General features: G+C 53.7%; 48 protein-coding genes and 1 pseudogene (1 of these 49 running past the window's edge). 14 read left to right on the plus strand and 35 right to left on the minus strand.

The window, feature by feature from the left end; genetic code table 11:
- Positions 1-66: 66 nt before the first annotated feature.
- The gene (locus CLV58_RS21805) at positions 67-864 is read right to left on the minus strand and encodes a DUF5694 domain-containing protein (RefSeq protein ID WP_106139961.1); all 798 of its coding nucleotides are present in this window, start codon (positions 862-864) and stop codon (positions 67-69) included.
- A 345-nt stretch (positions 865-1,209) separates the two neighbouring features.
- Here CLV58_RS21805 and CLV58_RS21810 point away from each other — a divergent pair, with 345 nt between their 5' ends.
- From CLV58_RS21810 to CLV58_RS21855, 9 genes are all read left to right on the plus strand, one after another.
- On the plus strand, positions 1,210-1,818 hold the full coding sequence (locus CLV58_RS21810; protein ID WP_245882414.1) for a nucleotidyltransferase: 609 nt from the start codon (positions 1,210-1,212) through the stop codon (positions 1,816-1,818).
- 1,201 nt (positions 1,819-3,019) lie between these two features.
- The gene (locus CLV58_RS21820; RefSeq protein WP_106139963.1) at positions 3,020-3,496 is read left to right on the plus strand and encodes an integrase core domain-containing protein; all 477 of its coding nucleotides are present in this window, start codon (positions 3,020-3,022) and stop codon (positions 3,494-3,496) included.
- Positions 3,497-4,417: 921 nt separating this feature from the next.
- Positions 4,418-6,325 carry a hypothetical protein gene (locus CLV58_RS21825; RefSeq protein WP_106139964.1) on the plus strand — a complete coding sequence of 636 codons (1,908 nt, stop codon included), beginning with the start codon at positions 4,418-4,420 and terminating at the stop codon, positions 6,323-6,325.
- 36 nt (positions 6,326-6,361) lie between these two features.
- Positions 6,362-7,456 (plus strand): ferritin-like domain-containing protein, encoded by a 1,095-nt coding sequence (locus CLV58_RS21830; protein WP_106139965.1) that lies wholly within the window; start codon positions 6,362-6,364, stop codon positions 7,454-7,456.
- Between the two features lie 90 nt (positions 7,457-7,546).
- Positions 7,547-10,633: a LodA/GoxA family CTQ-dependent oxidase gene (locus CLV58_RS21835; protein WP_106139966.1), complete on the plus strand. Its 3,087-nt coding sequence runs from the start codon at positions 7,547-7,549 to the stop codon at positions 10,631-10,633.
- A complete protein-coding gene (locus CLV58_RS21840) occupies positions 10,630-11,772 on the plus strand; it encodes an NAD(P)/FAD-dependent oxidoreductase (RefSeq protein ID WP_106139967.1) in 1,143 nt (380 codons plus the stop codon). Before CLV58_RS21835 ends, CLV58_RS21840 begins: the two co-directional genes overlap by 4 nt.
- A gap of 136 nt (positions 11,773-11,908) precedes the next feature.
- The gene (locus CLV58_RS21845) at positions 11,909-12,142 is read left to right on the plus strand and encodes a hypothetical protein (RefSeq protein WP_106139968.1); all 234 of its coding nucleotides are present in this window, start codon (positions 11,909-11,911) and stop codon (positions 12,140-12,142) included.
- A complete protein-coding gene (locus tag CLV58_RS21850) occupies positions 12,105-12,374 on the plus strand; it encodes a hypothetical protein (protein WP_170108757.1) in 270 nt (89 codons plus the stop codon). Before CLV58_RS21845 ends, CLV58_RS21850 begins: the two co-directional genes overlap by 38 nt.
- 53 nt (positions 12,375-12,427) lie before the next feature.
- The gene (locus CLV58_RS21855; RefSeq protein WP_106139970.1) at positions 12,428-13,591 is read left to right on the plus strand and encodes a hypothetical protein; all 1,164 of its coding nucleotides are present in this window, start codon (positions 12,428-12,430) and stop codon (positions 13,589-13,591) included.
- Positions 13,592-13,857: 266 nt separating this feature from the next.
- On the opposite strand, the gene CLV58_RS28790 is transcribed toward CLV58_RS21855, so the two are convergent.
- From CLV58_RS28790 to CLV58_RS21970, 23 genes are all read right to left on the minus strand, one after another.
- Entirely contained in the window at positions 13,858-14,220 is a 363-nt protein-coding gene (locus CLV58_RS28790; RefSeq protein WP_245882421.1) for a transposase, read from the minus strand.
- Positions 14,163-14,588 carry a transposase gene (locus CLV58_RS28795; protein ID WP_245882415.1) on the minus strand — a complete coding sequence of 142 codons (426 nt, stop codon included), beginning with the start codon at positions 14,586-14,588 and terminating at the stop codon, positions 14,163-14,165. Before CLV58_RS28795 ends, CLV58_RS28790 begins: the two co-directional genes overlap by 58 nt.
- Before the next feature lie 236 nt (positions 14,589-14,824).
- On the minus strand, positions 14,825-15,592 hold the full coding sequence (gene kduD / locus CLV58_RS21865; protein ID WP_106139971.1) for a 2-dehydro-3-deoxy-D-gluconate 5-dehydrogenase KduD: 768 nt from the start codon (positions 15,590-15,592) through the stop codon (positions 14,825-14,827).
- A gap of 105 nt (positions 15,593-15,697) precedes the next feature.
- Positions 15,698-16,996 carry an MFS transporter gene (locus tag CLV58_RS21870; RefSeq protein WP_106139972.1) on the minus strand — a complete coding sequence of 433 codons (1,299 nt, stop codon included), beginning with the start codon at positions 16,994-16,996 and terminating at the stop codon, positions 15,698-15,700.
- Positions 16,981-17,658, minus strand: coding sequence for a beta/alpha barrel domain-containing protein (locus CLV58_RS21875; protein WP_106139973.1), 678 nt, complete (start codon positions 17,656-17,658; stop codon positions 16,981-16,983). Before CLV58_RS21875 ends, CLV58_RS21870 begins: the two co-directional genes overlap by 16 nt.
- Positions 17,659-17,663: 5 nt before the next feature.
- Positions 17,664-18,692, minus strand: coding sequence for a sugar kinase (locus tag CLV58_RS21880; protein WP_106139974.1), 1,029 nt, complete (start codon positions 18,690-18,692; stop codon positions 17,664-17,666).
- A 13-nt stretch (positions 18,693-18,705) separates the two neighbouring features.
- Entirely contained in the window at positions 18,706-19,830 is a 1,125-nt protein-coding gene (locus CLV58_RS21885; RefSeq protein WP_106139975.1) for a DUF4861 family protein, read from the minus strand.
- A gap of 19 nt (positions 19,831-19,849) precedes the next feature.
- The gene (locus tag CLV58_RS21890; RefSeq protein WP_245882416.1) at positions 19,850-20,806 is read right to left on the minus strand and encodes an ROK family protein; all 957 of its coding nucleotides are present in this window, start codon (positions 20,804-20,806) and stop codon (positions 19,850-19,852) included.
- Positions 20,807-20,883: 77 nt separating this feature from the next.
- Positions 20,884-21,768 carry a 5-dehydro-4-deoxy-D-glucuronate isomerase gene (gene kduI, locus CLV58_RS21895; protein ID WP_106139976.1) on the minus strand — a complete coding sequence of 295 codons (885 nt, stop codon included), beginning with the start codon at positions 21,766-21,768 and terminating at the stop codon, positions 20,884-20,886.
- A 197-nt stretch (positions 21,769-21,965) separates the two neighbouring features.
- Positions 21,966-23,669 carry a glycoside hydrolase family 43 protein gene (locus CLV58_RS21900; RefSeq protein ID WP_106139977.1) on the minus strand — a complete coding sequence of 568 codons (1,704 nt, stop codon included), beginning with the start codon at positions 23,667-23,669 and terminating at the stop codon, positions 21,966-21,968.
- 45 nt (positions 23,670-23,714) lie between these two features.
- Positions 23,715-24,971: a sugar MFS transporter gene (locus CLV58_RS21905; RefSeq protein ID WP_106139978.1), complete on the minus strand. Its 1,257-nt coding sequence runs from the start codon at positions 24,969-24,971 to the stop codon at positions 23,715-23,717.
- Positions 24,972-25,299: 328 nt separating this feature from the next.
- Complete coding sequence (locus tag CLV58_RS29225; protein ID WP_106140017.1) at positions 25,300-25,479, minus strand: DUF3500 domain-containing protein; 180 nt, start codon at positions 25,477-25,479, stop codon at positions 25,300-25,302.
- 1,198 nt (positions 25,480-26,677) lie between these two features.
- Positions 26,678-27,376: a LytR/AlgR family response regulator transcription factor gene (locus tag CLV58_RS21920; protein ID WP_106139979.1), complete on the minus strand. Its 699-nt coding sequence runs from the start codon at positions 27,374-27,376 to the stop codon at positions 26,678-26,680.
- Positions 27,373-28,554 carry a sensor histidine kinase gene (locus CLV58_RS21925; protein WP_106139980.1) on the minus strand — a complete coding sequence of 394 codons (1,182 nt, stop codon included), beginning with the start codon at positions 28,552-28,554 and terminating at the stop codon, positions 27,373-27,375. Before CLV58_RS21925 ends, CLV58_RS21920 begins: the two co-directional genes overlap by 4 nt.
- A 138-nt stretch (positions 28,555-28,692) precedes the next feature.
- A complete protein-coding gene (locus CLV58_RS21930; RefSeq protein ID WP_106139981.1) occupies positions 28,693-30,279 on the minus strand; it encodes a Na+/H+ antiporter in 1,587 nt (528 codons plus the stop codon).
- Between the two features lie 178 nt (positions 30,280-30,457).
- Positions 30,458-32,725, minus strand: coding sequence for a TonB-dependent receptor (locus tag CLV58_RS21935; RefSeq protein ID WP_106140019.1), 2,268 nt, complete (start codon positions 32,723-32,725; stop codon positions 30,458-30,460).
- Between the two features lie 17 nt (positions 32,726-32,742).
- Positions 32,743-34,245, minus strand: a complete 1,503-nt coding sequence (locus CLV58_RS21940; RefSeq protein WP_106139982.1) for a capsule assembly Wzi family protein — start codon at positions 34,243-34,245, stop codon at positions 32,743-32,745.
- Positions 34,246-34,254: 9 nt separating this feature from the next.
- Entirely contained in the window at positions 34,255-34,821 is a 567-nt protein-coding gene (locus tag CLV58_RS21945) for a DUF3526 domain-containing protein (RefSeq protein WP_106139983.1), read from the minus strand.
- Positions 34,814-35,050, minus strand: a complete 237-nt coding sequence (locus tag CLV58_RS21950; protein ID WP_146141501.1) for a hypothetical protein — start codon at positions 35,048-35,050, stop codon at positions 34,814-34,816. Before CLV58_RS21950 ends, CLV58_RS21945 begins: the two co-directional genes overlap by 8 nt.
- Positions 35,035-36,705: a carboxypeptidase-like regulatory domain-containing protein gene (locus CLV58_RS21955; RefSeq protein WP_106139985.1), complete on the minus strand. Its 1,671-nt coding sequence runs from the start codon at positions 36,703-36,705 to the stop codon at positions 35,035-35,037. The genes CLV58_RS21950 and CLV58_RS21955 overlap by 16 nt, the downstream gene beginning before the upstream one ends.
- A gap of 62 nt (positions 36,706-36,767) precedes the next feature.
- Positions 36,768-38,105 (minus strand): HupE/UreJ family protein, encoded by a 1,338-nt coding sequence (locus CLV58_RS21960; protein WP_245882417.1) that lies wholly within the window; start codon positions 38,103-38,105, stop codon positions 36,768-36,770.
- A 12-nt stretch (positions 38,106-38,117) separates the two neighbouring features.
- Positions 38,118-39,299, minus strand: coding sequence for a DUF3500 domain-containing protein (locus CLV58_RS21965; RefSeq protein WP_106139986.1), 1,182 nt, complete (start codon positions 39,297-39,299; stop codon positions 38,118-38,120).
- 498 nt (positions 39,300-39,797) lie between these two features.
- A complete protein-coding gene (locus tag CLV58_RS21970; RefSeq protein ID WP_170108758.1) occupies positions 39,798-41,243 on the minus strand; it encodes a DUF3500 domain-containing protein in 1,446 nt (481 codons plus the stop codon).
- A 733-nt stretch (positions 41,244-41,976) separates the two neighbouring features.
- Here CLV58_RS21970 and CLV58_RS28145 point away from each other — a divergent pair.
- From CLV58_RS28145 to CLV58_RS21995, 5 genes and pseudogenes are all read left to right on the plus strand, one after another.
- Positions 41,977-42,207, plus strand: coding sequence for a hypothetical protein (locus CLV58_RS28145; protein WP_146141502.1), 231 nt, complete (start codon positions 41,977-41,979; stop codon positions 42,205-42,207).
- A gap of 15 nt (positions 42,208-42,222) precedes the next feature.
- Positions 42,223-42,828, plus strand: a pseudogene (locus tag CLV58_RS21980) (polyphosphate polymerase domain-containing protein); the annotation flags it as partial.
- Positions 42,829-42,842: 14 nt separating this feature from the next.
- Positions 42,843-43,487, plus strand: a complete 645-nt coding sequence (locus CLV58_RS21985; RefSeq protein ID WP_106140022.1) for a DUF4956 domain-containing protein — start codon at positions 42,843-42,845, stop codon at positions 43,485-43,487.
- Positions 43,438-44,190 carry a DUF2490 domain-containing protein gene (locus tag CLV58_RS21990; protein WP_106139989.1) on the plus strand — a complete coding sequence of 251 codons (753 nt, stop codon included), beginning with the start codon at positions 43,438-43,440 and terminating at the stop codon, positions 44,188-44,190. Before CLV58_RS21985 ends, CLV58_RS21990 begins: the two co-directional genes overlap by 50 nt.
- 101 nt (positions 44,191-44,291) lie before the next feature.
- Positions 44,292-45,770 carry a carbohydrate-binding domain-containing protein gene (locus CLV58_RS21995; protein ID WP_106139990.1) on the plus strand — a complete coding sequence of 493 codons (1,479 nt, stop codon included), beginning with the start codon at positions 44,292-44,294 and terminating at the stop codon, positions 45,768-45,770.
- A 307-nt stretch (positions 45,771-46,077) separates the two neighbouring features.
- On the opposite strand, the gene CLV58_RS22000 is transcribed toward CLV58_RS21995, so the two are convergent.
- The 11 genes from CLV58_RS22000 to CLV58_RS22055 form a co-directional block, all read right to left on the minus strand.
- Positions 46,078-47,124, minus strand: a complete 1,047-nt coding sequence (locus tag CLV58_RS22000) for a serine hydrolase domain-containing protein (RefSeq protein ID WP_211300885.1) — start codon at positions 47,122-47,124, stop codon at positions 46,078-46,080.
- Between the two features lie 63 nt (positions 47,125-47,187).
- Positions 47,188-48,405, minus strand: a complete 1,218-nt coding sequence (locus CLV58_RS22005; RefSeq protein ID WP_106139992.1) for a glycoside hydrolase family 88 protein — start codon at positions 48,403-48,405, stop codon at positions 47,188-47,190.
- A 68-nt stretch (positions 48,406-48,473) separates the two neighbouring features.
- Complete coding sequence (locus tag CLV58_RS28800; RefSeq protein WP_342748940.1) at positions 48,474-48,731, minus strand: winged helix-turn-helix transcriptional regulator; 258 nt, start codon at positions 48,729-48,731, stop codon at positions 48,474-48,476.
- 320 nt (positions 48,732-49,051) lie between these two features.
- A complete protein-coding gene (locus CLV58_RS22015) occupies positions 49,052-49,471 on the minus strand; it encodes an SDR family NAD(P)-dependent oxidoreductase (RefSeq protein WP_342748941.1) in 420 nt (139 codons plus the stop codon).
- A gap of 105 nt (positions 49,472-49,576) precedes the next feature.
- The gene (locus CLV58_RS22025) at positions 49,577-50,596 is read right to left on the minus strand and encodes a bestrophin family protein (RefSeq protein WP_106139994.1); all 1,020 of its coding nucleotides are present in this window, start codon (positions 50,594-50,596) and stop codon (positions 49,577-49,579) included.
- A 62-nt stretch (positions 50,597-50,658) separates the two neighbouring features.
- Positions 50,659-51,573 carry an SDR family oxidoreductase gene (locus CLV58_RS22030; protein ID WP_106139995.1) on the minus strand — a complete coding sequence of 305 codons (915 nt, stop codon included), beginning with the start codon at positions 51,571-51,573 and terminating at the stop codon, positions 50,659-50,661.
- Positions 51,574-51,616: 43 nt separating this feature from the next.
- Complete coding sequence (locus tag CLV58_RS22035) at positions 51,617-52,480, minus strand: helix-turn-helix domain-containing protein (RefSeq protein WP_146141503.1); 864 nt, start codon at positions 52,478-52,480, stop codon at positions 51,617-51,619.
- Positions 52,464-52,967: a hypothetical protein gene (locus tag CLV58_RS28150; protein WP_146141504.1), complete on the minus strand. Its 504-nt coding sequence runs from the start codon at positions 52,965-52,967 to the stop codon at positions 52,464-52,466. The genes CLV58_RS22035 and CLV58_RS28150 overlap by 17 nt, the downstream gene beginning before the upstream one ends.
- An 89-nt stretch (positions 52,968-53,056) precedes the next feature.
- Positions 53,057-53,842 carry an SDR family NAD(P)-dependent oxidoreductase gene (locus CLV58_RS22045; RefSeq protein ID WP_106139998.1) on the minus strand — a complete coding sequence of 262 codons (786 nt, stop codon included), beginning with the start codon at positions 53,840-53,842 and terminating at the stop codon, positions 53,057-53,059.
- A 594-nt stretch (positions 53,843-54,436) separates the two neighbouring features.
- On the minus strand, positions 54,437-55,708 hold the full coding sequence (locus tag CLV58_RS22050) for a glucuronyl esterase domain-containing protein (protein ID WP_106139999.1): 1,272 nt from the start codon (positions 55,706-55,708) through the stop codon (positions 54,437-54,439).
- A 93-nt stretch (positions 55,709-55,801) separates the two neighbouring features.
- Positions 55,802-57,671, minus strand: the 3' portion of a protein-coding gene (locus CLV58_RS22055; protein ID WP_106140000.1) for a glycoside hydrolase family 97 protein. 44 nt of this gene lie beyond the right edge of the window; 1,870 of the gene's 1,914 nt are visible here — the last part of the coding sequence; its start codon lies off the right edge, out of view; the stop codon is at positions 55,802-55,804.

Below are 57,671 nucleotides of genomic sequence, written 5' to 3' on the forward strand. Positions count from 1 at the left end.
CATTCGTCGCTGGGCTACAAGAGCCCTGAACAGTTTGAGCAGGAATATTACACAAAACTCGCGAGTTCAGTGTGCCGCTAAACTGGACCACCCCAGGCTAGTCACCAACCGCTGTAGGTTCGAGTAGATACGTAGGTTTCGATTATAGTAGCGGGAAATAAAACCATCGGCGCCAATCGGTTCTCGATTAGTGCCCCGCTTTGTGGTAACCAGCCACCGACCAATGCTACGCGCATGAGTGGCCTCTTCGTTCAAAAAGCGCAAATACTCGCCCAGTGTTGAGTTATATTTTAACAAATCTTGCAGTCTTGAATAGGCGCTATACTGCTTGTCCCAATAAGCGAAGCTGGTATCAGTCTGCTGATCATATTTGGTAAACATGATTAAGGAGTCCGCTGGACTGAAGCGGATACGAAACGGTTGGGCATCAATCGGGAATAGTTCGCTATGGCCGAAACGATCCGCGAGTTTAAACCCGATTTGATAGAGTTCATCATCCATCCTGACTCGCTTGTCGCCCTGGAAATGCCCCTTTCGGTAGGCCCTGTAAACCGAGTCGATGTACTTCTTTGCATTTGGGGCTGCCTCAACAGCAATTTTGGTGGGTTTGAAGCGGGCAATGTGGTCAAGTACTTCCGCTATCTGGGCTTGTCGGCTTGGGCTTAACATATTGACCCGTAGATCGGCTGATGTGGTGTTGACATCGACTTGCTCTCCGGCAAAATGAAACGTTCCCAGCAACAGTACCTGTGGTTTGGCGGAAGCCTGCCTAAACAAAGCGTCAATCTGCTTGCGTATGGGATTGGTTTGGGCTAGGCTGGCAAAAGGCCATAGAAATGCTCCCAGCAAGTAGATAACTCTCATGACAGCTATTGACGTAGATACGCGCTAAGGACGTTGCTTATCGTTCAACGTTGCATGTGACGGAGTGTACGACTTGACTTGTCTTATAGAACTGATTTGCCTTTTAGCCGGGAATTCTTGACAGAAGAACTACTTCTAGAATTCTTATGTAACGCTACCTCATGAGACATTGAACAAATTACCTTAATCTGTTGTACAACTGTATATTATATTTGCATCTTGCAGCGTGGCTACTCAACTAAAGGATTTCTACTATGATCGCGCAAAATAAATTTGATAGCATGCAGGAGCTAAAAGCGACTGTGAAGCCGATGGAAGAGTATTCTCAGCGGTCGCGACAAAGCCATGTCCAGCAAGAATGCCTTGTCAATTTCTTTAAAGAAGGCGTCATCCGACACGCTGCTCCTTCTCGCCCCGACACCGCGAGTAAGGAAATGTCATATGGGGTATAGTAACGACATCAAAATATTTTCCACCCTCCAAAAACACGCGGTCGAATATCTGATCATTGGTGGCACAGCTGTGTCATTTTACGGTGAATACAGAATGTCAAGACTTGCCAATGGCCAGGTCACTCAAACCGCTGATTATGATTTTTGGTACAATCCGAACCTTGGGAATTACTACCGGTTGCTGAGTGCTGTCGAAGAGTTAGGGAAAGATGTTACCCGGTATCGCGATGAGACGCCCGATCCAAAGAAAGACGTGTTCAAATTCGAATTTGAGGAAGAAAACTACACAATAGACTTTCTGCCTCATATTATGGTACCGATCAGCTTTCGAGAAGCTCTCGAACGACGCACCACGGTCGAGCGCGATGGTATTGTCGCGTATTTCATTGGTTTGGAGGATCTGATTAATGACAAGCAGGCATTGGGTCGTCAGAAAGACTTCGACGATATTGAGAACCTGCGAAAACATAATCCTAACGGCTTCCCGCCGCCTCAGCCTTAGTAGTACTTAAGCCTATTCCCGACAAATCGGATCGCGACTTCATTGATGCTGGTGACAAACTCTCCCGCTTCCGTCGAATAAAGCCAGGTGGATTCATCACTGACTATATCCTTCAGAAGCTTAGAAGCTTCATTCAAAGGCACTTCGAATAGAAGTTGCCGTCCAAGAATTTTACCTTGCAATCCTTCCAGTATAATGCGCAAGGTGGCCGGTACCGATCTTTTCTTCAGAGTATTTGACGTCGGGTATAACGTTGAATGTATTTGATAATGGATAAGAATAGCTTGCGCTCGGAGCTAGTTGTTGAAGCAGATTGAGCCGTTTTGAAACGATTAGACGGCGATTTTTGGCTGTATTATACGTAATCAAGGTGGTTTAAGTGAAACAACTAAGTCGCCGGTGCGATTACTGAATTATCACTCCTCATTTTTACCCCCTTTGTCCGCTTTCATTTGACGACGCCCATTTTACCGACGTGGGGTGGTTGTCTGAAGGCAAAACAACGGAAGGAAAAGGTACTCTTCATCCATAGTCATCCTTAAGTTGGTTAAGGAACAATTATGTAGATTAAGCTGTAAAGCATGAAAAACAACAGGTCAGTTCATTAGCCATCAGACTATACATCCGTCTCATAAAACGCTCTCTTTTCGAGACAGCACCCAGCAGGTCAACCTTCTCAGTCGAAAAACGCGAACATATCGAAGCCCCACTATTTCAGCAGATCGGGCAACTGAAAGCGGCCGCCGCGCGCTCGAAAACGATTACTTCAAAAAAATTACGGACGAGTTAGGTACCGACCTTCGCCTGCTGATCGAGCCTGATCATCGTCGCCTTTCGGTTAGCCAACAGTGTAGTGTGCTGGAACTGGCTCGATCAACTTATCATTACCAGCCCGTGGGCGAATCGGTCCAGAATCTGGCGCTAATGCAGCGGATTGACCATTTGTTTACGGCTTGACCTGAGTTGGGTGTGGAGCGGATGTGTCAGGAACTGACCAGCCTAGAGCAGCCAATCAATGTTAAGCAAGTGCGGCGACTGATGCGGTTGATGGGCCTGGAGGCTATTGGCCCCAAACCTAACCTCTCCAAGCCTCAGCCCGGCCACATGATTTATCCTTATTTATTACGAGAGGTTGTCATTGAGCGGCCCAATCCGGTCTGGTCCATCGACATTACAGCACGGGCCGCCCCGCTACGTGCCAATGGCCAGCGGTTTTTTGTACCTATGTGCTGTCATCAACCGCCCGGCGGCCCGGTGGTTCAGTCGATTCATGTTGAGTTGGCGACGGAGCAACACGCTGTTAGCGGATGTTTATGTAGATGCTCTGGAAGAGTCGTTAAGTATTTGGGGTAAACCTGAAATCTTCAACACTGATCAGGGCAGCCAGTTCACGAGTCATGAGTTCCTTAAACCGTTGATGAGTAATGAGATAAATAGCAGCATGGACTCAAAAGATCGAGCGTTAGACAACATTTTCATCGAGCGATTTTGGCGAACTATCAAGTATGAGCCGAACGGGCGGCGTTTACATCAAGGCTTGGAGGAGTATTTTCGCTTTTACAATCAAGAACGCAAGCACCAATCGTTAGGCTATCAGACGCCTGCGGCATGGTATGAAAGGGGAAAAGAAAACGGAAAACTACAATACATGCCCTCTACAATATCAAGCTTAATTTAACCCCAAATCTGTCCAACATTTGGGGAGTACTATAGACAGTATAGACAGACCTGAATCGAATCGTTACCGCACGGTGCCCGCTAATGTCAAAACCGACACAGTAACGAAGGAGTGTAGTTGCTGATTTCATGTTAGTCGGAAAGGGAAAGTTAGTGGCTAATCAACTGACGGCTTTTCCTCACTTTGGCACATGCGTGCAGAGTCATAGAGACAGAACTACGCTCTTAGGTACTGTTGATGTTTAAAGGAAAAACGGGCCGGGCCGCCGGGCGGTGAACAGATTAACCAGCGGCCCAACATCATCAGGTGAAAAAGACGTGTCAACGGCAGAACCCGAGCTACTGCTCACCCCTGTCAGAGACTAACTCAAAATTGCACTTTTACCAACTATATCAAAGAAAGTCAAAGATATGAGCGGCGGACCGTACCAAACGGCCGCACCAAGCCTTGGTTTTTTTAACCGCCCGGCGGCCCGGACCGATGGAGTACAAACAAGCGGCTTAGGCTCTAACCGTTACTGGCCTACTGAACAGGGAGTAGCACACTTGATAATAACTTCAATGTCCTTTTGATGAAACGTCCTACTCTTTATCGATGCCAACTTGTCTAATGAATACGGGGCACTACAATTCCAAAGCAAAAAGTAGCAACGTCATTACTCACTGGTAACTTTTGGTTACCGCTCCCTAAAGAGCTTATCCAGTATTTGTCAAATACAAGCTAGCTTAGGTCCGATCTCCGTTCAACGGTTGACCTGGCCTGGATAGGGTGGCAGTGACTGGCTTTGTCTGCCCCACTGTCTGGTTAGGACTAAGCCTGCAAGTATACTGGTGATCAGTGCAAGTTGAGCAGTGCAAGTTGAGCAGTGCATTAATTAATGCGCTGTTTTTACCCTTTCTCACCCTTATAAATGCCTTTCCGATGAGTTACCTCAATGGCTTGCGTTTGCACTTTTCAGGGCGCTTTCAGGCCGCTCCATCTACGGTAAACAACGACGTCACCCATTTTAACAACAGCACCTTTCTCCCCAACTACCAGCAGTACGGAAGAGGAGCAACAAATGGCTGGTGGAACCCCGGCGGGGGAGCTGAATGGCGGCTGTTGGGCTGTACGGTACAGACCGCCTGGCTAGACGCCGACACGCCGACCGACGCTTCGGATGTGGTGCTGGGCTGCATAGTGGGCGACACCGACCGGCGGGCACCCGCCAAGATTGTAGACCTGGACCCGTTGCAACAGCTTGTGTCCGAAATCTGGGGGCTGGAAGTGCGACTGTCAACGGCCGACGGGCAGTTGCTACTGCGTGGGCAGTACGACGCAACGGGCTTTATGGACATCTGGGACCGGGCTCAGGGAGGAGGGGGCGATGTGGGGGCAGGCTCTATGTACCAGTCGGTTCTGACAGAACTGGAGTGGGGAGATCTCAGCCGGTCCCCTTTTCTAGAGGCTCTACAGCAGGCCAGTCCCGATAAGCTGCTGTCCATCAAATTCAACGTAGATGGATACAACATGGATCGGACATCGCCCGAATTTACCCGGGGGCGCATCGTGGGTACGATTGGGCCGGCCACTAATGAAGAGCCGCGCCATTTTGTCGCTGGCCGCCAATTTATTCCCCAGGATACGGGTAAGGGTAATTTTTTCGCACCGCAGGCCAGTCTCGGCTTCTGCGTGGCCCGGCTAGACGAGTCCGCCAGACGCCTGTTTCTGGATCTGGGCAACGCGTTGCCGACTACCGTACCCGGTGGCCCGCTTAGCGATCTGGGGTTACTCCAGCTCCTTCTGGAAGATACCGGCGAACCTATCTCGTCTGCCTTGCCTTACCTGACTCCCAACTGGTATGAACAAACGGCGGGTCTGGTAGCCGTACCCGCACAGCGCCCCCTGACAGATGCGGAAATCGAAGCGATCAACACCCGGCCACTGGCGCTGCAACTCCTGCTGGATGGGGCTACTCAACTGACGCCGGAATCACCCAATGGCCTGTTTGTGCGGGCTGACCGGTTTGTGTTTCGGGCCGATGCGGGCCAGTCGGTCGCGGTTGACCTGTGGGCTACGCGCTATGGGCAACCGTACGCCAATGCAACCATCCTGCTCCAGCTAGATGCCAGCCAGTTGCAACCCGGCTCCGGCTACGTGCAACCGGTTACGCCTGACTCCCAGCCGTCTACGCCGGGCGAACCCACAGACGTACTTTCGTTCCCCAATCAGGTAACGGCCGATCAGCGGGGGCGGGTTACGGTATGTATTCAGGCGGGAGACCCGCAACGGTATCGGCAGTACATTGATGGTCAGGTGTACGGTCTGCGCCCTTCCCTGGCCGAAATTGGCTTTCCGCCACTCAACCCCAACCCACCCTTTATTTATCCGCTGGGCACTTGGAATTTTATCAGCTTCCTGATCTGGGACGCCTTTCCTATCGAAACGCCTGTAACCTGGTATGGTTGTTTGCAACCCATTTTCCAACAGTATGCAAACCTATACCCCGTCATGAGCCGCTTTCTCAACCTGGCCGATCCACTGGAGGTGTGGGCCAATCAGGCGTTGCTGACCATGGCGTTCGGGCTACCCATCACCGATCCGAATACCATGCCGGTTACCCGTGACCTGTCGATGGCCAAGCGGCAGGCTATCCTGGCCTGGCTGAACGCCACGGATACGACCGGACAACCCCTGCTACAACTGGGTGAACCATGGCAACGTCCTCTTCCGCCGGCCGCTGCCAGTGCGCTGGCGGTAGAACAGCCCACGTCTGCCGCCAGCCAGCCCGCCGAAGCCCTGCGTGGGGGCAAGGCTATGGCAGCCAGCCGACGGCTCGTTTTGCGGTAATTTCTGTTTCATTTTCTCCCTCTCAGCCAACCCATCATGTTACTGCTTAAACAATCACTGGCCACCGACCTGTCTGATATAGCCAACCTGCGGACGGCTTTGCAGGAAGCTATTGAACTGGAACACTCGACGATTCCGCCCTATCTGTATGCGCTGTACTCCCTGAAGCCGGGACAAAACGAAACGATCCGGGCGCTGATCCGCTCAATCGTCTGGGAAGAAATGGCACACATGAGCCTGGCCTGTAATATGCTCAATGCCATTGGCGGCAGTCCGCAAATTGACAAACCTGATTTTATTCCGGCGTATCCGGGTCCGTTGCCCGGTACGGTCGAATCCGGGTTGATCGTGCCGCTGTCGCCCTTCTCACCGCAACTGGTCAATGCGGTATTTATGACCATCGAGCAGCCTGAGCATCCGCTTGATTTTCCCGTTGGCCCCGCCCTGCTGGCTACCGCGCCCGAACGCCCCCTGACGATCGGTATGTTTTATCAACGCATAAAAGCAGCGTTTATAGCGGGCGGGGAAGGGTTATTTACGGGCGATCCGGCCCGGCAGGTAAGCAGCTGGCGCATCCAGCCCGTGACTGATCTGGCCTCGGCCATCAGCGCAATCGATACGATTGTCGAACAAGGCGAAGGCACGCCGGAATCGCCGATGGACCATGGATTGATGCAGTCGGAAGAAGTCGCCCATTACTACCGGTTTGCCGAGATTTACCATGGCTACCAGCTGATCCCGAATTCGGGCGTCCCGGCCGATGCGCCCTTCGACGAGCGGTATCGATACGCCGGGGCCCCCATTGCCTACGAACCAGCCGGCGTATGGCCGGTAGTGAGCAATCCGAAGCTGACGACTTATCCAGATGGGTCAGCCGCCCAGTTTGCCTGTCAGACCTTTAACTATACCTATACGGGCTTACTGAAGGCGTTACACCAGACCTTCAACGGGCAACCAGCGTACATCAATACGGCCATTGGGATGATGGAATCATTGAAAGGCCTGGCCTTGGGTATGATGTCTACGGCTTATACGCCTGACGGGCTAACGAATGCAGGGCCGAGTTTCGAGTACATGCCTCAGTTGCCACTGCAATATCCGCCCGCTCCACCCGCTCCCCAGCCCAGTTAACCCGAGCTTTTTGCTCAACCCGGACGCCCCCATCGTTTCTACCCCGCACTAGCCTTCTCCCGCGTATCCCTCTTTTCCTGAACCAATTCCATGAAAAGCCTTATCGACAGCACCAATAAGCTGAATACCACCTGCTCCTGCGACGATCCTATCGAGTGTCTGCGGCATATGTTCTGCGACCTGGTCCAGAAAAACCGGGTAGAGCATCAGGGTCAGTGCCCCGCCCGACGGCCCGTTTTTCTGCGTACGCACGGCATTGTCGAGGGGACGTTTACTATTCTGGAGGCCATCCCGGCTGTACTGAAAGCGGGCCTGTTCGCCACGCCGGGCACCCACCCGGTTTACATCCGGTATTCGTCGGATCTGAACGATGGGCGACCCGACTGGCTCAGCACGATCGGCATCGGTATCAAAGTGTTTGACGTATCGGGCGACAAGTTCGTCTCGGATAATGGAGCCAACACAGCTGATTTTCTGCTGCAAAACGTGCCGTTTTTTTTCGTGGATACGGCCCGTGACATGTGTAACTTCACCAAAGCCGCCCTCGAGGGCTGGGATGACGACTGGATTCAGCAGCATGCGCCGGGTACCACGGCCCTGCTGAACAACATGGAAAAACAAACCCATTCGGTGTTTGAAACGCCTTTGTGGAGCGTAGTGCCCTTTCAGCTGGGTGAAAGCCACTACGGCAAATACATACTGCGGCCCGGCGTATCTACGTTTGCCGCTGAAGTCGATAGCAACGATCCCGATTTTTTGGGTAAGGATCTGGCCGGGCGTATGGCCGCCGGCCGCGCTACCCTGGACTTTTACGTTCAACTGCGGCCTGATGCCGCCGACGTTGGCGAAGCATATGTCGACACCCATTTCCCGCTTGACCGGGCCACGGTTACGTGGGACGAACGGGTAGCGGTCCCTATCAAAGTCGCCACGATTGAACTTCCTCAGCAGGACATCACGGCAGCGGACCGAACGATTTATGGCGACTGGCTTTCGTTCAATATCGGCCGGGTACCCCTGGCCAACAAACCAGTGGGCAGTATTGCTGAAGCACGGATCAGTGTGTACCAGACCAGCGCCAATTACCGCCGGGCAAAAAACGACCAGCCGGTCACGGAGCCGACTGCACCGGGGGAACCGGTCATCAGAAACCCCGTATGCCCTTTTCCACACCAGAAACCGACGGGTGAGCAACCTAAAGCACTCACCGACGAGCAGATCAGGCGCATCACTCATGTTCGGATTCATCCGGGTATTGGCGTGGCCAGGGTAGGCAACAGCGCCAGCGACTATTACATTGGCCCTGAGGTATTCAGACCGGCCCCCACGGCGTTCGGCAGCACCCGCGATGCGGGCGGGGCCATCAAACGGCAGGCGGCCCGCTTCCGCATCTATGGCTACGATAAAGACGGTGATGTCGTGGCCGAAGTGCAACAGGCCGATAACACGACGATTCAGTGGACGGTCCATCTGGCCAATAAGAAAGCGGCCTGGTACCAGTTCAACGCGGCAATGGATATACCGGCTACGGTAAGCCTACAGGTGCCCCTCCGCAATGCGGGCGTGACGGGTGGCGACCGGCGTGCGCTGGCCATCGACACCGGCAGAAAAACAATTATGGGCCTGAACATGCACGACGACAGCTACGTATTGTCGGGGACGTTCCAGGGAACGGACGTCACCCTCGGTGAACTACGCACCGACGCCGTGGGTCGACTGGTGGTACTGCCCGGTTTCGGCGTATCGGCCAGCCCCGCTGGGCGGCCCATTTATCAGCCCAGCAACCCTGACAGTTTCAATAACGCCGATGGCTGGTACGACGATATTGCCGATGGCCCGGTGCAGGCCAAAGTTACCATTGGTGCTCTCGATTTCGTGGCCGACCCGGCATGGGTGGTTTCGGCCCCACCTAACTTTGCCCCGGACCTGATCGGGTGGCGCACGATGGACGACCTGCTACAAAGCGTTTACATGCAATGTGGCCTGCTAAGCGTGCCCCAGCGGATCTCCTTCACAGAGCATGTCCGGCCCATCCTCGAACGGCTCAGCGAGATGCAATGGGTCAACAAAGGCTATCTGGCCATGTTCGGAGCAGGCGCGCCCCTCAACTTCACCGACCCGGCGCTGCTCCGCAAGCTGGCAACCGTACCGGCCGATACGAACCTGTACCCGGACCCGTACCTTGAGCTGCGCCGAACCATTTACAACAGCTTCCGGCCAACAAACACCCAGACCGTAGAAGCCGCTGCCTGGCCCTGGAACTACAGCGACGCCTACGGGTATACCAACCCCGACCCGCTGGCGGCTCCTTCGCCACTCACCTACATGCAGTTGCCGCCTTTCTATAACTATGTGCTGACCAACTGGGTGAATGGCCTGTTCATCAACGATTACGATCCGGCGGAACAGCCACCACAGACGATAGCCGACGTTGACCTGCAAAAACAGCCCGATACGCTTGACCGGGCGGCCATGCGCTTCTGTCTGGCGGATGCCTTCCACCCGGGCGCTGAACTGACCTGGCCCATGCGTAACCCGTCTATGTACCGGGCCCCCTACCGAATCAGGTTGTGCGAAGAAGGGCTCAGTGAACCGACCTACGGAGCCATGCTGACCAACAGCGACGTGTTGGCCATCAACGGCCCCCTGTATGGCCAGCGGCCCGGCACGCTGACCCGCTGGATGGCCCTTCCCTGGCAGGGTGACACGGCCTATTGCCGATCGGGCTACGAATTCGAATACGACCCCTACGTACCGACGTTTTGGCCGGCCCGGGTACCCAACCAAGTGCTGACGGAGGTCGATTACCACACGCTCTGCGACCTCACCCAGCCGCTTGATATCCGGCTGGCAGCTTTCCAGAACCGGCCGGGCTGGCTAAGGCAGTTACCATCTGCAAGCCCGGCACCGGAGCAGATGCTGTACATGGTAGCCCACTTCGGCGAAATGGGTATTCTGGAAGCCAAACCCCGCCCCGATGACCTGGACTGGTTACCGGCCGTTATCTACGTGGAGAACCTGACTAACGTCAAGAAGGCGGAACTGGCAAAAGACTATCAGCGCTTCCAAAAAGCGTTTGGGCAGCTTGGGTTGTATGACCGCAAACTGGCCGAAGCGGGCTGGATCAGCGAAGAACAGCGGAACGAGTTCGACACGATCAAGCGCCGAGGCTTATGAGCGGCCCGGCGGCCTACCACGATGTCGTGGTTGCCGGGGCAGGCCCGGCGGGCTGCGCAGCGGCTATCGTGCTAAAGCAGGCGGGGCACAACGTTTGCCTGGTCGATCAGGCGAGCAGGCTGGTGCGTAAGGTCGGCGAATCGGTACCCGGGGCGATCATTCGCCTGCTGAATCGTCTGGGTATTCTGGGTATAGATACGCTTCTGTCGCCCGAGGATCACAAACGGTGCGTGGCCAATGCGTCCGCCTGGGGCAGCGATCAGTGGGTCTATCAGGATGCACTGCGTAATCCGGAGGGCGGGGGCTGGCATATCAATCGTGCCCGTTTCGATGCAGCTCTGCGCCAACGGGCCATCCTGGCCGGCATTCCGCTGTATGCAGCCCGGGTTGGGCCGTTGGAGCGATCACCGACCCGGGATCTGTCCCAGCCGGGCTATCTACTTCACCTGAAAGGCCAGTCAGGGGAGCTGATTCCACCCATTCAGACCCCCTGGCTGATCGATGCCACCGGGCGTAAAGCCCAGATCGGCCGGCAGCACCGGCTCCCAAGATACCGCCTGACGAACCAGATGGCCGCCGTATATTGGATTGATAGTGGCGAACCCGACCGTGACCATATGACCCGCCTGAAATCGACCGTTGAGGGGTGGTGGTACACCGCCCTATTACCCGATACCAGCCGCATTATCAGCTTTCAGGGTTTACCCGCCACTAGTGGCAAACTCATTCGGAGCCCAGCGGCTTTTGTGACCCAGTTCAACGCGACTGCGATTCTACCCAATCCAATAAGCCTTCATTCAGTTATTGCTTGTACAGCAAGCGACGCGGGCCTGATTCGCATGCCGACGGTAGCGATCCCAGGTTTAGTCTGCGTGGGCGATGCTGCCTTGTCACTTGACCCCTTGTCAGCGCAAGGTATTTTCTTTGCGCTCTACAGTGGCATCAAAGGGGCTGAAGCCATCTCAATAGGTTTGACTGATCCACTTCTAACAACCAGTGCGTTACAAGCCTACCAGCATTGTGTTGATCAGGTCTTTACCGCTAATCAACAACTCAGAAATCATTTCTACTTAAACGAACATAGGTTTACGGCTGCCAGCTACTGGCGGCAGCAGGTGTTATCGGTAATTTTAGCGTAAACGGTAAAATTAGTACAGCACTTTTGTCAGTCCATCACTATGACACCTACCTATTTTCATTACCAGACCAGTCTGCTGCTGACGGTATTGCTCGGTTGTAGGCGATTCTAAACCCCCACCGCTGCCGAAAACCCCTGTGCGCTGCCTAGGGGGCGTTGTCTACCGGCAGTTCATCGGCCGACGGGTCCTACCGATCGATGTGCTGTTTCGGGCCGCCCACCCCTGGGTCAACGAGCAGCCCAGCGACTACATGCTGGAAGCCGAGAAACCGCTTTTCAGACAGACCCGGCTCTTTCCCGGCCTGATACCCGAGCCGCGTTGCCCCCGATGGGGTGGCTCACTCATTGATACCCTACGCCCAGTTTTATAGTTCCGTCGATGCCGAGCCCGACACGCCCAATGTGTTTTTTTCATCCTATCAGGTCATACGGGTTGGCCGGACGACGATCAATTCGGTCGATCTGATCCGGGAATTACGCGATACGGTACTCGCGCAGGCTGTCGATCGGGAAAGCCGCCAGCTGATTCAGTCACTAGGTGATCTGCTGCGGCTGCGCAATCAGCCTATTGATGATGGCGGCTATGGGGCCGAGATCGATTGAGCGTATGCCGTATATTTGTTAAGGCTGTAGCCGACTTAATAACCCAGCGTCGGATGGATACACTCTTTTTCGATATTGTAACCAGTGTGCCCCGCACCACCCTGAGCCGCATGCAGGGCCAGCGCCACTACCCCGCCCGGCTCCTGCAGGTGGCCCTGATCAATCAGGCCGGTGAACTGCTTTACAAAAGCTACGTCCAGCCCGCTGAACTCGACTGGGAGGAAACCTCGGATGGTACCTACCTGAGCGTGTCTGATTTCAAGCGCAAACGCTATCCTACCCAGCAGCAGGTCATCGAGCAGCTACGGCCGCTGCTACAGACGTGGGAAGTGGTCGTATATGGTCTAAGCGAAAAATGGGAATTCGTTCACCCTTTTATCCACCCGATCCGCCAGAAGTGGTGCTCCCGGAAGCTACCGGCTAACCTGGGTCGGTGGGGGGATTCCCGGCCGCCGACCCAGCCAACCTTCAGTCAGGAACTGGGGGAGATCCTGTTCACGCCCCACGACAGTGCCGATACGGGTAAGCGCGATGCCGAATCGGTGGCGATGGGTAGCCGGGCCCTGTGGCGGTATCGGACCGACCCGACCTACCGGGCCGAAGTGGAAGCCCGGCGGGAGTACTACCGGATCAATCCCATCGTTGAAAAAATCATTTACCAGGAACGATTACCCCAATACGAGCAACGTAGCCGGGTGTACCAGCAGTTGGAAGCCCGTATTTTCGACGCGGCCCATATCATCCTGCCGGATCGCGAGCGGGAACGGGAGGGCAAAGCCAGCGCCAGTACCTTTTGCTGTGCCCTGACGGGGTATTCGCTGTATGAGTGGGAAACATACGGCACGTGGCTGGCTGCCCCGGTTGTTACATCGCCTTACCCGACGCATCTGGTGGCCGACTACAAGATCAAGCGGATGGGGGCCATGCAGCCGACAGCCCGGCTGGATAACCGCCGGCCGGATAACCGGCAGTATCACGGGGGTGGCTCACGCTACACGTTTCTGTTCGATCTGTCGAACTACCAGCTGGGTGTAGACTACGTGCCCATTGTCGACTATCCACCGGGGGGGATGTATTCGATTTCAGCATTGAAGAAGCAGTTCCGGCTCAAGGAGGCCCAGGTGAACGGTCTGTTGCCGGCCGCTCATACCCACGGTTTGTGGGGCGAGTATTTTCTGTATCGATGGCCGGTCGAGGAAAGCACTCACCGGGATTGACCTTGACTGGCTTGCCCGTTTCGTCGTATTGCTACCCCACAACTCGCTGCCAGGTTTATGAACTATCTCCGCTACGTGATGTTTACGCTGGTCCTTGTCTGGTCGGAAAGGGATATTTCTTACAAATGAACGAAAGTTATCGGTTTCAAACGAAATTAATAGTTAGAAGCGACTAATTATATGTCTCTTTTGGGGAGCATTGTTTGAGACGATTAATCTAGCGCCTTTATTGATGAAGCTGTTTAGGACTTAGCCGTTATGGCTTTTTATCGTTCAATCTTACGCAGAAACAGCACGACAAAGGCCAACCAGTGGAATGATACCCAGATCTCCACGCAGCTTTCGTAACGCACCAGTAAGGTCTTGAAGCTGTCCAGCCAACTAGTAGCCTGCTCAATCACACTGCGCCGTTTGTACCACTCCTCATCAAAGTAAGGTAACCTCGAAGCTGAGCTAAGACCACAATGGCGATTCAGTGCAATGTTGGTTTCAAGCTGCCGGTGTTGGCAAGCCAGCCGCAGCTGTTGACTGTTAAAACCGCTATCGGCGTTGAGAAACAGGTCACTTAGGCTTAGTTCCGCTTCCTCCAGCAACACACAGAGCTGCTCAAAGAGGGCTTCAATCCCCAATAGGTCATGGTGATTGCCGGCCTGAGGGCAGCACAGGCTAGCATCCCCCCCTGGTTGTCAGCCATAAACAGGGTGTTGGTGGTAGGAGCCGCTTTGCGGCCCTGATAACCAACGGCCTCTCCACCGTTTTTGGCCGGTGTATGCGAACCGTCTAACTGAATGCTAGAGCAGTTCAAAAATTGTTTGTTGAGTCGGCGTACATTGAGCCAGACGCGTCGCCAGGACCCATCTTTGCGCCACTCGTTGAAATGAAAGGACACACCTTGCCAAGTCAATGGTTGGTCATCAAAAAACTGTTTAACCGGTAGCTGCCGCCATTGGCAACCGGTTTTGCGCTTGTAAAGGCTGGCAGCCAGCCGGTCAGTCATAGCTACTTTTAGTGGTTTTCCCCGCTTGCCCAGGGTCAAATGTGGCAGAATCTAACGCTGGATGGTAGTTTTGTCTAAGACTTCCAAGAAGTAGGCTGATTTGAGTGTCGCAGCCCAAATGCCGCCCTTCAGCGGAAGTCTTTTTCATTAGCCTAAACAGCTTCTTAGTCAAATTCACGTAATCAAGCAGACACGGTTCATTTAAACTGCTTGATTGCGTGATTGAGCACCATTGGTCAACGGGCCATCCAGCCACCATCCACGGTTAGAATTGTACCATTGACGTAAGCGCCAGCTTCGGAAGTCAGAAAAACGACGGGGCCTTTAAAATCATTGGGTTCGCCCCAGCGGTTGGCAGGAATACGATCAAGAATAGCCTTTGATCGATCAGGGTCTGCCCGTAACGCTTCCGTATTGTTGGTCGCAATGTAGCCGGGTGCAATACCGTTTACATTAACGCCTTTTGAAGCCCACTCATTGGCAAATGCTTTGACCAGACCCGCCACCGCGCTTTTGCTGGCGGTATAGCCGGGTACGTTGATGCCCCCCTGGAAACTCAGCAACGAACAGGTAAACACAATTTTTCCACTTCCTCGGGCGATCATGTCCTTCCCAAACTCACGGGTTAGCAGAAACTGGGCGTCGAGGTTTACGGAGATTACTTTATCCCACCAGTCATCAGGGTGTTCAGCGACGGGCTTACGCAGAATCATCCCGGCGTTATTGATCAGAATGTCGATGGTATGCGCGGCTTTGACGTCGGTTACGAACTGATAGAGTGTATCGCGGTCCGACAGGTCGACAACGTATCCTGTAAATTGACGGCCTAAACCGGTGATGGCCTGCTGCGTATCACCATTCAGGATGGTTTCAGCATTGGACGCGCCGACAATATCGGCCCCGGCTTCAGCGAGTGCAATGGCCATAGCTTGCCCTAATCCGGTGTCGCTGCCGGTTACCAGAGCCGTTTTGCCGGCCAGACTAAATTGATCTAAAATACGCATTGGGGTATGGTTAATAACGTCTTGGTGAATGGTGAAATCTGTTGCTTTTTAGTCGGTGCCATGCGCTTGGCGAGACCGGTGGGGCTTATGGTTACTCTTTTACCGCTACCGAATCGAATCCAGTTGAACCGGCTTCATAGTAGGCGTGAGTACGTGCATGACGAGCCAGGCCAGCAGATAGGCAGACCCGCACATCAGAAAGATGATCCCGTAGCCGCTCTGCACGTCGCCCGCCTGCTTGTAGCTTTGCAGGATGCGCCCAACAATTTCGGGGAAAATGATCCCCCCTACCGAACCGGCCATGCTCCCAATACCGACCACGGTGCTAACCGCCCGTTTGGGAAACATATCCGACGCTGTCGTAAAAATGTTGGCACTCCAGGCCTGGTGGGCCGCCCCGGCCAGACCGATCAGGGCCACCGCCCCCCAGATGCCTGGCCCGTAGCGAACGGCGATGACGGGTACCACCAGCAGGGCAAAAATGAACATGGCCGTCTTGCGGGCTTTCCAGACGCTCCAGCCCCGCCGGATCAGCGCCGACGACAGATAGCCCCCGCCAATACTCCCGATGCTGACCAGCGTGTAGAGTACGGCCAGATATAAGTTGGGCTTCTTGGTATCAAGGTGAAACGTAGTGGCGAAATAGTCCTGTAACCAGAATAGGAAAAACCACCAGATGGGGTCGGTTAGCATCTTACCAACTACGAAGGCCCAGGTCTGCCGTTTACCCAACAGCTGTCCCCAGCCAACCGATGGCTCCTGAGCGGCAGTGGTTTCCGGCTCGTTGTCGCTGAGAATGTACTCGTATTCGGCCTTCGACAAACGAGGTTGCTGCGCAGGCGATTGATAGCTAAAATGCCAGAAAATTAACCAGATGAACCCAACGGCACCAGTCGCAATAAAAGCCATCTGCCAACCATAAACACCCAGCAACCAGGGAACAACGATCGGCGCAATCACCGCCCCGATGTTCGCCCCGGAATTGAAAATACCGGTTGCCAGTGCCCGCTCTTTCTTGGGAAACCACTCGGCCACCGTTTTTATTGCCGCCGGAAAATTGCCCGCTTCGCCTAGTCCTAAGCCCACGCGAGCCACGATAAAACCAACCGTACTGGTTGCCATAGCATGGGCCATAGCCGCCAGACTCCAGAAGATAATGGCGAGTGAGTAGCCCCGCTTGGTGCCGATGTAATCGATGAAACGACCGAACAATAGCAGACCGAGGGCGTAAGCCGCTGAGAAAAACTGGACAATCCGGCTGTAGTCGATCTCCGACCAGTTGAATTCTTTTTCCAGCGTAGGCTTCAGCAGACCCACTACCTGCCGGTCGAGGTAGTTGATGGTGGTGGCGAAAAACAGCAGGGCCACAACGGTCCAGCGAAAATTCCCTACAGATTTACGCATGCGGTTGTAGGCAGGTAAGGGGTTAGTTGAGTCAACAGATCGGTAATACGCAGGCGCAGCTGGTCAGGCGGTAGCGAATCGCCGGCGAACAATTGCGACCCCAGCCCGAGGGCCGTAGCTCCCGCTGCCAACCAGGGCTTTATACTCTCGACGGTTGGTTCGACACCACCTGTCACCATTAGGTTTAAGCCGGGTATTGGCCCGTGAATGGCCTTGATAAAATCCGGACCAATGACATTTCCCGGAAACACCTTTAGCAACTGCGCCCCCAGCCTTGTAGCCTGATACAGCTCGTTCAGGGTGGTTCCCGCTGGTATCCAGGGGATATTTCGTGCGTGACAACGACCGCCCACGGCCGGGGTTATTACGGGTTGTACCACAAAATCGGCCCCGGCATCCATAAAGGCATCTGCATCGTCGGGGGTCAGAATGGTCCCGATCCCGAGCGCCAGCTCCGGGCACTGTTGCCGGACGAATGGTACGACCTGCGTGAAGGTAGCCAGCGCATCAGCCCCCCGGTTGGTAAATTCAAACACCCGCAGCCCGCCCTCGTAACAGGCTTGTATGGTTTGCCGGGTGTGATCAGGGTCGGCATGGTAAAACACCGGCACCAGGGGGACGGCCCTTAAACTGGTTAGTAAATGAGAAATTGAAAAAGACATAGCGTCTAGGAATAAGAAAGCGAACCAGTTGCTCGGGCCTGAATTTGTTTTACCGTCTGCCGGGTGGCATCACCGGATTCCTGCAACTTGCCGAAAGCGGCCTGTGTAGCAAAGCCGACAATCTGCTGGGGAGAAAGCTGATGACGAAACCCGTAAATTAGCCCGGCCATGTAACAATCGCCACTGCCCACCCGGTCCACCACGGTACTGGTATAAAGTTCGTTCGATACGTATTGCTGCCCTTCGCTATAGAGCGTTGTATAATAGCGCAGACCAGTCGGTGGATCATCGAACCGGAACGTATTGGCAATCGCTTTGCAGCGCGGAAACCGCTCCTGTATGGTCTGTGCCGTTGTTAGCGCATGAGCCAGGTAGCCGGCCTGCGTGCTACCCTCTCGGATGGAATCGGCCAGCGGAATGCCTAGTAGCGAATTGGCAGCCCAGATGTTTCCCATCACGATGTCGCAATACTCAACCAGACCGGGCATAACTGTCTGGGGAGAAACGCCGTATTGCCAGAGATTAGCCCGGTAATTCAGATCGATCGAGATAGTGATCCCTTTTGCCGAAGCCGTCTGTACCAGTTCCAGGCAAACAGCGGCTGCGTTGGCGGTCAATGCCGGACTGATAGCGCTTATGTGCAGCCAGTCGGCATCACCCAGTAGCGTGTCCCAGTCGGTTTGATTGGGCATTCGGCGGGCAAACCCCGATTCCGCCCGGTCGTAGATAACTCCGGTACTTTTGAGATCGGCTCCCTGGGGTAAGTAGTACGTGCCGATTCGGTCAGCTGATCGCAGCATTCCGGTCGTATCGACGCCTTGCTGCTCGACAAACGCCACTAGTTCATCACCCAATACGGTAGTCGGAACAACTGAACTGTAGCCGACTGGTGTATGCCAATGGGCCAGGGCGCGGGCTACGTTCAACTCAGCGCCACCGACATGAACAGGCATCTGACAGGTCTGCAACCAGTCGCCATTCAACGCGGGCGAAAACCGGAGCAGCAGCTCGCCAAAACAGATAACGTGAGACATCGTTCGAGAGGGCTTATTTTCCGACGGCGATACGAGGGGGATGGTTACGCTGCTGCGCAAACTGGCGCAGGTAAGCAAACCAGTCCTGACTTGAGGTGATGCGGCCCGCTTTGTCCCAAGCACCACCCGTGTAGTAGAGCAGGTCACCGGCTGGGGGGGCATCGAGCCGTGCTAGCAGATGATCGTACTTCGTCAGCAGCCGAACGGGCGTAACCGGAAATACGCAGCCGATACCCAGTGTACCATCGTTGCCGTGTTTCGGCTCCCAGTAACCCAGCACACCCGCTTTTTCGTCCAGCAGGACCGGACTGGGCTCTTTGCGCTGGCTGATGCCAACCACCATCGGCAGGGCCTTTCCTGAGTTTTGTTCGATGTGGACCTGTACTTTGTTAAGCTGCGAGCCGGCATCCAGCGATACCGTCCGTACTTCCCGAACCGTAATTCCATTGAATGTGTAGGGGTCGAACCGCACGCGGAACGTGGTGCGCAGGGGGCCGTTGTCCAGCACTTCCCAGCTCGTGTAGTTATGGATGAAGTGGAGCGAATCGTTCAGAAAAACAGCGATGTCGCCCGCCCCGAGGGTCAGCCCCACGTGGTAGTAATCCAGCCCCTCACCGTGGTCGTTGTGGTAATCGTTTTCCTTGTACCACTTATTCAGAATCAGTTGATTCGTCCGTTTAGCCCAGATGTCGGTGCCGTAGGCATTGTCCGACCGTCCGTTCAGGGCCGCACCGTAGATTCGAAACGCTACCCGGTCGTTCTCCCAGGCAAAATCGTCGAAGCGTTCGGGGACGTAGCGACCATAGGTTTTAGAAACAGCCGGTGCTGGTTTACCTCCTCGTAGGGTCAGCCCAATCGACTGTTTGGGGCCAATGGATACCTGAACCAGCAGGTGCTGCACGTCTTTCGTCCCCCGACGTTCCAGTTGATACGCCACCGGCTGCTGACTTCCCATTAGCAGTACCTGCAAATTCGTCGTGTCGACGTTGGGATAGGCCTTTTTTACCGTGGCCCAGGGAATCTCGATGACCTGCTCATTAAGCGGTACGTCAGCCGGGTTGTTGATCCGAATCGGCGACTGCGCTCCGACGTAATGACTAAGCAGAAAAAGCGAAACAAACGTAGTAAACAGGTTCATGATTTTATCGTTGAGTCGATTACAATAAGGCGGCTCCAAACACACCGGCACTGTCGCCCAGTTTGGGTTTTAGAAAGAGCGTTTCCAGCCGATTGTCGTTGAATACGTATTTTCGGGCCCGCTCGACGCCCTCCGTGTACAGCAAATCGACGTTGCCCACGCCCCCGCCCAGGATGATGGCATCCGGGTCGAGCATATTGACGATGGTCGAGACCGCGCGGCCAAAATACGTCAGCAGCCGCTCGACGGTGGCGTTGGCTACGGGGTCGATTCGTTGGTGGTAGCGTTCCAGAATTTCCTTCAGGTTGCGGTTTTCCCCACTCTGTTCGAGGTAATACCGTTGCAGGGCCGGCCCGGAAATAACCTGTTCGTTACAGCCGCGCTTACCACAGTAGCAGGCGTAGCCGTTCTCTTCCAGGCTATTATGGCCCCACTCGCCACCGATGCCCTGACGGCCCGCCTGGACGATGGCCTGTCCATCCAGTCCCCGGAAGACGATGCCCCCTCCGACGCCCGTTCCCAGGATTACCCCGAAAACGGTCCGGTAGTCGGGAACGACATCCTGCACAATACCCATCGTGGCTTCCGAAAGCGCAAAGCAGTTGGCGTCGTTCGTCAGGGCAACGGGTACACCAAGCGCCTTCGACAAATCATCCCGAAACGGTTGCCCGTTGATGCAGGTCATGTTCGAGTTCTTCATGGTGTTGGTCGCCGGATCGATGGTGCCGGGCGTACAAAAACCAATGCGCTCGGGTTGTAGCCCCGTTTCGGTTTTCAACAAATTGATGAGCCGGACAATCTGACTGACGATGTGATCGTAGCCGTAATGCGATTCGGTGTCGATTCGCCGGCGAGTCAGTACGGCATTGGGCGAGGGAGCGGACAGAATAACCCCCTCGATTTTGGTGCCGCCTAAATCGACACCCCAGTAGGTTCGCCCGGATGATGGGTACAGGCGTTCAGATAAATCGTTCAAGTTATTGTGTATCAGCAAGGCAATCGACCGGATAAAAACCAGGCGGACCAGGCCGCACAGGTCGGGCGTGGTTCGGCTTACCGTAGTTCGATAATCGGGCAGAAATCCATATCGCCATAGTCGAGGTTTTCCCCGGCCATCCCCCAGATGAAGGTGTAGTTGGACGTACCGGCTCCGGAGTGAATCGACCAGTTGGGGGAAATGACCGCCTGCTCGTTCTGCATCCAGACCGGACGTGTTTCTTGTGGCTGGCCCATAAAATGACAGACACTTTGTCCCTTTGGCAGCTCGAAGTAGAAGTACACTTCCATACGCCGGTCGTGGGTATGAGCGGGCATGGTATTCCAGACGCTGCCCGGCTTTAGTTCGGTCATCCCCATTTGTAACTGGCAGGTTGGCAATACGCTGTTGACCAGCAACTTGTTGATCGTACGGTGGTTGGCCGTTTCGGGGCTACCCAGTTCGACTACGTCGGCGTCAGCTTTCGCTACTTTACGGGTTGGATAGGCATAACCCGCTGGGGTCGAGTTCAGGTAAAATTTTGCGGGATTGGCCGCGTCGAGCGAAGCAAACAGAACCTGCTGCGTACCCTGACCAACATAGAGGGCTTCTTTGAAATCGAGATCGTACGCCACACCATCGGCAATCACCTGACCGGGCCCACCCACGTTGATCATACCCAGTTCCCGACGTTCCAGGAAAAAGGACGCTTTCAGTTGAGCCGGTGCTTCCAGCGTTACGGGTTCCGTTCCGGGCATCACGCCACCGGTCAGGTAACGGTCGAAGAAGGTAAGTACCCAGGTGAACTGATCGGCGACGAACAGATTCTCGATGAGAAAATGCTGCCGGATCTGTTCGGTATTCATCGTCTTTACTTCGGTTGGTGACGATGCGTATCGGCTTTCGAACGAAATGGGCGATTCTCCCTTACCGACAATAATGGTATCCTGTTCTGGTTGCATAGATAAGTTGATGTGCGATCTGCCCTGGCTGGCTCAAGAATCGTGAGGGTTCTGTGTAACGACGACTGCCTTCATACATTAAATAGTCTTGTCGAAGGTAGTAATACCCCTTTTTGTGAAGTTTATTACCCCGGGTGTTGTCTAGCAACGTATCGAATCGGCGAAAGTAACAGCAACGCAGCTCACCAGACTGCCCATCAGGGTCTGGTACTGCCAGCCGCCGATACCGGCTCGATCCGAAACCAGTCGATGTCGGCGTAGCTACCCGTTCGGACGCCCCGCTGGCTGGTGCAGAACAAACCCACCTTCGCACTCGTCCACTTCTCCTGCTGTGCGTTGAAGGATTTGCCAATCGGCCGGTACGTCTGGCCGTCCAGACTGTAGCTGAACTGACACGTGGCATCGGGACCTGTGACCTGAACCCGGAGGTAGGCCATACCCGTCGGGAGGGATTGCTCGGCCACGATCTGCTCGGGACTTTGGTTCATCGCATCTTTACAGAAGACCTGGCGCAGTTTATAGCCCGTACTGTCCCGGCTAATCGACAGATAGCCATAGTCGTTACCCATCACTACGAGGCCCGCACTTTTGCCGGGGGTATCCCACTCGACCGTGAGTTTGACCGGGGCCGTGGCCATAAAATCGGGGGCGGGAAATTTCTGCAGCAGCAGGTTGGGCGTCGGCCACAGGTTGACGGCTTTGTCGGGCTGGGGAATGGCAAAAAGCCGCAGCGACTGCTTGCCCCGCATAAGCGCGCTCCAGGTAACCCGTGGGTTGGCCTGCCACTGCCACTGTAGCCCCAGCGTATCGGTATCGAACTCGTCGCTGCTGGCGGGGACGGTAATGGCTACCCGCTGCCCCACTGCCGGTTTGCGGTACGTAGCGACCGGTTCACCGACGCCGTTTCCGTCCTGATCCTGACCCATCAGGGGCCAGTCGTTCACCCAGCGAAGGGGCTGTAGGTGCAACACCCGGCCATAAGCCCCCGCATCCTGAAAGTGTATAAACCAGTCTTCGCCGGGTCTACCGGTAGCCGTGGGCACGTCGATCCAGGCCCCCTGGTGCGGTCCATTGATGGCGGTTTTGCCCTGCTCCAGCACGATTTTGGCTTCGTAGGGACCGTAGATGTTTTTCGACCGAAGCGCCAGTTGCCAGCCCGTGGCCACGCCCCCTGCTGGAGCCAGCAGGTAGTAATAGCCATTTCGTTTGTAGAGTTTGGGGCCTTCGAGCGTGTGGTGCTGATCGTGCCCGTCGAATACGTGTTTACCCTCGTCCAGCACCGCCATTCCGTCGGGGCTCATGCGCCGAAGTGTAAGCACGCTGTTGATCCCCGCCCGGCTGGCCGCCCAGGCGTGTACCAGGTACGCCTGTCCGTTATCGTCCCAGAACGGACAGGGATCGATGATGCCTATTCCGGGCAGCATAAGTACCGGAGCCGACCAGGGACCGGTTGGCTGTCTGGCCTTTACGACGTACACACCGTGGTCGGGATCGCCCCAGTAAATAACAAACTCGCCGTTGTGAAACCGCATCGTGGGGGCCCATACCCCATAGGCGTGCTGCGGTACGTCGAAAAAGTCGGCGGGGAGTTGTTTGGTCAGCGCGTGACCGATGAGTCGCCAGTTGACCAGATCACGGGAATGCAGGATGGGCAAGCCCGGCATACAGTGAAAGCTGGAAGCCGTCAGGTAGTAATCGCGCCCCACCCGGATCACGTCGGGGTCCGAATAGTCGGCATTCAGGACCGGATTTTTGTAGGTGCCATCGCCCCGGTCGGGTATCCATACCGGCGCATTCGCTACCGTTGTCGACGCTGGTTTTACGACTGGTAGTTGCTGAGCCGCACCCAGCTTACTAAGTACCAGGGCTACGCTAAAAATCAAACTCGTTGCTGTATTCATACGTCTGTCGCTACCGATTTTACCCGCCCGGCGTTAGGCCGCAGGCTAGCTGATTTTGTAGAATCGGGCTCCGAACAGAAAAATCACAACGTAGCAGATGATGGGCAGGTAGTAGGCTGCGGCCACGTCGGTATCGGCGAGCTGGCCCATCAGGGGCGGGAACAGCGCTCCGCCCACAACGCCCATAACAATAAACGACGATGCCTGCTGGGTTTTGTCGCCCATCCCTTTCAGGCCCAGGCTAAAAATGGTGGGAAACATGATGCTGAAAAAGAAATTAAGCATCAGCAGGGCTACGAACGACGGCCAGCCAAAACTCTGCGCGATAATCAGGCACATCAGCACGTTGCCCAGCGCGAAACCAGCCAGTAACTTGTTCGGGGCGATAAACTGCATCAGGTACGTTCCCACAAACCGGCCGATCATCATCATCACCATACTGAGCGCGAAATAGTAGGAAGCCTGTTCGGCCGCGAAGCCCATTTTCTCGATGCCGTAGTTGATAAAAAACGCCCATGTACCACCCTGGGCCGCCGTGTTGAATAACTGGGCAATGACGGCCCAGATAAAATGCGGGTATTGCCATAAGCTCCGAGTTTGTCGAGCGGTATCAGGCGCGGTAATCGTTGCATCGGCTTCTGGCTCGGTGGTGTGTGTATCCTGAACCGCTGGGACCTTAACAAACGAAAAGGCAATAGCGATGCTTAGAATAACCGAGCCAATGATGATGTAAAGCATCTTCACCGACTCCAGGTCGTTGGAGTGTGCCTGTCCACCCCGCAGGATGAAATACCCGCCGATGAGTGGGCCGATCACCGCACCCAGTCCGTTGAACGACTGGGCAAAGTTGATGCGCTGATCGCTGGTGCGCTGGTCGCCCAGACCCGCGACGAAGGGGTGCGCTACGGTTTCCAGCGTAGCCAGGCCGCACGCCAGAATAAACAGGGCAATCCGGAAAAACCCGAACGATTCGGCATTGGCCGCCGGCACGAACAGGAAGGCCCCCAGAGCGTACAGGGCCAGTCCGAGCAGCACGCCTTTCTTGTAGCCGAACCGTTTCATAAACAGTCCGGCGGGGATACCCATGATAGCATAAGCCCCGAAAATCGAAAACTGCACCAGCCCCGACTCGGCCTTGGATACGTGCAGCACGTTCTGAAAATGCCGGTTCAGCACATCGCCCATCGTAATGGCAATGCCCCAAAGCATAAACAGCGACGTGACGAAGATGAACGTAATGAGATACTTTTTCTCGGTAAACGAAGCGGGTGTTACGGTGGCGGGTACGGAACTCGGTTGCATAAGCGAAGGATAAGGGGCTTTATACAGCCCCTTGGTGGTAAATAGTAATCGACCGGAACCAGATACCCCACTTTGATTAGAGATTTTTTGGCATTGGCACTAACCATCGAACCATCCTGGTTTACATTCTACTGCGGGCTTAAAAAACGTATTTCCTGCGAGTGAGCGTTATCGTGGGAATCGACAAGGTAGCTTACTCCTCCGAACTGTTCGGTTTCAACTAATTGACCTTTCTGATGATTGACCGAATAATTTTCAACAAAAAACCGGTGAAGGCAGCCTTCACCGGTTCAGTACCGTTTTTTATTAGATCGGGTCAACCAGTGGGCTAGTTACCACCATAGTCCGAAGTTTTGTCCCGCCATACCGAGTGCGAATGCGACGCACTAAACACAATACCACCCTGGGCCGTCCACTCGATCCAGACGAGGGGACCGTCAATGCGAACATAATCGCCCCGGGTGTTCAGAACGGTCGAACCGGAATAGGTAATATAGGTGTTATCCAGCTCGTTCTGATACTAGGTCAAAAAGGCCCTCGATTTGGCGACATCGTTTACGTACAGTTTGATGGTATTCACCACCAGTTCTTTTTAGGCCGTTGTCAGCGTGCTGCATTTTACGCCAGAGTAGGTACTGGGAAACTTATTATCCTGCTGAGGTCCGGCCACCAGATCGCTCACCGCCAAGCTGAGTGTGGTCGTAGCCAGGTTAGTGCTGGAGAAAAATAGACTAATGAAAGCGCTTTTCACCTATTTTAGGGCGATACCAGTGGCTACGTTGTAAGTAAAGCTGGCAATCGGCTCAACACTCCGGAACGAGGGGTAGCCGCTACCAAGACCCCATCTTTGTATGTGTTAGTTACGACAACATGGTGCCCACCAAACTGAATCTCGAAAGTACCACTAGTGAATGGTGTACCCCAAAAAGAATAATTTGCGTTCCTATGACCACCCCCGCTGATCGATACCAGATAATCATCGGCATTCAGGCATGTTTAGTTTCGTCATAGCTTTCACTAGTAGACGTACCCAGAATTCCTATCCGCAGCGCCTTTACATACTAAATCTGAACACCAGCGCCTAGGGGAAATTAGACCACTTGACGGCGTTGACTTTCGAATAATCCAACCAAATTGTGGCTAATTGGGTGCTGCTGAGTTTGGCCTTGAAAACACTCGCCAAACAGATTATTTTGGCAACACCCGACGACAAACTACATTCTGGAATGGTAGCGGCACTGGTCAGTGTGCGGTGTGTTGTACTGGTCGTACCTGACGAGTCAACCTCTGTTTTGGAACAACCCGCTAACGGGACTACAGCAATTATTAACAAAGAAACAAGTTAATTCACGCGCCTGATAATTAGGGATTTGACTGTGAAATAGTACGTTGTATTCACTCATCAGAACGGGCGACCTGACGGTCCTCCCCCCCCCCTACTTTGAAAAACCGTTCGGGTGCAGAAATGAGCAGTGGGCCGAATAGTGGTCTGGGGTAACCAAGCTGGCTTTGTGGCGAATGTGCGAAAGTTGGGGGCTAAATAAGGGGGTAGGAAACCCACCATCAACGCCTTTACACAAAAAGCATAGCGTCTCCCTCTCGGAATGCCCCCTACGCGCTGGTGAACCAGTGATCGCTTCCGACTCATCCATTTGCCCTGTAGACAGTCGAAAACAAGTGGGCATGGCCGGATGGCAGACACCGGCTTACTTGACAAAACCAGCAAAAAAATCTTTTTCATAGCTGCTGCTGATGGGAATCTCTTCCTCACCAATCACAATCAATTTGTTGCGGATCGCCTGAATCTTATCGGTCGCTACGATGAACGAGCGATGAGCCCGCACGAAACGACCCGTCGGCAACTTCTCCAATATGGCTTTCATCGTCAGCCGAACCACCAGCGGCTGCCCCGTCGACCGGTGAATCTTCAGGTAGTTGTCCAGCCCTTCGATGAACAGAATGTCGGCGATGGCTACTTTCACCAACCCATAATCGACCCGAAAATAGAGGTGCGTCTGTTGGGCATTACCATCACTGGACGACTCTTTGAGGGTTTGCCAGCGTGCGAAAGCGCGTTGGGTGGCTTTGTTGAACCGATCGAACGTAAAAGGTTTCAGTAAATAATCGACCGCTTCTACGTCGTAGCTTTCGGCGGCAAACTCGCTGTAGGCCGTTGTGAAAATAACCATCGTCTGCTGATTGATAGAGCGGTAAAACTCCAGTCCCGACTCGCGGGGCATATTGATGTCCAGAAAGACCAGGTCAACCGAATAACGCTCCAGATACAGCCGGGCCTCTCCCGTTCGCGTGAATGTGTTGACCGATTCGATCGAGTCAATCCGGTTACAGAAGGAAGTAATTACGTCCAGGGCGGGCGCTTCATCATCCAGGGCCAGGGCTTTCATAGACTCATGGATAAGGTAATGCGAAATTCGGTAGTGGTATCGTCAATCAGCAACTGATGAGCCGACGGGTAGAGCAGCCGCAACCGCTGCCGGGCATTCTGCAAGCCAATACCAGTCGATTTTTCCAATTCGCTGGTTTGCACTTTTCGATTGGCTACCAGCAGCTGCAGGTTGTGTTCCTGCAAGGTGAGATGAATGGTAATGGGCGACTCTTCTTCGGGACTGACGCCGTATTTGAACGCATTTTCGATAAACGAAAACAGGAGCAACGGAGCAATCTGCAAGCCGTTGGGCAACCCTTCTACCAGGTAATCCACCTGCACGGCATCGCGCAGACGAGCCTTCTGTAAATCGATGTAATTGCCGATATAGGCAAGTTCGTGGCTGAGCGGCACCCGGCCGCGGTGGGCATCCCGGATGTTGTACCGCATAAACTCGGAAAGTTTGACGACGGTATCGGCCGTACGTTCGTCGTTCCGAATGGCCAGGGCGTAAATGCTGTTGAGTGTATTGAACAAAAAATGGGGTTGAATCTGAGCTTTCAGCTCACGTACCTCCGCCTGTAACCGATCGTTTTCCACCTGTCGCAGACGACTGGCCGTCTGCACCAGTACAGACAACAAGGTACTGACACTACCCAGCAGGAAAAACAGGGCAAGTTTAACCGGCAGTAACAGATGCCCCATCGGACCCATTGGCCGAGTGTGGGATGGGGGCCATCCAGGTACCGATGGCGACGCGCCATTAGGCTTGAACAGGGGGTCCTGAGAAGGCGGAAATCGGTCTGGCTCTAATGCAAAAGTCGGCTGTTCCAGCATCATTTCTGCCACAAAAATCTGGTAGAACCAGGCGGTAAGCGTGGGCTCTTTAGGCGGTTTGAAAAATACCCACTGCTCGACCCGATAGGGCAGATAGACCGCTACCAACACGCAGCTAATGGCGATGAATGCGTACTGTCTATACCGTTTGGCCAGAAACAGCCGTGGCACGAATACCGTGTGGTTAATGATTGAGAAAAGTACCAGCAGTACGTAGGCCAATGTATTCTGAACTAGGTGTTCGTAAGGGTTGAGGGGACTCCAGCTCACGCCCGCGTACACGAAATAAAAGACCGGCAGGGCAACCAGCCCCAGCCCGATCAGCAGTTGTGTCGGATTGAACTTAATCCAGGTTGCCATTTATGCAGTTGATAATACACAAAAATAAAACGGCTGATCAGGGCATCGATATAAAAGTGGTCAATACCCGAAATGACGGGGTAAATAAGATGGCAAAACCGGCGGAGGCTGCCCGCCCCCCAAACTACCGGATGGTGGTCAGGAAATAGTCATCTGTTCCAGATCGAGTTCGTATTCTTTCTGACGAATCAAGCCATCGCTGTACTGATTCGTACGCCGTAGTCGGTGCAGTTCTTCCCGCTGAACGGTCAGTAGTTCCTGCCTTAACCGGCGATAGCGCATCTCGGCGGACGCCTGCTTTACAACCTCCCCGATCGGATGGCGTTGGGGCTGCGAAACGATAGCCTCGTATTTTTCCCGCTGACGGATGAACGATGTCAGGGTCGTGGCTTCCTGCGGATAGTTTGTCTCGATATGCTGCAAGGCCCGGCCGGCCAGACGAGTGGATAGCGACCTGAGTTGCCGATCGTCTGCGTTGAACTGAGGAATAGGCAACAGGCGAATCAGGGAGGGCAGCGACAAGCCCTGTACCAGCAATGTGAAAACAATGACGCTGAACGAGATGAAGATGATCAGCGCCAGAAACGGAAAATGAGACTGATCAAGCAGGCGGGGGGGCAGGCTCAGGGCCGACGCCAGCGTGACAACACCCCGCATACCACACCAGCTCGTCAGGGTAATAAGTTGCCAGTCCAGATCTGCTTTCTGTTTCCCGGTACCGCGGTGAAGCCACTGAGTCAGGTGGGTAACCGGAAACATGCAGGCCAGACGAATGCCAATCAGGGCCAGACTGAAAATTAGCCCAAAGCCGATAGCTGCGGAAAAGGAAACACCTTCGGGATGGAGACGGCTAACGATCAGCGGAAGCTGAAACCCCACCAATACAAACGCCAGCCCGTTCAGCACGAACGTCAGTGTATTCCAGACTCCGAGCATTTGCAGCCGGGCCTGGCTGGTCAGCAGGCGGGATGCGTGGTACGACAAAAGCAACCCACCACTCACGACAGCCAGTACCCCCGACGCATGAACCTGCTCTGCCGTCAGATACATCAGGTAGGGCGTGGCCAGCGAAATAAGCGTATCCATCGTGGAGTCGGTTGGCAGGAAACGATGAATCAGGTAAATAATACCTGCCACACCACACCCAATACCGATACCAAGCAAACTGTCTACCATAAACGATAGTCCGGCTTCCTGTATCGAAAACTGACCGGATAAGATCGCCACGAGCGAAAACCGGAACAAAATCAGGCTGGTTGCATCATTGATCAGGCTTTCTCCTTCCAGAATCGTGACGGTACGGGCGGGCAGTTTGACTTTTTGCAGAATGGAGGTAGCCGCCAGCGCATCAGGCGGTGCAATGATGCTACCGAGCAACAACCCCTGAGCCAGCGAAAAACCGGGAATGATCAGGTGGGCCAGCAGGCCGATGCCCCCCGCCGTAACGATTACCAGGCCAACGCCGTGCAAACCGATCTGCAACCGATTTTCCCAGAACTCATGCCAGTGCGTATCCCAGGCCGCCCGAAAGAGCAGGGGCGGCAACAGAATAAAGAAAATCAGATCGTGTTTGACCCGCAGGGGCGGCATACCGGGTAGCAGACTAAGGCCCAATCCGGCAATGACCAGAAATATGGGTGCCGAAATCCCCAGTCTGGTACTGACCATAGTCAGCGCAATCAGGGTTAACAACAGGGTAATGATCAGAATTAAATGACTTTCCATCGGTTACGAAGTATGGACTCGGTCAATGAACGGACGCCCGCCCAACTTGTCTGCGTCTTGTTTGTTAAAGAACGGTATTGCGCCCGGTTCCGGATCGAAAACGAACGTTGCTGAATACCTGATTGGGCAAATCGAATTACTCGTTTTCATCGGTGGAATACAGTACGCCAGCGAGTCATTACCAGAAATAGGTTAGACTCAGCCGGGCGAAGAAGGGCGTACCGGGCGTAAAGTGAATTTCACTGACGGGTTCCGCTTCGCCTTTCAGCCGACTTTCGGTATCGAACTGTGTCTCCTTCCAGCGCGTGTTCAGCAGGTTCTGGATGGACAGGCCGAGGGTGTACTTGCTGCGACTGTAGTTGGCTTGCAGGTCCGTTACAAAATAGCCCGTCGCCACTACGGTATTGTCTTCGTTGGCGGGTCGGTCGGCCATGTACCGGTATCGTAGCGAACCACTCAGCCCGCGCCCGGTTTGCAGCGACAAGCCACCCGTCGAAGTAAATACGGGAGCCAGCGGCAGGTAGTTCCGACCGGCTTCGGCATCTACAGAACGGGGATTGGCCGTATTCAGGTCTACGTCGGCGAAGAGCGATTTGGTGAGTTGGTAGCGGGCCGATACGTCCAGACCCATCCGGCGCGAACGGCCACTGGGTTCGACAACACCCTCGTCGCCCACATAAACAAACTCCTGTTGCAGATACAGATACCAGGCCGCCGCGTTGACCAGCAGACGGGGAAACGGCTTGACGACAATGCCCAGATCGGAGCCGTAGCCACCCGGCAAAATCTGCCTGCTACTTTCGGCGGTTACGACCCGCGCGTCGTTGGAGTGAAATCCCTTTCCGGTATTGAGGTACAGTTGTAAGCCCGAATTGACAATGTAATACAGGTTTAGTTTGGGCGATACAATAGCCTGCGTGACCCGTTTGATGGTGACGGGACTAGCCAGTAAATCTCCGTATTGTGATCGGAAATAATCGACCCGCACCCCGGCGTTGAGCGTAAAGCGACTCGACAGGGCCACGGTCTCATCGACGTAGAGAGCGGCATTGATTTCGTTGACGTTGCCGTACTGAAGCCGTTCCAGCGTGATGGTGCGGTCTTTCGTGTGCGCTAGTTCCGAGCCCTGCGTTAAATCCTGGCGGTATTGGGCACCCAGCGTCGTTATCCAGCTCGTTTTGCCGATGGCCGTCTGGGTGGTGTAACTCCCGTTGTAACCGAACAGGTTCCGGCGCTCTTTCTGCCGAATCTGATCGCCGTTGATACTGTCCTTCAGGAAAAAGGTGAAGTTGGAGTATAGCTCGAAGTTGTAATTGCTGTAGAAAAACTGGTTTTTCAGGGCGTGGTTTCTGGGCGTCACGGTTACCAGTTGAGCGTTCAGATTCGTGCGGCTCGTTTCCCCGCCTTCGGTCGGATCGACGGAACCAAACCAGCCGGTCAGGCCGGATTCTACGGCCCGGTCGGGTATCTGGCCGGAATGGTTCCACTTGCTCCAGAACGTAGAACCGGTCAGGGTCAGGTTCGTACGGGCCGAAAAATGACCGTGGTACTTACCCAGTACGTTCACACGCTTGAAATGCTGCGGGTTGTCAAAGTACGAGTTGGCGTACGAGTACTCCGAAGCCAGATAGGCCGACTGTGTTTTTGTGCCCCCCCGCTCCCCCAGCAGATCAATACCGGCTACGGCGCGGTAGGTATCGAACTGCCCCGCTTCCAGCTTGACAAACGAGCGATCCAGGGCGGTACGGGTACGGAAATCGGCCCAGCCGGCGGTAGCCAGGTTTCCTTTATCGGTAGTATATGGCCCTTTTTTGAAATCCACGCCTTCAACCAGTTCGGGAATGACAAAATGCAGATCGGCATACCCTTGCCCGTGTGCGTGTGACACCATGTTGACCGGCATTCCATCGACCGTCAGCCGAATATCGGTTCCGTGATCCAAATCGAACCCCCGCAAAAAGAGCTGCTCGGCTTTGCCACCGCCCGCGTGTTGCCCGATAAACAGGCCGGGAACCAACCGCAGAATCTCCTGCGAATTAGTGATCGGGCGTAGTTTTATATCCAGGCTGCTGATCGGCTGCTGATCGTGGACACGTATGGTCGATACCTGTACCTGGCTTAGCTCGATCGGCGCACTGACCAGCATGACGTTGATCTGTGTAGTCTGATCATTCGCTACGGTGGCGGCAACGGACTGATTTTGAAACCCAACGTGCGAAAACGCCAGTGTGTACGGAGCCGCGACCAGGTTGGCGAATCGAAACTGACCGAGTTCGTCGGTGATCACCAGTCGGCCCTGGCCCACCAACTGAACCGATACATTCCGCAGCGGTAGCCGGGTCGATTGATCGTAGACAACCCCGGCCACGTTGCCCAGATGGGCCAATGCGGTCTGGGCCGTCAGAACGCCAATTAGTAGTGTGGTAAGTAGTTTTTTTAGTTTCATCGCTTGTCGGTAGATTTTCACCAGTTTTTTCGCAATCCAACTAATACGCCCGTCGAAGGTGGCAGCAAACGCCCCCGGTCGACGGCTATCGATGTTATCGCCTGTATTTTGGGCAGGCGGGGCAAGGTCCATCGTACGCTCGACAGGTACGATAGCTGCCCGTATGGGGTAGCGTAAGGGCTACTGTACGTACCGTAATTCTGGCTGAACGAAAGCCGAAGCGTCCAGTCGATAGCTCGCCCGAACTGGCCGCTGGCCCCCAGGTAAAGCATTTTCAGCCGGTTGTTGGGGAAGAACTGAGCCCCCTGCGCCGAGGGTTGTAGTTCACGCTGGGGGCCGATGAAGGGCGTACCGATGGTATTACCCAGATACGACCAGCCCTCCCGGTACTGACCGTGGTTGAAGTAGTTATCGTCACCCTGGTAGGCGGCCGTGTAATCGAACGTTGGGCCACTCTGGTTCATGGTGGTCAGGTATTCCACAATCACCCGGTTCAGCCAGTGAGGGGTTACCGTTGGGTTTCGACGCCAGCTAAGGCCGGTCAGACCATCCGGTACGTTCTGCCAGACCAGGCCGGAAAAATCGTCGTAGATATGCTGGTGGTACAAAAACCAGGTTCCCTGACTGGTGGTCAGGTCGAGACCGAGGTCGGTACTGCCCAGCCCGTTTCCGAACCAGTACGCGCCATCGAAACTTGAGTAATCGTCCGTTTGCCAGCTATCGGGTCGTTTGCCCAGTACGACGTAGGGATAGTATTTGAACTGCGACGGCAGTTTGCCGTTGACAGCCGCCGTCGATCCGATCAGGTAATCGGCCTGCCCGCCCCACTGCACTTCGTGGTTGATACCCACATAGCCTTTGAACCGACTGGCGGGTTTACCTAACCGTACGTACAGGTACTTCTGGTGCAGATACGACCCCTGAATGTAGGCCCCGGTAAACCAGCCATGCACAAAACCTGCGTTCAGGGCAACGAACTTTCGGGTAAAGCCCAGCGGAACATACCCCACCGTAGCCAATTGAACTTTAGGAACGGGCAGCGCATTACCCGATCCATTGATGAAGCCCGACGAGAGCGTCGAATCACCCAGGCCGGTCAGTTGTCGCCACCGCCCAACGGAAAGTTCTACGGATTTCCAGCGCACTTTCCCGTACAGTTCGGGTAATAGCACCCGGCTATCGGTGGCGGCATTACCAACCACCTGCGCGCCCACCGCCCAGTCGAACCGGCGGGCGCGGCTGGCCGTATCGGTTCTATAGGGTTTCCAGATGCTGGCCCCTAACCTACCGGCGGGAGTTGTCAGCGGCACCGTTCCCCACTGGTTGGCCCGGAGCCAGAACGGCATCGCCTGTTCCGAAGCCGCCCAGCCATCCACATCCACCTGCCCCTGCCACTTCGCCGGGTGTTCCGATTGGGCCAGCCCGACCTGGGCGAGTAGGCACAGGCCGCTCAGGAGCCACCCTGCCAGGTACCTGAGCCGGTTTTGCTCAGGCCGTATTATTTGTTTTTTAGTGGTCATAGTCAGTGGTCAGCGACTGGCGTAGGTAATACGTTGGTAGCCAACGATTAGCAGTCCGGCAACCAGGGTCAGGTACGTCAGGAGCAGCCAGCCGATGGGGAGCCAGCCGTAATCGGCGTAGGTTCGGGGCGCAAAGCCCGGAATCGCGTCAGCATCGCGTACGGTAGAGGTTCGGTAGGTCTGCTGGGTAGCCATTTTAGGGTAAAAAAACTGCTGGGTTCTAACCCGAAACGCGTCGACATCGTGGCTGAACTGGTTGAACTGCTGCCAGTGCGTACCGGCCAGCGCAGCCAGCACCTCCTGCATCATCAGCGCCGGACTAAGAAAATGCAACCAGCCGATGAGTTGCTGCTGCCGTTGAATCTGCCCGAACAGCTTGTCTTCCGCCACTCGTGAAGCAGCATCTTTGATGAGCTGGCTTTTGTTAACGATTACGCCGTAGCCGTAGACCATGCCGGGCGTAACGAAGGATGCCTGACGAATCATGGTTCGGGGACTGCTGAAGACGTCTTTCGTCAGCAATTGTCCGTCTTTTTCGAAGTAACGGTTGGTGGCAGCCCGCTCTTCGTTAAGCATCGAAATCCGGCTGGGGATCGGGCACAGCCGATTCTGGCCGATCAGAACCGCTAGTACGGGCAACACGATAGCCCAGACGAACAGACCGTACCGGATGCCAGTACAAAACCAGCCGGGCAATCGACTGGTTGCTGGTTTTAAGCAACACCCACGTCCCCTGCTCTTTCTCCAGCGACAGCATATTGTAGGTAAAGACAATGATCAGCAGCGGAATCAAGTAAACGACCACGAACGAAAAATTGAAATTACCCAGGAACTGAAGCCGCGGTTGATCAGCCCACCCGGTATATGATAATTGGGTATTTCGGCACCATAGACTGGGTTATTGACATCGAGGGGGTAGTACTTGAGCTGGGTCTTTCCGCCGGCATCGACATACGTGTCGTACTGCACGTAGCTGTCGGCCCGAAAGCGCTTCTGGTTGAGATCGGTACCCGCCAGAACCTGGTGCCGAATGGTTCCCGTTACGACGCTGCCGTTGACGAACGCCTGCTGCGAGAATACGTCCGTGCGGTTCAGGTCGTACTTGGGATTGCGAAGCAGGATGGTTGGGGCCGCCGTATTGACGCCCGTGACCCACATATAGGCTCCTTCGTTGTCGTTTCGCATGAACGCCCCCCGGATAGTGAGTTGCCAGTTGCTGTTGAACTGATGGGAGAACGTCAGAAAGCCTGTATGGTCGGAGACGTGGTAGGGATTCAGGCTGGGTTCGGCAATGGCAAAGTCGACCGGAAGAGAGCCAAATCCACCGGGCGAATCCACGCCGGGCGAATCCACGCCGGGCGAATCCACGCCGGGCGAATCCACGCCGGGCGAATCCACGATGGGGCTGCTCAGACCGTAGCGAAACTGCTGGTAGGTGTACTCCGCCGACACGTAGGTCCGTCCGCTGACATGGTACCTGAGCACGGGCGCGATCAGAAAACGCCGGTTGTAATCGAACTTGACGAAGGAATTCGTGCTCATGCCCATGCCCATGGCGTTGAGCCGGTAGAGCAGTTTACCTTTTTTGTCCAGCTGTCCGTCGAAGTCAGCCGCGAGCCGGTAGAAATCGAAGCTGCCGAACATGGCTGTCAGCGTACGTCGGGGGGCACCCGTTGGCTGTTTGGTCACTACATTGAAGCTACCAGCCGGATCACCAATATTGTTCATGAACAGCGACGGGCCTTTGACAAATTCAACCCGGTCGATAATCGATGCGTCTTCCGGCTGGGGACCCCGGTAGATCGGAGCCAGGTCGACCCCGTTGCGCAGTGCCGCAATTTGCCCACCCCGCATAAACAGGTACGGTCCCAGATTATTCGATACCTCCTGTCGAATCACCCCGCTGATGTTACGGCTGACATTATCGGTCATGTTGAAGCTACCCTGGTCGAAAATCTGCTCCGGGGTAATGGTCTGAATGTTCTGGGAAAGGTTGATGAGGGGCGTCCGTAGCCGCAGGGCCGACGAGATCGTATTGGTGGCATATTGCCGGTAGTATTTCGAGCTAACGGTGACCTCGTCGAGTACCTGGATAGTGGTAGCTTCCAGCGCAACGGTCAGGGTAGTGGGGGTTTCGGTCGTTATGGGTACCCGCTGCGTGCGATAGCCCAGGTGGCTCACCTGAATGTAGGAAACGGGCTGACCCAACTGAACGGCAAAATAGCCAGCGCTGTCGGTTACGGCTCCCTGCCCGCGGATGGCGGCACCGACCAGGGGCGTTTCGGGCCGTTCAGCATCGACAACTCTACCGCGCAGTACCTGCGCCAGAGCCAGCGAGGGCGATAGAATGAACAGGAAAATCAGCAGTAGAAAACGGATGATTGACGGAAGCGTAGGCAGGTAGACGACCGGTAATCGTACAGACTGCCGATAAGGCATGGGGCATACTGTCGTGTACATCGAATGGGATAGGTGTTACGTGTGTTGATCTGACAGGCTTCGGTTTCGAGCGGTAGGTACCGCTACAGAATCGGTTTTTTTACCGAAGCCGATCGGCTATTCTTCCAGCTGGCCCAGCCGGCTAGCAGCGCCAGCCCGGCCAGCAGCCAGCCCACGTGGGTACGTTCGGCTTCTAGAAGGTGCGTAACGGCGTTGGGCCGTTCGGTGAGCCGTTCCACAATCCAGGCAATGGCGGCCACGCCCGCCAGCAACGCTCCCCCATTTCGAACGTAGGTATACGTCGGCGTGCGGCTGAGAAGCATCAACCAGGGCATGGTCAGTAAAATGACCAATAACTGCATCAGTTCGATACCGAGATTAAAACCCAGAATACTGAGTGCCATGGGGCCGGCGTCGAGTTGCAGATTCGACAGGGTACCAGCAAACGCCAGTCCGTGAATCAGGCCGAAGCCAGCCGCTACCCAGGTTTCGCGTCCCGGAAACAAAGGCCGCATAGCGTGCAGGGCCGACACCAGAATCGAAACGGCAATCAGGATCTCGACGGGCTGGCCTGGCAAACGAACCCAGCCCAGCGCACCCAGCAGCAGGGTCAGGGAGTGGCCCAGCGTGAAAGCGGAAACGATCTGTAACAACCGGATCGATCCCCGGCCGACGCCTCCGAACGGCCCCCACCGCCTACCCGCCACCAGCAGCGGGGCGGGCAACAGCAATACCAGCAAAAACAGCAGGTGGTCGGTACCTTCAGCGATGTGCTGCGTACCCAGCTTTACCATAGACCAGAAGCCCGTCCAGGTACTTCCCGACGCCAGGTTGACGGCCAGAGGTAGCAACCGATCATTGACGATGTCGAGGCTGATTTCGCCTACTTGTGCCGGTTCGGCTTCGGCCAGTTGTCCACCCGCCCAATCCTGCCGTACCGACACCAGAATCTTGTGTGTTCGGACCTGGTGTAGAACCGCGTCATAGTGAAACGTAAACTGCCGCACGTCTTCGCCCGCGGGTGGTACCATTTGAACCTGAGCCGTCAGTTCGCGGTATACGCCTACAATGGGATTCTGGCTTTCGTGAATGGTCAGGTCGCCAACCGACACCGTCCAGAAACGTCCGTCGGGACTTTGCGGCCGGATATGGCTTTTGAGGTAGTCACGTAACTGTGGACCCAGCCGTTCAACCAATCCCGCCGACGAGTCATTGACCGCGTGTCCCCAGGCTGACTGTAATTCGACGAGCGGAATCTGAAGTTCAGCGTCAATGCGATCAGCGTGTATGTTTAGCAACACCACCGAGTTCGGCATGGGGTGCGCCCATACTGGCTGAAGGGAGGCAAAGCCCATAAGTATGCCTGTAAAAATCATCAGCCGCCCTATCTGACGGCTGATGAAAAAAAATAATCGATTCACAGATTGGTAAGATTACTTAGTTCCGCCGTAGTCGGTCGTATGATCACGCCATACCGAGTGTGGATGTGGCGTATTCCGAATAACCACTCCTCCTTGGTACGAAAACTCGATCCAAACGCTGGGGCCATCGATACGAATGTAGTCATTCTGAGCGGTTACGCTCGTTGAGCCCGAATAAGCAATGTACGTATTGGCCAATTCGGAGGTGTATTTAGCTAATACGGTCGCGGCTGTCGTTGCATCCAGATCATTAACGTATAACTTGATGGCATTCAGTACCAGTGCTTGCTTGTCGCTGCTCAACGAACCTACCTGTAAACCAGATTTTGCGGTAGGAAACTGCCAGTCTTTGCCCGGTGCCAGAACCAGGTCGCTATACGTACCCGACAGTTTAGCCGTCGTTTGTTCGCTCGTGCTCAGAGCGGTCAGCATGGCTGCAAAAGCCAGCCGTTCCTGTTCCATAGGCTGATACGACTGGTTCGTCGCGGTATTGCTTACAACCGATGTTGGCTCAACGCCCCGGAAAGCAGGCGTATAACCCGAGCCGGCAGGACCATTGAACGTGTAAGGTTGGGTATAGTGGTGACCCGTGTAGAGGATTTCCCAGGTGCCAGTGGTGCTCGGCGTACCAACGATCGAAACAAAGAAGTTGCCGGCTCCGTAGCCTGCTCCCCCCCCGTTCGAGTACAGGTAGTTATCAGCCACCAGATTGCCCAGTAGTTCGTCATAGCCTTCATTCGCCGTGCCGAGTCCCTGTACTGCGACCATTAGATTACGGAAAGCGGTTAGCTGGGCCGTATTGAGAGAAGCCAGGTTCAAGCCATACCGTGCCGAAAGATTGGCTGGCAGGTTCGACCATTTCTGCGCGTTGGCCAGGCTATAGGTCAACTGAACCGTCGACAACTGGGTGCTGGAAAGTGTCGCTTTGAAAGCCTCGGTCAAACAGACAATTTTTGCCAGACCAGTGGCACTGGCGCAGGTGGTATTCGTCGTGGCGGACGACGACATGATCGCCGTGACGGTCAGCGAAGACGCCAGATCGACCGTCGAACTGGTTCCGGTCGTTCCCGTGGTGCTGCCAGGGGTAGTTGTGCCGCCGGGCGTACCCGGATTTACGGTATGATCCTGGCAGGCGAAGAAAGCTGCTGATAGAAAGCAGGCTAGCAAAATCGTAAATGAAAAGGTTTTTTTCATTGTGCGTAAAAATTGATTGTTTCGAATTAATTGACTTAATCTACCTAGCTATCAGACAGATATTTACTCATCGATCCTGCCTGCTAATAGTATTTGTGACTTCATAAGTGACTCCGTGCGGGCTCAAGAAACAGCCATAGTGTAGAAACTACCTACTGTTTATCTTCTGTACTCGCAGCAGCCGGCTACTGTTGCTGGATCATAGCGCGAGTGGGGTAAAGAGCCGAAATGTTGTGGTGAATGAAATCGACTGATCAGACAGCACTCATCCCGAATGAGTGCTGTCTTCTGACGCGGTAAAGATTACTCCTCGCCCTCACGTACAGAAAAAAAAGTGGTAAACGACCTCTATTCAGGGGTAAATGTTTCAGGAAGCGAAACCGAAAAATTCAACGGTATCGGTCAGGTGATGTATCGCATACGAAAAGAGCGCAGGGCTGCCAATTCTCTGAATCAGAGAATTGGCAGCCCTGCGCTCTTTTCGTACCTCAACTGATCCTAGTTACCACCGTAGTCGGTGGTATGGTCGCGCCACACCGAGTGCGAGTGGGGTGTGTTCTTGATGATAATACCCCCCTGGTAAGAAAACTCGATCCAAACGCTTGGCCCATCGATGCGGACGTAGTCGTTCTGGGTAGCCATCGCCGTCGTACCCGAGTAGGCAATGTACGTACCGGCTAGTTCCGAAGTATATTTGGCCAGCACACCAGCCGCCGTCGTCGCATCCAGATCATTAACGTAGAGTTTAATCGCGGCTAGCACCAGCGCTTGTTTATCCGTACTCAACGTGCTCACTTGCAAACCTGACTTTGTCGATGGGAACTTACCATCCTGACCTGGCCCCAGGACTAGATCACTGTACGTACCCGATAATTTAGCGGTTGTTTGTTCAGCTGTGCTCAGCCCTGTCAGCATAGCCGCAAAAGCAACCCGCTCCTGCTCGAACGCCTGGTACGTACGGCCCGCTGCGGTGACAGCCGCTTGTGGCTCGGTACCCCGGAAAGCGGGTGTTACTCCCGTAAAGGCACCAGCGTTGAACGTGTAAGGCTGGGTGTAGTGGTGACCGGTAAACAAAATAGCCCAGAGTCCCGTCGTACTGGGCGTACCCAGGAAGGAAACGTAGTAATTTCCCGCACCGTAGTCAGAACCTCCACCGATGGTAACTAAATAATCGTCGGCAACCAGGTTTCCGATCATTTCATCGTATCCTTCGTTGACTACTCCCAGTGCCAGCAAACCCTGCATCAGATTACGAAAAGCTGCCAGCTGGGTAGTAGAGAGAACGCCCAGATTGATTCCGTTACGGGCTGACAGGGCCGCTGGCAAATTTGACCATTTCTGCGCGTTGGCTTTCGTATACGTCAACTGCATCGTCGTCACTTGAGAACTACTCAGCGTTGCTTTGAAAGCCTCGGCCAGGGTTACTATCTGTGCAACCGTACTCCCCGACAAACTGGTCGTGGCCGACAGGGCGGTCGTAATGGTGCTGGAGTTAGTGGTTGTGGTCGTTCCCGAACTGGTCGAGCTAACAGTAAGCGCGAGACTACAACTCTGTCCGCCGAAACTAAGGGCAAAGGTTGCGGTGCCCGCTCCCGATGGGGTACCCGTAATGGCGTAGGTCAAATTACCGGCACCGCTGGCAAGGGTTCCCGCCTGAAGCGTAGCCGTCAAGCCCGTTACGCCCGTAGAACTGATTGCGCTGCCCGCTGAATAGGTCATCCCGTTACCACCTGTGTAGGGGACCGTAGCCGTGCCGGTGTATGTGGTGCCACTAACGGCGGAAGCGGAGTACGTGACGGAACTACAGGTCAACGCGCTGACACTCGCCGACGATGGTGTGACCGTACTCGAATCGTCAGTTGCTTTGCATGATTCAATTACTGTTATACTGCCGAAAACCAGCAGCGAAAGGACGACTGCTTTTGAGATATTTCTTTTTATCATAATACAATGTGTCGTAGTAGATATAGACGTGTAAACATACTCGAGCCGAAGAAAAGACGTTGCTTCGGCCCGGTTAATTGTGGCGAATCATTGATAAGTAGGGGTGAACAAGTTGTCATCTTATCGAGTGCTGGTCGCACTGATGAAAGGTTAGTCACAAATAATGAATCTTGTGGTTGGCTGCGGGCTGGGTCATGTAGCTAGTTCCATGGTGCCGGGGGATGAATACCGTGTGGTTGATGAATGAGAAACGTATCAGCTGTACGTATACCCGTGCGTTCTGATACCCGTGCGTTCTGAACCATGTATTCGTGGGGATTTAAGGGTTTCCGGCTCAGACCCGAATCTATAAAAGACTGGCAGGGCAACCAGCCCCAGACCGGCTAGCAACCGTATTTGATTTTGTGGCGAAGTGCGGATTGTTGTAGCCGTTGTACCTGCTCGTTCTACTGACTTTCCTACAACGGGCCCACATCGCTTCGTCCGCTACCAGCGAACTCCCCCCCCCGCGTACACCCATATTGGCTCATGAATGCTATGCCAAACATCACTAAAATTCTGAAGACATTTACAAAGAAGCCCCTTTCGCCGAATAAAATACCGTTACTAGTGCTACCAACCAAAGAGATCAACACAAATAACTTCTTAATGCAACGTTAATCTATACTGATGAGTAATGATCGTTACACCGTTTTTTGCTATTCGGCTGCTTCACTAATTATTCAAATAAATAATGAAAATAGCACACAGCGTACAGGCTCCTGCGTACTGGACACCTGATCTTGGCCTGATCGAAGCCATGACAGGCTTATTTGACTCGATGTCGCTGGCTGATCTGGATAAGGCAACGTTGATGAACCGGACCGATACCAAATACCTGCTGCCTGCTCGCGAATTACCGGATCTGCTGGACGCACTGCGAGAAGAGTATCGCTGGCTTGAAGTCGATGGGGTGCATCTTTGACCCTACGAAACGCTTTACTACGATACCGCCGATCTTCAGCTGTATCATGCGCATCTGACCGGCCGTGGTAACCGATACAAAATTCGCCAGCGACGCTATACACAGTCCGATCTGATATTCACCGAGGTTAAGCAGAAAGATCAGAAAAAAAGAACGGTCAAGAATCGGGTACGCTGCCCGAACAAATCCCTTGATACGCTGGGAACCTCTCTGGAGTCGACGCTGGATGAAACCAGCCGACTCTTCGTACAGCAACAGTTGAACCACACAGGTAGTGCACTAGAAACTAGCCAGTTAATACCCACTTTATGGGTAGGATACACCCGGTTGACGTTCGTCAGTCGAACTAACGCCGAGCGGCTGACGCTGGACCTGAACCTCACCTTCCAGGGCGCTGGGTGCCGAATCAGTTATCCGGATTTACTCATTGCGGAAGTGAAGCAGCCAGGTCGGCAGGCATCGGCTTTTTCGACGCTCATGCGGCAACAGTACCGCCGGGCGGGGGGCGTCAGCAAATACTGCCTGGGCCTGATTAGTCTCAACCCGACACTCCGACAAAATCAATTCAAACCGCAGCTCAAACGCCTTTACAAATTACTCGATCGTTCGTTCGCATGCTGAATCCGCTTATTTCTATGTGTTTGCTTACCCAAAGCCTGGTCAGCCTGTTGGGCCTGTCCGATGGCTTGTTACTCCGTGCGGGTATCGACCTGCTAACCATCGTGGTACTGGTCCGGCTTATCTACTACCGTATTTACCGAAAAACCGACCTGTTCCTGACGTTTTTCGCCTTCAACTTCGTCATTTTCCTGATTACCTACCTGCTCAACCAGGTGCAGTTGTCCATTGGGGCCGCGTTTGGGTTGTTTGCTGTCTTCTCGATGCTGCGCTACCGTACAGAGGGGCTGTCGGCCAAGGATATGACCTACTTATTCGTGGTTATCGCGATTGGCCTGATCGCGGCTGTTCATCGGGGCAACGATGCGCAATTACTGGCTATTCACGGGGCAATTCTGCTGTGCGTTTTTCTGCTGGAGAGTAACTGGCTGTTTCGGCGCGAATGGAGCAAAGCGGTTCTGTATGATCGCCTTGATTTACTGGCCCCCGCACTGCGCGAACAACTGCTTCACGACCTGCGGATGCGGACGGGACTACCGGCCCACCGAATTGAAATTCAGGAACTTGATTTACTGAAAGATGCCGTCCGAATCATTCTTTACTACTACACCGATGCTCAATCGACTAAAACACGTACACCTGCCGACTCGCTGGCTCGCTAGTGGCCTGCTGCTCGGGTGCCTCGCCATTCCGTTTTACAGCTCAGCGCAAACCAGTGGTCTGGGGCTGTGGACCGGCGCTGATGCCGACCTTAGACTGACCAAAAAGTTTGTGCTGAACGCAAAAGCGCAGGTTCGGTTCAGCGATAACATTCAGGTAACCAGAGCTTACCTCGGTGAGCTGGGTTTTACCTACAAACTCACCAAGCACTGGGATATTTCCGCCTACTACCGCTACACGGGCCGTCTCAAACGGAACGATGAGAAAACCGGCTATTACTACCGTCCCTATCATCGGTTCTACGGCGAAGTCAACTACGGAACCAAACTGGGAAACGGTATTAAACTCGCCTATCGGCTACGTTATCAGAACCAGTTCAAAGATGATAACGATGCCACCGTATCCGACAAGAGTTACCTGCGCAACAAAGTAGAAATTTCCTACGGCAACCCGTCCCGATTTACGCCCTTCGTATCTGCCGATCTGTTTTACCGGATCGACCGGATCGATGGCGATAATGGGTTCGATCAGATTCGATATAAAACCGGAACAAACATCGAGTTCAATAAAATACACAGTCTCGATCTGTTCCTGTTCACCGACGCCCCGATCGGGTCCAGTACCGACAAGGCCGTTCCTATTCTGGGAGCCACTTACAAAGTGAATGTTGGCTTCGGCAAAGGCAAATCGAAGAAAAACCTGTAGCAAAAAAACAGGGTCAACAGGATTGGCCAGTCTGAAAAAATCCTGATAATCCGGTCAATCCTGTTAGAAAAACATTGGACCCAATCTAATTTTAAACAGCGATGAAAACGAATAACTGTCTCATACTGGCCCTTTTCTGGGTGGGTACCGCTTTTTTTTCGGGATGCAAAACCCCCGACGAGGTCAATCCGTCGGAAAGCAGCACCGACGGTACGTCTGTGCATGACGAAGCATCTGATTATGTCTGGAACAGTACCGACGTTATCCCGGTAACACTCAACGGCACCTCTATCACGGTTGGTGGAAGTGGCGCTACGGCTTCCGGCAGCAAGGTCACCATTACTTCGGCAGGCACCTACAGTTTCAGCGGCTCTCTCTCCGATGGCCAGATCATCGTCAATACGACGGACAAGGCGGTTGTCCGGCTTATTCTGAACGGAGTGTCCATTACCAGTGCCAACAGTGCCCCGATATACATTAAGGACTCGGGCAAAACGGTGATTGCATTGGCCGACAACAGCACCAATACACTTACTGACGGAACGGCGTATGTGTATGACGTGGTCGCCGACGAAGAGCCAAATGCCGCTGTGTTCAGTAAATCAGATCTGACTATTTTCGGTAACGGTGCACTGACTGTCAACGGTCGGTTTGGCGATGCAATTGCCAGTAAAGATGGCCTGATCATAAAAAGCGGTACCATTACAGTCAGCGCAGCTGATGACGGTATTCGGGGCAAAGACTACCTGATTATCGATGGTGGCCAGCTAAACGTAACGGCCAAAGCGGATGGCCTTAAATCCAGTAACGACGAAGACGCCACGCTAGACTACGTAACCATCAACGATGGCACCATCGCTGTTGCCGCCGGTGATGATGGTATCCACGCCGAGTCGAACCTGGTTGTCAATAACGGAACCATTACCATTTCCAAATCCTACGAGGGGCTGGAAGGCAAAACCATCACACTCAATCAGGGTACCATTCGCTTGGTCTCCAGCGACGACGGCGTCAATGTATCCGATGGTTCGGGGGGCGGAATGGGTACGGCTACCGGTAGCAGTAATCTGCTCACGATCAATGGTGGCTATTTACTAGTGAATGCCAGTGGCGACGGACTCGACGCCAACGGGTCCATCGTTATGACCGGCGGCACGGTTCTCGTTAATGGACCCAGCGGCAACGGAAACGGATCTCTCGACTACGATGGAACGTTTAAGATCAGTGGCGGTCTTCTGATTGCCGTTGGCAGTTCGGGCATGGCACAGGCTCCCGGCACAACCTCGACTCAGAACAGCGTTCTTATGACCTTTACCAGTAGTCAGGCGGCCAATAGCCTGGTTAACATTCAGTCGGCCGATGGGAAAAGTATTTTGACGTTCAAAGCTGCCAAGCAGTACCAATCGCTGGCGTTTTCATCGGCAGGTTTGGTGCAGGGTAGTACGTACAAGGTCTTTACGGGGGGCAGTGCAACAGGTACCAATACTGACGGGCTATTCACCGACGGTACGTATACAGCGGGAACCCAATACACTAGCTTCACGGTATCGAGTGTCGTAACGAAGGTAAATACGCGGTAAACGTGACCTGTTCACTACTTTTACGGCACATCCCGAATTAGCTGTACAATGCTTAGGTCCGGTAAATAGCTGCGGGCGCATCCTGATACTATTGATTGCGCGATATCTGGGCCGTAAAGAACTTTGGGCTCATTTGAATTCGTCCGGGCCTCTGCCCAATTGAGGACTTGCCAAAAGCCAATTTAGCCCGCTTAACGACGGGGCTGCACCAACAAGAAACCTCTCCGGCATTGCCGGAGAGGTTTACCAAACCAACCTATGATAGGTTTGCGTCTACAATCTAAATTGTTGAAACAACGTTTCAAACTCAGGGCTTGCGCGATTTACTCGTCACTTGCCGTACCAGTCCGGGCAGAGCAGGGCTGGCGTAAAAGGCGTTGAACGAATCGACTCGGGCGGGGCCGTTCACGTCGAGGTGAGTCAGAAAAAAGCCGTACAGATTCGCCGTTCGGTCGATCCACGGGTAGGCACCCGCCCAGCTTGGGCTGGTGAGCAAAGTCGACCTCCCACGAGCGTCGACTTCGGCCCGCCACTCGCCCAGACCGTACAGATCGGTATGCGGGCGGTACGCCGTTCGGATATAGGAATCGGCACGTATATCGGCTTTTCCAACCTGATCGGCCTGCATGGCGGCCAGCGCAGTTGTCGAGAGAATACGGTTGCCCTTGTAGAGCCCACCGTGGTAAATCATATCCAGAAAACGGATATAATCGTGGAGTGTGCTTCGGGCTCCCCCACCCAGCATCGGGCTGTGTCCATCCGCCGAATCGACAGGTGTAAACCGGGTTGCCGTCATGCCCAGCGGTCGGGCAATTTTTGTCTGAAACAAGGTCTCCCAGTCGTTACCCGTAGCCAGTTCGGCCATCCGCCCCGCCACCTGCATCGCCAGCCCTCCGTACAAAAATCGGGTGCCGGGTAGCGCATCGAGGGGCAGCGGTTTGATGTGCGCGACGGATTCGGTCAGCGTCTGGTACCGGTCGACCAGATGTCCGACGGGCTGATAATCCGGGTAACCGGCGGTATGAGAAAGCAACTGCCGGAGCGTGGCCTGCCCCTTCGCGTCGGTCCAGTCGGGTAGCCATTTAACGACTTTATCGTCCCATGACAGTTTTCCCTCATCGACCACGGCGGCAAAGGTAGCTGCCGCCAGCCACTTCCCCGCCGACGCGATGTACACCTGCGTTTGCGGGGAGTATGAGCCAAAATACTGTTCGTAAACTTGTTTATCGTTCTTGATAATCAGCATTGACGCACCAGAATAATAGCCTTTATCCACCCACTGCCGGATCTGCCGGGTAAGGGGGGTAAAATCGTAAGCGGGTTGAGCGCATACCCAACCACACAGAAGGGTCATCAAACACGTAATAACGGCCCGTTTTTTCATTTCGCTCAGACAGTATCGGAGTCTGGATCAGGTTTACAGATTTGCCAGAATCGGTTTACCCGTTTGTAGCTTTTTCAGGCGTATCAGCGCTTCGATGTAGTAATAATCAGCGTAATTGATTGACGCATCGACCTCGCTGTTGTTAGGTTTGTGCCCCGTGCTGTGCAGCAAAAAGGCATCATTGACCTGACGGCTCTGGTAATTTGCCGACGACAGACTTTCCAGCATCTGCTCCGCTTTGGCGCGGTAAGTGGCCGCTTTGGCTTTGTCTTTCACAAAGGTTGAGAGCTCCAGCAGAGCCGAGGCCGTAACCGCAGCCGCCGATGCATCCCTGGGGGCACTTGGAATGTCCGGGGCACTGAAATCCCAGTACGGAATCAGATCCTTGGGCAGGCGTTTTAGGTACACGTCCGATACGTTTTGGGCAAAATCCAGAAACTTGGGATCTTTCGTTTCCCGGTAGGTCATCGTGTAGCCGTAGATTGCCCAGCTTTGCCCCCGCGCCCACATCGAATTGTCGGCGTAACCCTGGTGCGTAACCCCCTTGATCTTCTTTCCCGTTTCGCGGTCATACACCACCACGTGGTAAGAGGTATAATCGGGCCGGAAATGGTTTTTCATGGTCGTTGTCGCATGCGATACGGCTATGTCGTACAGGTGCTTGCCTCCCCCGTTTTTCGACGCCCAGAACAGCAGTTCCAGGTTGATCATGTTGTCCATGATGGTGTTGTGCTGGGGCCACTCCATGTTCGGTACCGAGCGTGGCCACGACAGAATGGTGCCGACCTTTGGATTGAACAGCGTAGCCAGCGTATCGGCGGTAGCTAGCAGTTTTTTTTTGTAGTCAGCATTACCCGTCAGCCGCAGACCGTTGCCGAAACTGCAATACATCTGAAAGCCCAGATCATGGTCGACGGCTTTCTGAAAAGCGAGTGGTGTCAGCTCCCGCGTAAAGGAATCGGCTTTGGCCTTCCAGGCGGGGTCTTTGGTGTATTCGTAGATGTACCAGAGCGTACCCGGCCAGAAGCCGCTGGTCCAGTCTTTATAGCTGATGTAATTCCAGTTCTTTTTGCCGTTCAGGATGTTACGGGGTAAATTCGGCTCGGTGGCGGGGAGTGACGCAGCGGTTTTGGTTGCCTGTTGCACGCAGTACGTCAGAGCCGGGTCGACGGGAAAGCGGTCCCGGCTAAGCGTAAACCCGCAAAGGGCAACAAGCAAAATAAGGACAACACTGAATCTGGAGGATGACATGGTAGGAATACGATTCGGTTACTGGTAAATAGACACCCAGACCCGAAGCGTACTCTTTTTAATCTAATTCATTTTTGGGCTGTTATGAAAAGAAAAAAGTTGGTGTATCTATGCATGGCAATAATGACCTCATCCAGCGGTTCGCTATAGGGCGTCAGGGCGTATTCACCCGTGACTGGCTTGCTATTGCAAACCGTTCGGGTGACCAGCCCATTCATTTCCAGTTCCTGTAATTCCTTGGATAAGATTCGGGGAGAAATGTCAGCCTCGCGGGCTAATTCAGGAAATCGTCGTTTGCCTTCCCGCAGGATGGAGATCAGTGTCAGTTTTCATTTGCCATCCAGCGTATCCTGAATGGTCCACCTGGCTTTGACGCATTCATCGTCGTTACTTACGTAGTATTTAGGCTCCTTTTCCATAGTCCTTTTGAGCACTGTCTTAGCCCCCTATCAACTGGACAGGTTTTCTGAAAAGGCGGACCACCGCGTGGTTGTTTCGTAAACAATCTGTGCCTCATCCCATTTCTGTTGAGGTCCGGGCCGCCGGCCGGGCAGGCTTCGAGCTTCTACGCCGTCGGGTGGTGATGACGTCAGGATGAGCAGATGCGGGAAATGAAGTCAGCGAACACCCCGCAAAGCTATGCCGTTCACCAAAAGTGACGAAGAAACACTTTGGCCGGAATACATACTTTTTTGCATTTTTCAATGGATATTTCATGCAAAAGACCAAACTCGCCTGATATACCGGCGTTGTTTACAGCCAGATGAAGTCCATCAAATCGGTTGACCATCAGCTCAATGGCTTTTTTCACGTCGGCGAGGTTTGACACGTCATCAGGTATAGCGATGGCCTGGCCACCCGCTTCAACGATTTCGGCTTCCAACTCATAAAGCGGTGTTGGCCGTCTAGCCATTAATCCGACACTGGCCCATTGGCGGCCAGCATTTTGGCGATAGCCGCTCCAATACCGACCGATGCACCGGCAATTAAAGCGACCTTGCCGTGAAATGAAATTTCCGTGCTGATTTGATTTTAGGAAAATTAACGCTCGAACTGAAGTAGGAATTTAGTTGGCTCGTAATCGTCACGTACTAGCTTCCTTGCCACCCGTGAACATTTGGACCTGTAAGCCACACAAATGACTGTAGAAGTTTACTACATGCTTACGAAGTTACATCAACACACCGTCTTTTGCTGTAATAGGCGAAGGTGTATTGGTAATTCCGATGGCTTGCAACATATCGATTTCGATTGACCGGGTGATACTGGTTATAGGCACATCGTAGACTAAGCCCTCAAAAGGAATCTCGGAGTAATCACTGTTAATTTCCATGAAGTAGAAAATTAGGGAGATGATCACCGAAAACGGGACCGTTAGCCAAACCAGTAACTCACTCGATTTGCTTAATTCGCCAAGCATTCCTAAAGGCAGTAAGAAGCAGAAGATACGAAGCGAGAGATGCAACATCATCGAGTACTGGAGCGGATAAGGAAAGTTTTTCAACCGTTCATTTTTCCCTTGGTGCTCCAGCAATTTGTTAAGGTGGTTCTGTAATTCGAACAGTCGGAAATCGTCAATGATGGCAAGCTCCCGAATGATCGCCAGTTGCTGACCTTGGTTATTGAGCAACCCGGCTGCCGGATTTGCTTTTTTTAATACGGCCTGTATCTCGTCGGCTTGTAAATACTTAGCCAAGTCCTGACTTAGGTCCGTGCTGATGCCAAACTCAGCCTGATACTGTTGCCGGAAGCGTTCGTTCAACTCTTTGGTGTGCTCCCAGTCTTGTCGCTTGTGCCGCAAATAAAACTTGTGCGCATAAAGCCAAGCAATATGTCGATGAACCAAATCTGCCTTAATCGCCTGAATTTCTTCAGAACCAAAAGTAGCGTTCAGCGGCTTCTTCAGGTAGGTATTGAGCATAAAGGCCCAGGCCCGGCTATCATTGACGATAGCGCCCCAATTTTTCCGGGCCTCCCAGAGCCGGTCGTAGGAGGCATTATTTTTGAACCCGAGGTAAAATGATAAGGCTGTTCCAATCAGCGATACGGGAAGGAAAGGAACGGCTATATATTTCCAACCAACATATTCGTATAAAAGGACAACGACTACACTCCAGAGCGTAAACAGGACAATATAGTTTGATGCATAGCTAAATAAGCTTCGGATCGGATACTTTTTATTGACATACATAAGTAATTGAGTTTGTTTGCTTCTCTGAATAGTATTAGAACTGACCCGACAAACTCGATTCGTTATTTAATTAAATCTGGCTCTATGTTCATTTCCATTTTTGCGACCCGCCGACCAAAAAGTCGTGTAAAGAAACCAATCTCAGGCTTCGTCATGGGGCTTTTCATGATCCGCAATTGTAACTTCTGGAATACCCGTTCTGGTAATAGCTTCTTCATTCGGTCTAGGAACTTAGCGTCACCACCCGCAATGATGTTGATTGGACCCCTGGGGTTATTGGCGGCTTTGATCATTTCCTCCACCACATTGACAGGAACGGTCGCCGGAAGCTTTGTCTGAGCTAGCAGGAACGTTTTATAGTATTGCCTGTAAGGTTGGTAGGCTGGATTGTCAGCCGCGGCTCCCTGCTCCAGTTTGGTGAATATCTTGGTGGCATGCGTGCCAGGGTAAATGACTTTAACCTGGATGTTGAAGGGTGCCAACTCGATGCCCAGCGCTTCGCTCAGACCCCGAACTGCCCATTTACTGCTGCCATAAGCGGCAATGAATGGATAATTGAATAAACCACTCGATGAAGACAGGTTAATAAACGTGCCGCCACCGTGCTGCCGAAAGTGACTGATAAATGATTTGGTAACCGCAAAGACCCCGAAGATATTCGTTTCGTACTGATGAACGATCTGTTCCATACTAGTCGTCTCAGTGGGTCCCATCAGGCAATAACCGGCGTTATTAATGACTACGTCAATCCGCTTAAAATCAGCAATGACCGCTTTGGCTACTTCTTCCACCTGCGCGTTATTAGACGTATCTAAGCTGTAGAGTTTAACCGTTGGAAATTCGTCAAACAGACCGGGGTGATCGGCTTTATTGCGGACCGTAGCAGCAACCTGCCAACCTTCCTGGGTAAAACGCTCGACAGCAACCTTACCAAATCCTGAGTTAGTACCACTAATAAACACGGTTTTATTTTTCATAAGCTGAGTTGCTTTAACGAATTGATTACTAACAATTTATTTCTTATTGACCAGTTAATAAGGTTGACGGCGCAACACCAAACTGCTGCTTGAAGGCGTACGAAAAGTGAGATAGGTTCTCAAAACCTACCTCCAGGTAGACCATTGATGGATTCATTTTTTTATTCTGGATCAGGTGGTGCGCTTCTTCCAGACGTTTCTGTTTTAACCACTGGCCTGGTGTAGACCGAAATACCTTTTCAAAATCTCGTTTGAAGCCCGCCCGACTGCGTCCTGTCATCCGTGCAAATGCGTCAATGGATACATTAAACATAAAGTGCTGCACCATAAACGCTTCCAGATCAACTTTATAAGGATCGCTAAAGTCAAGTAGCAAGCCAGTTAGATCGAGCTGGATACTTAAGATAAGTTCAAGCGCTTCTTGGCACTTGAGGTTGGTTAAGATCGAATTAGTTGGCGCTGGATGATGGAGATAAGGCTTTATTGACTCAAAGAAACTGGTTAAAAAGATATTGGTTGGCAGTTCAATCCGGTTAGGGCCCTGGTAAGGTTTCGTTGAGAATATACCCCGCTGAATGCTATACCGCCGGAGCAACTCCTGCTCAAAGAAGATTGAAACCGATTCGAATGATCCACCAGAAGGCGGAGTTTTGATTGTCTTTACAAGCTGATTGCGTTTGATCAATACAAAACTACCCGCCCCAAACGTTTGTACACCCTCAACCGACTTGAACTGAATATCACCGGATTCTACATAGATCAAGGAGTGAAATTCGACAAACTGTTCTACCGCCCGTTGCTCTCGACTAGTACACGAATAGAGAATAGGACTGCTGGACGTGTCTGACTGGGCTTTCATCGGTAGTTTGTCTCGGCTTGTTGCGTCACGATCACGAAAGAGTTTCAATGATGTGCTGATGATACTGGGTAGCTCGCTCTTCGGAAAAATAATCAATCAGGAGGATGGAGAAACCCGTGATCAGCAAACATATGGCTACACTTTTCCAGAGCGGAGCTGTCGTGAACAGAAATACCAGCATACCAATCAGGAATAATCCACCCACGACATAGCGGGTCAGCGGATACCACTTCATGAACGATTCAGTACGTATTTTTTCCTGCTGAACAAACTGCGCCGGATTTGCTTGGTAAGCCATCGAAAAAGCGTTGATTCGAGCCCGGTTACTTCGCATCATGCTTAAGCCGGTCCCAACATGTAATAAGCTGACAACCAGCAAAGGAATTACTAAGGCTTTTGCATTTGGCGTTGTGCCCGTCCGCCAGAGAATCAGGGTGACCAGCGTACACAAGCAACCGAAAAGAAGCACAATTCGGCCTTCCAGTATTTCCCCCTGGCACCAGTCAATGGTGTATCTAATGAACCGTTTATTCATAAGGCTTGTAGGTTTGGTTAAGCTTGCCCAACTAGGCTATACAGAGTTGGGCAAGTTTCTTACAGGAGCAAAACTTAGCGATTAGTTGATTATTTAGCTTGAAAGCCGCCATCAATGCTTAATATGTGTCCCGTTACGAACGACGCTGAATCAGACAGCAGCCAGGCAATGCCTTCTGCCATTTCACTTGGATTACCCATTCGATTCATGGGTTGCATAGCCGATACCGTTGGATAGTCGTATTGACCCAGCGAAATGGCTCCGGCAATAATTTCGGTATTGGTAGTTCCCGGAGCAATTGCATTAATACGGATATTGTCGGTGGCATAATCCAGTGCGCCGGATTTGGTCAGCCCCACGACCGCATGTTTGGTGGCCGCATAGGCCCCTGAGTAAGGCATACCATTCAGACCCGCAATCGACGCCAGGTTGACAATCGAGCCACCGCCGTTTTCGAGCATTTGGTTGATTTGATACTTCATGCACAAAAAGACGCCCATTACGTTGGTATGTAACATCTTCTCAAACAAATCGGGATCAGAATCACCAATCCGTTTTGTTTCCAGGGTAATACCAGCATTGTTGACAGCCATATCTAAACGGCCATACCGCTGCACGGTAAACTCAATCATTTGCTTGATGCTGTCCTCTTGGTTCACATCACCAAACACAAATGAAGCTTCTCCACCTTGTGCGTTAATAGCGTTAACGAGTTCTTTACCCGCTTCTTCACGTCGGCCGCTAACAACCACTTGTACACCTCTGCTAGCCAAAATAAGAGCCGTTTCTTTACCAATGCCGGTGGTGCCTCCGGTGATTAAAGCCACTTTTTTCGTTTTGTTTGCGTCTTTAGTTGTCTCGGTTACCGATTCCATTGTCATGTTGATTTAAGTTTTGACAAAGGTCAGGCCGAAACAAAGGGGTTTGTTTGGTGTGGGGCTCAAACTCGCTTTGTTGTCAGGCTCATTAACAATCTATCTTTTGTCGTACTGATTTCTCCTCATTTGAACAGAACCAACTAGCAGGAAGATTGTCGAAAACTGATTTTATAGTAGTATTTTGCTGCATTGAAGGCCCGGCTATCTTGAACCCAATAAAGTGAGCCAGTGAAAAGTAGAGTAAAAAACTAACTTTCACAGGTTCACAAAAGGCGACTATTTTATGGACTATACTCTTTGTTGCCGGATTGCATCAGCACCTTTACCCTATGCGGCTCACAAAGCAAATCTTAACTGGCAATCAGCCGTTATAGGTTATCTTGTAGTTCAATTTACTGATAGGTCCAGGCTCATCATTGTAAGAATGACGACCTGTCTACCAAGCATCCTTCCCGCACGAGTCATCTCGCACTTCTGTATATATTTCACAGCCCGGCGGACCGGAACTTATGCTCTGTTCGGACCATAGCGCACGCTAGCATTGAGGCAGTACACGTTCCCTCTGCCAGCCAGCCTAAGCAAAAAGAAAGGTTACTTCTTTTTAAAATGCGTGTCCAAAAATTGCAGAAAATAGCGCCAGTCCAGGTTCGTAACGTCGTGGCCTCCCGTTCGGAGGTGGTAGCCGATGGTACCCTGCACGGAGGTGTTGAGGGGTGGTATCGTCGGGGTGGGTAGCCCGTCTCGCCCGAACAGTTTATAGACAACACTGGCCGCTTTAGCCGACTCGAACTCGCCAATCGGGTCGGCTCCCTTGTCCTCCTCGGCACTGGCGATGTAGACGGGACGGGGCGCTAACAGGGCAATAACTTCGTGCTGATCGAACGGCAGCAGCGTGTCCTTATCCATATACTGCCGGAGGTTGGTGCTGTACCAGTGCGGAAAAACGGTGCAGAGCCGCCGGATGGATTCGCCCTGACCCCGCCGGAATAGCTTAGCGCCCCCCGAACCCGATTCGTTGCTGAGCACAGCCGCAAACCGCTCGTCGGTTACGCCCGCCCAAAGGGCCGCCTTACCCAGCCGCGACCAGCCAAATACCGCCACCCGTTTCCCATCGATGGCGCGGTCGATTTGCATGTAGTCCATAATTCGGCTTAGTCCCCACGCCCAGGCGGTAATCGTTCCGAAGTTGTCGGGGCGGTTTTGCCAGTCGGGGTAGGCTCTGTGTACGCCCGTGGAGAAGCGGGTGGCCGGTACGTCGGACGCCATATCTTCCCGGTAGGCCGTCACCAGCGCGTAGCCGCGATCCAGGATACTGTCCAGCGGCCATTGGCGGGCGTTGATACCCCGGCAGGCTTCCGTGGCCCGGTTGTCGGTCACGCAATCCAAATCAACATACGGATTGTTTTTGCCCGCTTCCAGGTAACTGGTAGCGAGACGAATACCGGGGTCGGTACTGATGCTGTGATTTCCCCAGAAGTTCAGACCCACGATAGCGGGAACGGGCCTACGCACTCGATTCGGGAGGTACAGCAACACGTCGATGCGAGGGCCGTCGGGTTTTCCGTTGATATAGATGGCGACCTGTTTGCGGGTTGCTTTGCCGCCCAGCGCCGTGGCATCCGTATCGAACACCTGGAAGGTCATGCCAACTGGCTTTCCAGGCGAGCGACCATACACCTGACTCGTAAACAACTCGATCAGCTCGGGTCGGCGTACCCGTTGCCACTCGCGGGCGGTGGTCACGCGCTGCCCGTTGCTACGTACCAATGGGTCCGGCAGTCCCGGCTTCGACTGCGCCAGCACCTGCCCCGCCAACCCGACGAAGTAAAGCCCACTAACCCAAGAAAAGCGCCCGATCGACATATCGTTTAGGAGAAATTTAAAGACTATTTGCCCAGCCTTTTACCATGGTTTTGTCATCCTGGCAAAGGACCGGGCCGACAGAAAATTGAGCGCTTACTTCGCCGGTGTCAGCCAGAGGGCCTGCCCGCCACGCGGTAACAGCTTCATCTCCAGCGACTGACCACCTTTTATGGACTGGGTCGACACACGGACCTGCGTTTTGGTCGGCACGGTCGGGTCGTCGGTGTAAAGGTGCGCTACGTAAAGTTTGCCCGGCGGCAGAAAATCGAGCGGCAGCGACAGGGTGCGGCTATCGTTGTTGGTAATCGTACCCACAAACCAGTCGTCTCCACTCCGCCGGGCAATGGTCACGTACTCCCCGATGGCGTCGTGAATCACTTTCGTGTCGTCCCAGACGGTGGGCACCTTGTCGAAAAACTCGATTTCTGGCTCGCCACCGTACTGCGCCGGTTTGTCGTACCAGAACACCGATTGCAGCGGACTGTACGAAATAACGTTCATCGCCAGCTGGTGCGCGTGGGTGTTTTTTAGCCGCTTGTCGTAGTAGCAGATCGTATAGTCCCCCGCTCCGGCCAAATAGCGCGTGAAGGGTAGTACCGTGTTATGAGTAGCGTCGGGAAACTCCTCGTTGCCCCGGATGCCTTCCTGCGTCATCACGTTGGGGTACGTTCGGCTGGTACCCGTCGGGCGGTATTCGTCGTGGATATTCACCATCAGGTCGTTTTCCAGGGCTTTGCGTTTGGCTTCGGTGAGCCAGGTCATCCAGCGGTGCGATCCTACTTCGACAAACCCGAACTTAACGCCTTTGACACCCCATTTTTTATAGAGCGGAAAAATCTCGTCCATCTGCTTGTACAGCGCCTGCAGGTTCACGTACAGAATCACGCCCACGTTTTTCGATTTCCCGTAGGCAATCACCTGCGGCATATCGATGGGGGCCACCACCTGCCGGGCGTCCGAATTGAAGGTAAACGCCGGGCCGTACCATTTCCAGTCGAAAAGGATGTATTGCAGGTTGTGGGCAGCCGCAAAATCGATGCACGACAGGGCACCCTGCGTGGTCAGCGTCACCTCCCGCATCATCTTACCCGGCTTGATCCAGTCGGTGTTAGTCACCGCAGCGGGCGGGTTCAGATTGAGCATGATGTCGTTGTTTTCCAGTAGCTTACCCAGCCGGTTCGCTACCATCACTACCCGCCAGGGCGTGCCCACGTCCGACATCAGATCGACGCTTTCGTACAGCGACGTAACGACCGTGTTGGCTTTAGTGGCGGAGAGCTTGAACTTGGTCATGGCGTAGTCGGTCAGTTGTGCTTCGGCCAGCGAAGCATACAAACCGTTGGGCAACGACAGGGTCAGCGGACGTTCCGAATTCTCGGGCCAGCGGTCCGTCGCACGGCCAGATAAGGGCAATGCCTGATAGGCTCCCTGCGCCCAGGCCGTGTACCAGGCTTTGGTGTCGGCGGGCAAGGTAAACTCCGAGTTTTCGGCCATCACGCGGTAATACAGGCCGTTGGGTTGCTCGGGGAAGAAATACCGAAACGCGATACCCGAATCATACGCCCGAAAAATGACGTGCAACGAATAATCCGGTGCATCGGGTTTCTGAAGCTGAACCTCCAACTGGTTGTAGTGATCCCGAATCAGGCTGCGCTCGCCATACACCGGCTTCCAGGTCGTGTCCTTCGCCGTTCTGACGACGTTTTTAATCACCAGATTGTCGCACCAGTTGACCCCCTGCGTACCGGGTGGCGTGGTCACTTTGTGGGCCATAGCGTGCTCGAACACATGATTGTCGATCTGCACGCCCAGCCCCGACTCCAGAATAACGGGTTTGCCGTCGTAGTTGACGTGGTAGGTCATCTGCTTCCGACCGGGGCCCGTTTCTTTCTGCTCAAAAACAACTTCCAGCTTCCCATCGGGTGATTGCAGGCGGGTTTCGGGCGTTTGGGCGAACGCTGTC

Source organism: Spirosoma oryzae, from assembly GCF_003002825.1.
GTDB classification, from domain to species: Bacteria; Bacteroidota; Bacteroidia; order Cytophagales; family Spirosomataceae; genus Spirosoma; species Spirosoma oryzae.

Excerpts from the sequence above, each read along its gene's own strand:
- CLV58_RS21935 (WP_106140019.1), bottom strand. The coding sequence starts at position 32,725 with ATGAAACTAAAAAAACTACTTACCACACTACTAATTGGCGTTCTGACG.
- CLV58_RS21925 (WP_106139980.1), bottom strand. The coding sequence starts at position 28,554 with ATGGCAACCTGGATTAAGTTCAATCCGACACAACTGCTGATCGGGCTG.
- CLV58_RS21840 (WP_106139967.1), top strand. The coding sequence starts at position 10,630 with ATGAGCGGCCCGGCGGCCTACCACGATGTCGTGGTTGCCGGGGCAGGC.
- CLV58_RS21870 (WP_106139972.1), bottom strand. The coding sequence starts at position 16,996 with ATGCGTAAATCTGTAGGGAATTTTCGCTGGACCGTTGTGGCCCTGCTG.
- CLV58_RS28150 (WP_146141504.1), bottom strand. The coding sequence starts at position 52,967 with ATGAATAAACGGTTCATTAGATACACCATTGACTGGTGCCAGGGGGAA.
- CLV58_RS21830 (WP_106139965.1), top strand. The coding sequence starts at position 6,362 with ATGTTACTGCTTAAACAATCACTGGCCACCGACCTGTCTGATATAGCC.
- CLV58_RS22005 (WP_106139992.1), bottom strand. The coding sequence starts at position 48,405 with ATGTCATCCTCCAGATTCAGTGTTGTCCTTATTTTGCTTGTTGCCCTT.
- CLV58_RS22025 (WP_106139994.1), bottom strand. The coding sequence starts at position 50,596 with ATGTATGTCAATAAAAAGTATCCGATCCGAAGCTTATTTAGCTATGCA.
- CLV58_RS21810 (WP_245882414.1), top strand. The coding sequence starts at position 1,210 with ATGTCCAGCAAGAATGCCTTGTCAATTTCTTTAAAGAAGGCGTCATCC.
- CLV58_RS21900 (WP_106139977.1), bottom strand. The coding sequence starts at position 23,669 with ATGAATACAGCAACGAGTTTGATTTTTAGCGTAGCCCTGGTACTTAGT.
- CLV58_RS21995 (WP_106139990.1), top strand. The coding sequence starts at position 44,292 with ATGAAAACGAATAACTGTCTCATACTGGCCCTTTTCTGGGTGGGTACC.
- CLV58_RS21965 (WP_106139986.1), bottom strand. The coding sequence starts at position 39,299 with ATGAAAAAAACCTTTTCATTTACGATTTTGCTAGCCTGCTTTCTATCA.
- CLV58_RS21880 (WP_106139974.1), bottom strand. The coding sequence starts at position 18,692 with ATGTCTCACGTTATCTGTTTTGGCGAGCTGCTGCTCCGGTTTTCGCCC.
- CLV58_RS21945 (WP_106139983.1), bottom strand. The coding sequence starts at position 34,821 with ATGCTTAACGAAGAGCGGGCTGCCACCAACCGTTACTTCGAAAAAGAC.
- CLV58_RS21970 (WP_170108758.1), bottom strand. The coding sequence starts at position 41,243 with ATGATAAAAAGAAATATCTCAAAAGCAGTCGTCCTTTCGCTGCTGGTT.
- CLV58_RS21855 (WP_106139970.1), top strand. The coding sequence starts at position 12,428 with ATGGATACACTCTTTTTCGATATTGTAACCAGTGTGCCCCGCACCACC.
- CLV58_RS21985 (WP_106140022.1), top strand. The coding sequence starts at position 42,843 with ATGTGTTTGCTTACCCAAAGCCTGGTCAGCCTGTTGGGCCTGTCCGAT.
- CLV58_RS21885 (WP_106139975.1), bottom strand. The coding sequence starts at position 19,830 with ATGAACCTGTTTACTACGTTTGTTTCGCTTTTTCTGCTTAGTCATTAC.
- kduD (WP_106139971.1), bottom strand. The coding sequence starts at position 15,592 with ATGCGTATTTTAGATCAATTTAGTCTGGCCGGCAAAACGGCTCTGGTA.
- CLV58_RS21930 (WP_106139981.1), bottom strand. The coding sequence starts at position 30,279 with ATGGAAAGTCATTTAATTCTGATCATTACCCTGTTGTTAACCCTGATT.
- CLV58_RS21835 (WP_106139966.1), top strand. The coding sequence starts at position 7,547 with ATGAAAAGCCTTATCGACAGCACCAATAAGCTGAATACCACCTGCTCC.
- CLV58_RS28795 (WP_245882415.1), bottom strand. The coding sequence starts at position 14,588 with ATGACTGACCGGCTGGCTGCCAGCCTTTACAAGCGCAAAACCGGTTGC.
- CLV58_RS21955 (WP_106139985.1), bottom strand. The coding sequence starts at position 36,705 with ATGTACACGACAGTATGCCCCATGCCTTATCGGCAGTCTGTACGATTA.
- CLV58_RS21825 (WP_106139964.1), top strand. The coding sequence starts at position 4,418 with ATGAGTTACCTCAATGGCTTGCGTTTGCACTTTTCAGGGCGCTTTCAG.
- CLV58_RS21990 (WP_106139989.1), top strand. The coding sequence starts at position 43,438 with ATGCTCAATCGACTAAAACACGTACACCTGCCGACTCGCTGGCTCGCT.
- CLV58_RS28145 (WP_146141502.1), top strand. The coding sequence starts at position 41,977 with ATGAAAATAGCACACAGCGTACAGGCTCCTGCGTACTGGACACCTGAT.
- CLV58_RS21905 (WP_106139978.1), bottom strand. The coding sequence starts at position 24,971 with ATGCAACCGAGTTCCGTACCCGCCACCGTAACACCCGCTTCGTTTACC.
- kduI (WP_106139976.1), bottom strand. The coding sequence starts at position 21,768 with ATGCAACCAGAACAGGATACCATTATTGTCGGTAAGGGAGAATCGCCC.
- CLV58_RS22045 (WP_106139998.1), bottom strand. The coding sequence starts at position 53,842 with ATGGAATCGGTAACCGAGACAACTAAAGACGCAAACAAAACGAAAAAA.
- CLV58_RS21820 (WP_106139963.1), top strand. The coding sequence starts at position 3,020 with ATGGCCAGCGGTTTTTTGTACCTATGTGCTGTCATCAACCGCCCGGCG.
- CLV58_RS21940 (WP_106139982.1), bottom strand. The coding sequence starts at position 34,245 with ATGACCACTAAAAAACAAATAATACGGCCTGAGCAAAACCGGCTCAGG.
- CLV58_RS21875 (WP_106139973.1), bottom strand. The coding sequence starts at position 17,658 with ATGTCTTTTTCAATTTCTCATTTACTAACCAGTTTAAGGGCCGTCCCC.
- CLV58_RS22000 (WP_211300885.1), bottom strand. The coding sequence starts at position 47,124 with ATGACCCTTCTGTGTGGTTGGGTATGCGCTCAACCCGCTTACGATTTT.
- CLV58_RS22030 (WP_106139995.1), bottom strand. The coding sequence starts at position 51,573 with ATGAAAAATAAAACCGTGTTTATTAGTGGTACTAACTCAGGATTTGGT.
- CLV58_RS22050 (WP_106139999.1), bottom strand. The coding sequence starts at position 55,708 with ATGTCGATCGGGCGCTTTTCTTGGGTTAGTGGGCTTTACTTCGTCGGG.
- CLV58_RS21805 (WP_106139961.1), bottom strand. The coding sequence starts at position 864 with ATGAGAGTTATCTACTTGCTGGGAGCATTTCTATGGCCTTTTGCCAGC.
- CLV58_RS21920 (WP_106139979.1), bottom strand. The coding sequence starts at position 27,376 with ATGAAAGCCCTGGCCCTGGATGATGAAGCGCCCGCCCTGGACGTAATT.